The 57,671-nt window shown below is 63.4% G+C and carries 51 protein-coding genes and 1 tRNA gene (2 of these 52 cut by a window edge); 31 read left to right on the top strand and 21 right to left on the bottom strand.

The annotated features are described in order from the left end of the window. Nucleotides 1-1,136: the end of an EAL domain-containing protein gene (locus E4680_RS06110; protein ID WP_167792409.1), read on the top strand. It extends 2,311 nt beyond the left edge of the window; only the last 1,136 of its 3,447 coding nucleotides appear in the window; its start codon lies off the left edge, out of view; its stop codon occupies nt 1,134-1,136. 90 nt (nt 1,137-1,226) lie between these two features. Here the strand turns inward: E4680_RS06110 and E4680_RS06115 are convergent, their stop codons facing one another. Then, nucleotides 1,227-1,934, bottom strand: coding sequence for a glutamine amidotransferase (locus E4680_RS06115; RefSeq protein WP_135281519.1), 708 nt, complete (start codon nt 1,932-1,934; stop codon nt 1,227-1,229). A gap of 113 nt (nt 1,935-2,047) precedes the next feature. Between E4680_RS06115 and E4680_RS06120 the strand changes: the two genes are divergently transcribed. The 9 genes from E4680_RS06120 (at nt 2,048) to E4680_RS06160 (ending at nt 11,300) form a co-directional block, all read left to right on the top strand. Next, nucleotides 2,048-3,127: an agmatine deiminase family protein gene (locus E4680_RS06120; protein ID WP_135281520.1), complete on the top strand. Its 1,080-nt coding sequence runs from the start codon at nt 2,048-2,050 to the stop codon at nt 3,125-3,127. 13 nt (nt 3,128-3,140) lie between these two features. Further along, on the top strand, nt 3,141-3,911 hold the full coding sequence (locus E4680_RS06125; protein WP_205688781.1) for a LamB/YcsF family protein: 771 nt from the start codon (nt 3,141-3,143) through the stop codon (nt 3,909-3,911). 287 nt (nt 3,912-4,198) lie between these two features. Beyond that, on the top strand, nt 4,199-5,005 hold the full coding sequence (locus E4680_RS06130; protein ID WP_135281521.1) for a TOBE domain-containing protein: 807 nt from the start codon (nt 4,199-4,201) through the stop codon (nt 5,003-5,005). A 132-nt stretch (nt 5,006-5,137) separates the two neighbouring features. Further along, nucleotides 5,138-5,920: a molybdate ABC transporter substrate-binding protein gene (gene modA, locus E4680_RS06135; RefSeq protein ID WP_135281522.1), complete on the top strand. Its 783-nt coding sequence runs from the start codon at nt 5,138-5,140 to the stop codon at nt 5,918-5,920. Next, a complete protein-coding gene (gene modB / locus E4680_RS06140) occupies nt 5,917-6,591 on the top strand; it encodes a molybdate ABC transporter permease subunit (RefSeq protein WP_135281523.1) in 675 nt (224 codons plus the stop codon). Before modA ends, modB begins: the two co-directional genes overlap by 4 nt. Continuing rightward, on the top strand, nt 6,588-7,709 hold the full coding sequence (modC, locus tag E4680_RS06145; protein ID WP_135281524.1) for a molybdenum ABC transporter ATP-binding protein: 1,122 nt from the start codon (nt 6,588-6,590) through the stop codon (nt 7,707-7,709). The genes modB and modC overlap by 4 nt, the downstream gene beginning before the upstream one ends. Before the next feature lie 404 nt (nt 7,710-8,113). Continuing rightward, the gene (locus E4680_RS06150) at nt 8,114-8,704 is read left to right on the top strand and encodes a hypothetical protein (protein WP_135281525.1); all 591 of its coding nucleotides are present in this window, start codon (nt 8,114-8,116) and stop codon (nt 8,702-8,704) included. Between the two features lie 301 nt (nt 8,705-9,005). Next, entirely contained in the window at nt 9,006-9,608 is a 603-nt protein-coding gene (locus E4680_RS06155) for a transglutaminase-like domain-containing protein (protein WP_240696137.1), read from the top strand. Nucleotides 9,609-9,884: 276 nt separating this feature from the next. Further along, nucleotides 9,885-11,300, top strand: coding sequence for a Shedu immune nuclease family protein (locus E4680_RS06160; RefSeq protein WP_135281526.1), 1,416 nt, complete (start codon nt 9,885-9,887; stop codon nt 11,298-11,300). 276 nt (nt 11,301-11,576) lie between these two features. Here E4680_RS06160 and E4680_RS06165 read toward each other — a convergent pair whose 3' ends face one another. The 3 genes from E4680_RS06165 to fmdA all read right to left on the bottom strand — a co-directional run bounded on the left by E4680_RS06165 (nt 11,577) and on the right by fmdA (nt 14,953). Beyond that, nucleotides 11,577-13,172 (bottom strand): peptide chain release factor 3, encoded by a 1,596-nt coding sequence (locus E4680_RS06165; protein WP_135281527.1) that lies wholly within the window; start codon nt 13,170-13,172, stop codon nt 11,577-11,579. A gap of 204 nt (nt 13,173-13,376) precedes the next feature. Then, on the bottom strand, nt 13,377-13,679 hold the full coding sequence (locus tag E4680_RS06170; RefSeq protein WP_135281528.1) for an FmdB family zinc ribbon protein: 303 nt from the start codon (nt 13,677-13,679) through the stop codon (nt 13,377-13,379). Between the two features lie 47 nt (nt 13,680-13,726). Further along, nucleotides 13,727-14,953, bottom strand: coding sequence for a formamidase (fmdA, locus tag E4680_RS06175; protein WP_205688782.1), 1,227 nt, complete (start codon nt 14,951-14,953; stop codon nt 13,727-13,729). 358 nt (nt 14,954-15,311) lie between these two features. On the opposite strand from fmdA, the gene E4680_RS06180 reads away from it, so the two are divergent. The 6 genes from E4680_RS06180 (at nt 15,312) to urtE (ending at nt 22,079) form a co-directional block, all read left to right on the top strand. After that, entirely contained in the window at nt 15,312-16,946 is a 1,635-nt protein-coding gene (locus E4680_RS06180) for a sigma-54-dependent Fis family transcriptional regulator (RefSeq protein WP_135281529.1), read from the top strand. Between the two features lie 218 nt (nt 16,947-17,164). Continuing rightward, nucleotides 17,165-18,412 carry an urea ABC transporter substrate-binding protein gene (gene urtA, locus E4680_RS06185; RefSeq protein WP_135281530.1) on the top strand — a complete coding sequence of 416 codons (1,248 nt, stop codon included), beginning with the start codon at nt 17,165-17,167 and terminating at the stop codon, nt 18,410-18,412. A 68-nt stretch (nt 18,413-18,480) separates the two neighbouring features. Further along, the gene (gene urtB, locus E4680_RS06190; protein WP_135281531.1) at nt 18,481-19,404 is read left to right on the top strand and encodes an urea ABC transporter permease subunit UrtB; all 924 of its coding nucleotides are present in this window, start codon (nt 18,481-18,483) and stop codon (nt 19,402-19,404) included. A 27-nt stretch (nt 19,405-19,431) separates the two neighbouring features. After that, a complete protein-coding gene (gene urtC / locus E4680_RS06195; protein ID WP_135281532.1) occupies nt 19,432-20,574 on the top strand; it encodes an urea ABC transporter permease subunit UrtC in 1,143 nt (380 codons plus the stop codon). Between the two features lie 15 nt (nt 20,575-20,589). Further along, nucleotides 20,590-21,354: an urea ABC transporter ATP-binding protein UrtD gene (urtD, locus tag E4680_RS06200; RefSeq protein ID WP_135281533.1), complete on the top strand. Its 765-nt coding sequence runs from the start codon at nt 20,590-20,592 to the stop codon at nt 21,352-21,354. 35 nt (nt 21,355-21,389) lie between these two features. Then, nucleotides 21,390-22,079: an urea ABC transporter ATP-binding subunit UrtE gene (gene urtE / locus E4680_RS06205; protein WP_135281534.1), complete on the top strand. Its 690-nt coding sequence runs from the start codon at nt 21,390-21,392 to the stop codon at nt 22,077-22,079. A 5-nt stretch (nt 22,080-22,084) separates the two neighbouring features. On the opposite strand, the gene E4680_RS06210 is transcribed toward urtE, so the two are convergent. From E4680_RS06210 to sucC, 3 genes are read right to left on the bottom strand one after another with little or no spacing between them, the layout of a single operon-like run. Beyond that, entirely contained in the window at nt 22,085-23,689 is a 1,605-nt protein-coding gene (locus E4680_RS06210) for an NAD+ synthase (protein WP_135281535.1), read from the bottom strand. Between the two features lie 13 nt (nt 23,690-23,702). Then, nucleotides 23,703-24,578, bottom strand: a complete 876-nt coding sequence (gene sucD, locus E4680_RS06215) for a succinate--CoA ligase subunit alpha (protein ID WP_135281536.1) — start codon at nt 24,576-24,578, stop codon at nt 23,703-23,705. Nucleotides 24,579-24,589: 11 nt separating this feature from the next. Continuing rightward, nucleotides 24,590-25,753 (bottom strand): ADP-forming succinate--CoA ligase subunit beta, encoded by a 1,164-nt coding sequence (sucC, locus tag E4680_RS06220; protein WP_135281537.1) that lies wholly within the window; start codon nt 25,751-25,753, stop codon nt 24,590-24,592. Between the two features lie 184 nt (nt 25,754-25,937). On the opposite strand from sucC, the gene E4680_RS06225 reads away from it, so the two are divergent. Both E4680_RS06225 and E4680_RS06230 read left to right on the top strand, forming a co-directional pair. Next, nucleotides 25,938-27,566: a sensor histidine kinase gene (locus E4680_RS06225; protein ID WP_167792410.1), complete on the top strand. Its 1,629-nt coding sequence runs from the start codon at nt 25,938-25,940 to the stop codon at nt 27,564-27,566. Between the two features lie 11 nt (nt 27,567-27,577). Continuing rightward, nucleotides 27,578-28,948 (top strand): sigma-54-dependent transcriptional regulator, encoded by a 1,371-nt coding sequence (locus tag E4680_RS06230; protein WP_135281539.1) that lies wholly within the window; start codon nt 27,578-27,580, stop codon nt 28,946-28,948. 102 nt (nt 28,949-29,050) lie between these two features. On the opposite strand, the gene E4680_RS06235 is transcribed toward E4680_RS06230, so the two are convergent. From E4680_RS06235 to E4680_RS06245, 3 genes are read right to left on the bottom strand one after another with little or no spacing between them, the layout of a single operon-like run. Then, nucleotides 29,051-30,172 (bottom strand): ABC transporter permease, encoded by a 1,122-nt coding sequence (locus tag E4680_RS06235; RefSeq protein ID WP_135281540.1) that lies wholly within the window; start codon nt 30,170-30,172, stop codon nt 29,051-29,053. Nucleotides 30,173-30,175: 3 nt separating this feature from the next. Beyond that, nucleotides 30,176-32,932 (bottom strand): ribosome-associated ATPase/putative transporter RbbA, encoded by a 2,757-nt coding sequence (gene rbbA / locus E4680_RS06240; protein WP_135281541.1) that lies wholly within the window; start codon nt 32,930-32,932, stop codon nt 30,176-30,178. Continuing rightward, nucleotides 32,929-33,993, bottom strand: coding sequence for an HlyD family secretion protein (locus E4680_RS06245; protein WP_135281542.1), 1,065 nt, complete (start codon nt 33,991-33,993; stop codon nt 32,929-32,931). Before E4680_RS06245 ends, rbbA begins: the two co-directional genes overlap by 4 nt. Before the next feature lie 243 nt (nt 33,994-34,236). On the opposite strand from E4680_RS06245, the gene E4680_RS06250 reads away from it, so the two are divergent. The 5 genes from E4680_RS06250 to E4680_RS06270 all read left to right on the top strand — a co-directional run bounded on the left by E4680_RS06250 (nt 34,237) and on the right by E4680_RS06270 (nt 39,203). Further along, complete coding sequence (locus E4680_RS06250) at nt 34,237-34,800, top strand: DedA family protein (RefSeq protein WP_135281543.1); 564 nt, start codon at nt 34,237-34,239, stop codon at nt 34,798-34,800. Nucleotides 34,801-35,046: 246 nt separating this feature from the next. Beyond that, nucleotides 35,047-35,475, top strand: a complete 429-nt coding sequence (locus E4680_RS06255) for a pilin (protein WP_135281627.1) — start codon at nt 35,047-35,049, stop codon at nt 35,473-35,475. A 463-nt stretch (nt 35,476-35,938) separates the two neighbouring features. Then, nucleotides 35,939-38,059 (top strand): O-antigen ligase family protein, encoded by a 2,121-nt coding sequence (locus E4680_RS06260; protein ID WP_167792411.1) that lies wholly within the window; start codon nt 35,939-35,941, stop codon nt 38,057-38,059. 242 nt (nt 38,060-38,301) lie between these two features. After that, on the top strand, nt 38,302-38,640 hold the full coding sequence (locus E4680_RS06265) for a helix-turn-helix domain-containing protein (protein WP_135281545.1): 339 nt from the start codon (nt 38,302-38,304) through the stop codon (nt 38,638-38,640). A 77-nt stretch (nt 38,641-38,717) separates the two neighbouring features. Beyond that, nucleotides 38,718-39,203, top strand: a complete 486-nt coding sequence (locus E4680_RS06270; RefSeq protein ID WP_135281546.1) for an FKBP-type peptidyl-prolyl cis-trans isomerase — start codon at nt 38,718-38,720, stop codon at nt 39,201-39,203. A gap of 124 nt (nt 39,204-39,327) precedes the next feature. On the opposite strand, the gene E4680_RS06275 is transcribed toward E4680_RS06270, so the two are convergent. After that, nucleotides 39,328-39,804, bottom strand: a complete 477-nt coding sequence (locus E4680_RS06275) for a hypothetical protein (protein WP_135281547.1) — start codon at nt 39,802-39,804, stop codon at nt 39,328-39,330. Between the two features lie 285 nt (nt 39,805-40,089). Between E4680_RS06275 and E4680_RS06280 the strand changes: the two genes are divergently transcribed. Further along, nucleotides 40,090-40,908: a thioesterase family protein gene (locus tag E4680_RS06280; RefSeq protein WP_135281548.1), complete on the top strand. Its 819-nt coding sequence runs from the start codon at nt 40,090-40,092 to the stop codon at nt 40,906-40,908. A gap of 35 nt (nt 40,909-40,943) precedes the next feature. Here the strand turns inward: E4680_RS06280 and E4680_RS06285 are convergent, their stop codons facing one another. Next, entirely contained in the window at nt 40,944-41,864 is a 921-nt protein-coding gene (locus E4680_RS06285; RefSeq protein WP_135281549.1) for a thermonuclease family protein, read from the bottom strand. Nucleotides 41,865-42,001: 137 nt separating this feature from the next. Here E4680_RS06285 and E4680_RS06290 point away from each other — a divergent pair, with 137 nt between their 5' ends. The 5 genes from E4680_RS06290 (at nt 42,002) to E4680_RS06310 (ending at nt 48,479) form a co-directional block, all read left to right on the top strand. Next, entirely contained in the window at nt 42,002-42,658 is a 657-nt protein-coding gene (locus E4680_RS06290; protein ID WP_135281550.1) for a thiopurine S-methyltransferase, read from the top strand. Then, nucleotides 42,655-43,812 carry a GNAT family N-acetyltransferase/peptidase C39 family protein gene (locus E4680_RS06295; RefSeq protein WP_135281551.1) on the top strand — a complete coding sequence of 386 codons (1,158 nt, stop codon included), beginning with the start codon at nt 42,655-42,657 and terminating at the stop codon, nt 43,810-43,812. The genes E4680_RS06290 and E4680_RS06295 overlap by 4 nt, the downstream gene beginning before the upstream one ends. After that, nucleotides 43,809-45,293, top strand: coding sequence for a RimK family protein (locus E4680_RS06300; protein WP_135281552.1), 1,485 nt, complete (start codon nt 43,809-43,811; stop codon nt 45,291-45,293). The genes E4680_RS06295 and E4680_RS06300 overlap by 4 nt, the downstream gene beginning before the upstream one ends. A gap of 133 nt (nt 45,294-45,426) precedes the next feature. Beyond that, nucleotides 45,427-47,139, top strand: coding sequence for a class I adenylate-forming enzyme family protein (locus E4680_RS06305; RefSeq protein ID WP_205688783.1), 1,713 nt, complete (start codon nt 45,427-45,429; stop codon nt 47,137-47,139). Continuing rightward, the gene (locus tag E4680_RS06310; protein WP_135281554.1) at nt 47,136-48,479 is read left to right on the top strand and encodes a YhjD/YihY/BrkB family envelope integrity protein; all 1,344 of its coding nucleotides are present in this window, start codon (nt 47,136-47,138) and stop codon (nt 48,477-48,479) included. Before E4680_RS06305 ends, E4680_RS06310 begins: the two co-directional genes overlap by 4 nt. 43 nt (nt 48,480-48,522) lie before the next feature. Here E4680_RS06310 and E4680_RS06315 read toward each other — a convergent pair whose 3' ends face one another. From E4680_RS06315 to argC, 7 genes are all read right to left on the bottom strand, one after another. Further along, the gene (locus E4680_RS06315; RefSeq protein WP_135281555.1) at nt 48,523-49,098 is read right to left on the bottom strand and encodes a DNA-3-methyladenine glycosylase I; all 576 of its coding nucleotides are present in this window, start codon (nt 49,096-49,098) and stop codon (nt 48,523-48,525) included. 140 nt (nt 49,099-49,238) lie between these two features. Beyond that, complete coding sequence (locus E4680_RS06320) at nt 49,239-49,745, bottom strand: DUF1269 domain-containing protein (RefSeq protein WP_135281556.1); 507 nt, start codon at nt 49,743-49,745, stop codon at nt 49,239-49,241. 437 nt (nt 49,746-50,182) lie between these two features. Next, the gene (locus tag E4680_RS06325; protein ID WP_135281557.1) at nt 50,183-51,340 is read right to left on the bottom strand and encodes a thiolase family protein; all 1,158 of its coding nucleotides are present in this window, start codon (nt 51,338-51,340) and stop codon (nt 50,183-50,185) included. 3 nt (nt 51,341-51,343) lie between these two features. Then, entirely contained in the window at nt 51,344-51,766 is a 423-nt protein-coding gene (locus E4680_RS06330; protein WP_135281558.1) for a Zn-ribbon domain-containing OB-fold protein, read from the bottom strand. Between the two features lie 118 nt (nt 51,767-51,884). After that, entirely contained in the window at nt 51,885-53,171 is a 1,287-nt protein-coding gene (locus E4680_RS06335; RefSeq protein WP_135281559.1) for an acyl-CoA dehydrogenase family protein, read from the bottom strand. A gap of 43 nt (nt 53,172-53,214) precedes the next feature. Next, nucleotides 53,215-54,318, bottom strand: a complete 1,104-nt coding sequence (locus tag E4680_RS06340; RefSeq protein WP_135281560.1) for an acyl-CoA dehydrogenase family protein — start codon at nt 54,316-54,318, stop codon at nt 53,215-53,217. 276 nt (nt 54,319-54,594) lie between these two features. Next, nucleotides 54,595-55,632, bottom strand: coding sequence for an N-acetyl-gamma-glutamyl-phosphate reductase (argC, locus tag E4680_RS06345; protein WP_135281561.1), 1,038 nt, complete (start codon nt 55,630-55,632; stop codon nt 54,595-54,597). 115 nt (nt 55,633-55,747) lie between these two features. On the opposite strand from argC, the gene E4680_RS06350 reads away from it, so the two are divergent. Further along, entirely contained in the window at nt 55,748-56,170 is a 423-nt protein-coding gene (locus E4680_RS06350) for a CopD family protein (protein ID WP_135281562.1), read from the top strand. Nucleotides 56,171-56,237: 67 nt separating this feature from the next. Here E4680_RS06350 and E4680_RS06355 read toward each other — a convergent pair. Then, a tRNA-Met gene (locus tag E4680_RS06355) sits at nt 56,238-56,314 on the bottom strand. Between the two features lie 149 nt (nt 56,315-56,463). Here E4680_RS06355 and E4680_RS06360 point away from each other — a divergent pair. After that, nucleotides 56,464-57,627, top strand: a complete 1,164-nt coding sequence (locus E4680_RS06360; protein ID WP_135281563.1) for an MBL fold metallo-hydrolase — start codon at nt 56,464-56,466, stop codon at nt 57,625-57,627. Here the strand turns inward: E4680_RS06360 and E4680_RS06365 are convergent. Further along, nucleotides 57,599-57,671, bottom strand: the 3' end of a protein-coding gene (locus tag E4680_RS06365) for an SDR family NAD(P)-dependent oxidoreductase (protein WP_135281564.1). 650 nt of this gene lie beyond the right edge of the window; the window shows 73 of its 723 coding nt (coding positions 651-723); its start codon lies off the right edge, out of view; the stop codon is at nt 57,599-57,601. The two genes, E4680_RS06360 and E4680_RS06365, sit on opposite strands and share 29 nt — an antisense overlap.

Raw genomic sequence — 57,671 nt, forward strand, 5'->3', positions numbered from 1 at the left:
GAGACGAGCTCCTGAGAGCCGTCACGGAACGGCTGACCGCGCTGCTCAACCCGCCCGCTATCATCGCCCGCCCTGGCGGAGACGAATTCATCGTGGTTACGCCGGAACTGCCCGACCGCCAGACTGCGTTGATGCACGCGGAACGGATCCGTCAGGCCATGACGCAGACATTCGAACTCGGCAACTTTCGATTGAACATTTCCCTGAGTCTTGGAATCAGCCTGTTTCCCGAAGATGGCAAGGATATCGAGGAGCTATTCAAGAACGCCGACACGGCCATGTACGCCGCCAAGGCTGCAGGTCGATCCGAAATACGCAGCTTCAGCGCCCAGATGGCGCATCGTGTCAAACATCGGCTGGGACTCGAAACCCAGCTGCGACGCGCATTGGACCGTGGCGAGTTTCTCTTGCACTACCAGCCTCAGATCGACACCGACGCCGGCACCCTGACCAGCTTGGAAGCATTGCTTCGCTGGAACCCCAAAGAGGGCAAGCCATTGGGACCTGCGCAGTTCATCCCCATTGCCGAAGAATCCGGTCTGATCATCCCCATCGGCCAATGGGTGCTCGAAGAACTCTGTCGCCAGCTGATCGAATGGCAGCGGATGGGCCACAGTGTCGTACCGATCGCATTCAACCTCTCGCCGCTGCAGTTCCGGCAGGCAGACCTGCGACCGTTCATCTTTTCCACTTTGGCACGCGCCGGCATTCCAGGCTCCCAGATCGAACTTGAGCTGACCGAGGGCATGCTGCTCGACGGTACGCCGGAGACCTACCAGACCCTGTCCGCCTTCAAGGAGATGGGCACCAAGCTCGCGATCGACGATTTCGGCACGGGGTATTCGGCGCTGGGGTATCTCAAGAAATTCCCGATCGACAAACTCAAGATCGATCGGAGCTTCATCCGCGACATCACCCAGCAACCGACTGACGCGGCAATCGCTTCCACCATTATCAGCCTTGCTCACAGCCTGAACATGCGGGTCGTCGCCGAAGGTGTCGAAACCCAGGAGCAGCATTACCTGCTCTCCAATTGGGGCTGCGATGGGGTGCAAGGCCATTATTTCTCACATCCCCTGCCCGCAGAAGAAATTCAGGCACGCTACCTTCAGTCACCGCAGCATCACCGAATCTAGATCGTCGGGAAAACGCAGCGCGAACCTTTCGCTCTGGCGATGCGGACCCGATCGATCGTCAACCGCCCGGTGCGTCCGCGAATCGGGAATTCAGAATCGTGCGGTCAGCCAATCCCGCCATAGCCGGCTTGCTGCCTGCTCCAGTGCCGCCGCGCGATGCTGTGTTTCCTCGCGCAGCGCCGAAATGTCGATACCGGCCTGCGCCAACTCGCAGCTGTGACCAATGAACCAGCGCTCCAGATCTCTGCCGCGCACCTCGGGATGACACTGAAAACCCCAACCGTGGGCGCCCCAGGCGAAAACCTGATGGGCGTAGCGGGCACTGGCCGCCAAGTGAATCGCCCCTTCGGGCAGATCGAAGGTGTCGCCGTGCCAGTGCAGCACGGACACGTCGGGCGCAAACAAAGACGCCAGTTCGGGAACGGCCTGGCCGGCTGGTGTCGCGCGCAGCGTCCCCCAGCCGATTTCCTTGCCCGCGCCGCCCGGATAGACTCGCGCCCCCAATGCAGCAGCCATGAGCTGGGCGCCCAGGCAGATCCCCAGCGTCACGCCGCCGCGCTGCAGACGCTCGGCGATCAGCGCCTTCTCATCCATAAGAAACGGGTAGGCGGCCTCGTCATACACACCTATCGGACCGCCCAGCACCACCAACAGATCGCAAGCCAGCCCTTCTTCGGGTGGCACGACGTCCACACCGGCCTGAGCGGTGTGGATCGCAAATCCTGCCTCAGCCAGGGCCGGCCCCAGGGTTCCCAGATCCTCGAATGCCACATGACCAATTACCCACGCGCGCCGCATGTTTCGCCTCCCCTGCCCGACTCCGAACCCCGCACCAAGACCGGCACTTGGAGCAACCGTTCAGATTATGCTCTACTTTCGCCCCGATCGACTGTCATGCGGAACCGCCCGTCATGCCTCAAGCCACGCGTCATTTTCCCGCCGAATGGGAACCCCAGTCCGCTGTCCTGCTGACCTGGCCGCACACCGAAACCGACTGGGCACCCAACCTCGCAGCAGCCGAGCGCACCTTCGCCGCCATCGCCCGCGCCGTCTTGGTCCGGGAAGCACTGATAATCAGTGTGCACCACGCCGATCTTGTGGAATCGGTGCGCGCGCGCATTGCGCCGTTGCCCGATCAGGCAGAACGCCTGCACCTCATCGTCGTGCCGAGCAACGATTCCTGGGTCCGCGACCACGGGCCGCTCACGATCCTCGAGGACGGGCAGCCCGTGCTGCTCGATTTCACGTTCAATGCCTGGGGCGGCAAATATCCCAGTGCACTCGACGACGCCATCATTTCGCGGCTGCACGCGACGGGCATCTTCGGCAAGACCCCGCGGCGGCGAGTGGACTTCGTGCTCGAAGGCGGGGCCCTGGAGAGCGACGGCGAAGGCACGCTGCTCACCACGACCTCCTGCCTTCTGGATCCTCATCGCAATCGCACCATCACCCAAGACACCGCCGAAGCGCAGCTGCGTGACTCCCTGGGGATCAAGCGCGTACTGTGGCTTACCCAGGGGCATCTGGAAGGCGACGACACGGACGGCCATATCGACACCCTGGCGCGCTTCGCAACACCCGATACCATCGTCTATCAAAGCTGCGACGACTCCGCGGACAGCCACTTCGCGTCGCTGCAGGCCATGGCCCGGGAACTGGCGGCGCTGCGCCAAGCCGATGGCGCGCCCTACCATCTGATCCCGCTGCCCCTTCCGCGCCCGGTCTACGACGATGCCGGTCACCGGCTCCCGGCAACCTACGCCAACTTCCTCATCATCAACGGCGCGGTGTTGTTGCCGATCTACGGCGATCCGGCCGATGCGGTGGCGCAATCGCGTCTGACCGAGGCGTTCCCGAATCGAACCATCGTGCCGATCGACTGCACCGCTCTGATCCGCCAGTTCGGCAGCCTTCACTGCGTCACCATGCAGCTGCCCGCAGCGGTTCCGGTTCGCGCGCCCGAACCGGCTGCCCGACTCCCACACCCTTAGCCCGAGCGCTGCCGTGCAAACCTTCCCGCGCGGAATCGACCTCAATGCCGACATCGGCGAAGGCAGCCTCGCCGACGCTGAGCTGATCCCGTTGGTCTCGTCGGTCAACATCGCCTGCGGGGCCCATGCCGGCGACGACGCCACCATGGCCCAGGCCGTCGCCCGCGCAGCCGCGCAGGGCTGTGCCATTGGCGCCCATCCGGGTTACGCCGATCCTGAACATTTCGGCCGCCGCACCCTCGACGTGCCGGCCCCGGCCATCTACCGGCTGGTCGGCGAGCAGATCGACGCCCTGGCCCGCCATGTCGCCACGGCCGGCGCACGGCTGACCCACGTCAAACCGCACGGCGCACTCTACAATCAGGCAGCGCGAGACATCGAACGCGCGATGGCCATCGCCGAGGCCGTTCATGATACGGATCCGCATCTGGTGCTGGTGGGACTCGCCGGCAGCGCACTGATCGACGCCGGGCGCAAGGTCGCCTTGCGCACCGCCCAGGAAGCCTTTGTCGATCGGCGCTATGAAGCTGATGGAAGCCTGACCCCGCGCAGCCATCCGGATGCCGTGATCCGCCATCCCGAGGATGCTGCCCGGCAGGTCCTCACCCTCCTGCGTTCCGGCCGGCTCATTGCCCGGAACCGGAAAGCCATCGCGCTGAGCGCCGATACCCTCTGCGTCCATGGTGACAACCCTGCCGCTCTTGACCTGATCCGGCAGGTGCGCCAACACCTTGCCCTGGCCGGCATCGCCGTGCGACCGGTACCGCTGACCCCATTACCGTAACACCCCGGACGGGCCGCCCGTGGCGTCACCAGGAAGCCGCAGCGCATGGACCGGATACCGACAGCCGAGGCGGTCGTGTTGCCGACATTCGCCAGGGCGGACCGACCCATGGCATCGACACGGGCCACCACCGGGCACCATGGATCCGCTTCAAATAACGGATTCAGAACAGGATTTCCCAGACGGCGCGCCGGACTCGGCACCGCTGGCGCGTTTTCTGCAGGATCACGCACGCATCCGCATGCTTGCCGTTATGCATCGCGATGCATAACGAATCAGGAGGACGAATGATCCAGACCGCTCACTGGCAACTGAAGGGACAGGTCGGATTGACCACCGGCGATGCGGAAACCATCGACGACAAACGGATCGATCTGCTCGAACAGATCGACCGGACCGGCGCCATCGGTCAGGCGGCCAAGGCCGCCGGCATGAGCTACCGCGCTGCCTGGAACACCGTCGATACCCTGCGCAATCTGGCTGGAACGCCGCTGGTGACCACCCAAAGCGGCGGCCGTAACGGTGGCGGCACCCAACTCACACCGGCAGGCCGGCGTCTGGTCGATACCCATCGGCTGGTTCAGGAACATCAGCGCCGTTTTCTGATTCAGCTGCAAACGCGGCTGGATCATCCCGACACGCTCACGCTGATCAGGCGGCTCGCCATGAAAACCAGCGCCCGCAACCAATTCTTCGGCACCGTGACGCGCATCCAGACCGGCGCCGTGAACGCAGAGGTCGAAATCGCGCTCAACACGCACGATCATTTGGTCGCCATGATCACCATGGAAAGCCTGGCGGAGCTCAGACTGGCGCTCGGAAGCGAAGTCTGGGCACTGGTCAAGGCGCCGTCGGTGCTGATCACGGCGGATGATCCCGGGATCAAGCTTTCGGCCCGCAACCGGCTGTGTGGCACGGTGTCGCGCATCACGCTCGGCAGCGTCCATGCCGATGTGGTGATCGACCTGCCGGGCGGCGCCATCATTAGCGCCATCATCACACTCGACAGCCTGGATGGCCTCGCGCTCACCCCCGGCAGCAGGGCCTGCGCCGTATTCAAGGCTGGCAGCGTGATCCTGGGCGTCAACGCGTGACGGGTCTGTCCCCATCCAAACCATCGTCAAGGAGAATCCCAGGCGGCACTCTGCTATCGCCACGGCAATGGATCGGCGCCCGTCTGCACCTCGATTTTTGACCACGACCGCCAGCCCTGAAGGAGTTCCGTCATGCGCCAGTCCGTCCTGCGTCGCGCCGCGCTCGCCACGCTGTTGCTCCTGATCATGCCCGCCGCGCAGGCGGCCGAAGTGGTGGCAGCAGTGGCCGCGAATTTTGCCGCCGCCATGGCGCGAATCGAACCGGACTTCGAGCAGGCCAGCGGCCACCAGCTCACGGTCGTGCTCGGCTCGTCGGGCAAGTTTCTGCAGCAGATCCGGCAGGGCGCGCCATTCGATGTGCTGCTGTCGGCCGACGCCGAACGGCCCGCGCTGCTCGAGCAGTCCGGTCTCGGCGTGCCGGGCTCGCGCTTCACCTACGCCATCGGCCGCCTTGTACTGTGGAGCCCGCAGCCGGACGCCTTCACCGATGGCAAGGCCTATCTGAAAGCCGGCGCATTCCGGCATCTGGTCATCGCCAATCCGGTCGTCGCGCCCTACGGCGCCGCGGCGCAGCGCACCCTCGAACAGCTCGGTCTGTGGGCCAGCCTGCAGGACCGGATCGTCCGCGCCGAAGACATCGGCCAAGGCTACGCGATGGCTGGTAGCGGTGCGGCCGAGGCGGCGTTCGTGGCCTACTCAGCCGTGCTCGCCGGCCGCAAACCGGGTAGCCAATGGCTCGTGCCGCACCATCTCTATCCGCCTCTCGACCAAGACGCTATCCTGATCACCCGGGCCCGCGACAACCCAGCTGCCCTTGCGTTGCTCGATTACCTCAAAATGCCGGCGGCACGCGAAGTGATCGCGTCGCTGGGTTACGACCTGCCGGCGCACCGACCGGAGAAATCAGCCCCATGAGTCTCGACCTCGGCCCGGTCTGGCTCACACTGCGCCTCGCGGGCGTGACCGTCGTGCTGCTGCTCATCGTCGGCACGCCACTGGCCTGGTGGCTGGCGCACACCCGCACCCGCCTGAAACCGCTCATCGAGGCCGTCACCGCGCTGCCGCTGGTGCTGCCGCCTACCGTGCTGGGTTTTTACCTGCTGGTGCTGTTCGCGCCGGGTGGGGCGCTGGGCGCACCCTGGCTCAGGCTCACCGGCGAAACGCTCACCTTCTCCTTCAGCGGGTTGGTCTTCGCGTCCATGCTCTACTCGCTGCCCTTCGTGGTACAGCCCCTGCAGAGCGCCTTCGAGGCGGTCGGCCGCGGGCCGTTGGAGGCCGCGGCGGTGCTGGGCGCGCGGCCGCTCGATGCGTTTTTCACCGTGGCGAGCCCGCTCGCCGCGCGCGGGTATCTCACCGCCATCGTGCTCGGCTTTGCCCACACACTGGGCGAATTCGGCGTAGTGCTGATGGTGGGCGGCAACATCCCCGGCCGCACCCGGGTGATCTCGATTGCCATCTACGAGCAGGTGGAAACGCTCAACTTCGCCGCCGCCCACCTGCTGGCGGCTGGCATGCTGGTGTTCTCGTTCGCAGTGCTGGTGCTGGTGTACGCACTGAACCGCCGCTACCCGGTGCACACGGCATGAGGCTGGACATCGCACTGACCCTGCAACGCCCCGGCTTCACGCTGGAACTGGATCAGACGCTGGAGCTGACCGGTATCACTGCCGTCATGGGCGCCTCAGGCAGCGGCAAGAGCACCCTGCTGCGCGCACTGGCCGGTCTGGAGACGCCACAGCGGGCGCGCATCATGCTTGGCGCCGCGCGGCTGGCCGACAGCGCAGCCGGCATGAGTCTGCCGCCACACCGACGTGGCATCGGTTATGTGTTTCAAGACGCGCGGCTGTTCGGCCACCGCCGCGTGCTGGGTAACCTGCGCTACGCACAGGCGCGCGCCCGGCCCGCCAACGGCGGCACGCCGGCACCGGCGCTGGACGAGGTGATCGCCGCGCTGGATCTGAATCCACTGCTGGAGCGGCGCACGCAGGGCCTCTCGGGCGGCGAGCGCCAGCGCGTCGCCATTGCCCGCGCGCTGCTCGCCAACCCGCGCCTGCTGCTGCTGGACGAACCGCTGTCGGCACTGGACCTCAAGCGCAAGGCGGAACTGCTGCCCTACATCCGCGCCCTGCCGGGGCGCTTTCACATTCCGCTGATCTACGTCTCGCACGCGGTGGAGGAAGTGGCCCAGCTCGCCGATGAGGTACTCATCCTCACCAATGGGCGCGTGGTGGCCCGCGGCGAGGTACACACTGTGCTGGAGCGCCCGGAGGCCGAGGCCGTGTCCGGCCACTTCGAGGCCGGCGCCCTGCTGCACGCCCGGGTGCAGCGCCAGCTGCCCGAGTATGCGTTGACCGAACTCGATATCGCCGGCCAGCGCCTCACCCTGCCGCAGATCGACGCTCCGTCGGGCACACCGGTCCGCGTACGCGTTCGGGCGCGCGATGTGGCCATTGCACTCGCCCGCGTGGACGGCGTGAGTATCCGCAACCAGTTCCAGGCGCGTGTGCGCCACATCGACACCGATCCCGCCACTGCCTATGCGGAAGTGACGCTCAACCTCTCCGGCGCCGACCCGGCGGCCGTCCACTTGCGCGCCCGCATCACCCGCGAAGCGCTGAGCACGCTCGGCCTGAAGCCGGGCCAGCCCGTGTGGGCCCTGGTGAAAAGCGTGTCCTTCGACCGGCGGGAACTCGGAGGCCGGTAAACCGAACCGGCCGCACAGGCTGTCCCCGACTATCACCGCGGCCGGCCCCGCAGCCCGCGGCGTTGTGGCATCGCTGCGCGGGCGATGTCGCAAACGCGACACGACCCGGCCGCGCGCGGAATCACACGCGATCCGCCGCCGCCCCCTTCTCGCCCTAAAATCAATTTTTATTCAAACGCTTCTGGATAATTTCCGGCATGGATCGGTTGATCGGCATGCCGTTTGCAAAGTTGACGCACGTTATCAACCGGCAGCCACTTCCACGCGGACACATTCCCTGTTGCTCAGTTCGCAGTGGGCGGCCAGACGCCTTTCCCCAAGCGCGCCATTCAGCACAACGCAGCCCATCGACGGCGACACGGATCCTTCATTCCCCCACTCGAACCCAACCCAGGAATACCCCCATGAGCGTCTTCGCAGATTCCGCGCTGAGCAAACTTGAAGCCGAACAGCGCCTGTTCAACCCGGTGTTCAAGGGACCAACGGGCGTCGCTGGCCGGTATGGCTTTCGCGGTGAACTGGCGCTCAAATTCGCGCCCAAATTCGCCGACGAGGCGCGCCCGCCCGAGATTCTTGCCGAACAGGTGATGCTGGTCGCGGAGTCCGGCAAGCCGACCATCCCCTTTCTATGCTGCTACCTGCTCTCGTTCGAATATCTGCGGCCGCTGGTCGAGGCGCTGGGCGATGTCATCGACGAGCATGGGAAATATGTCCTGTTCTGCAACAACATCGACCTGTCCACGCGCTACACCGTGCCGTATGGCGGCGCGACGTTCTACGTCCTGCCCATTGACGAGGCCACCGCCTACAACGAATTGCTGGATTTGCTCTACATCGAACGCAATGACCTCAAGAAGCTGGACACCGGATCGCGCCTGGACCGCATCTACGAAACAGCCCGAAACTTTATCGAGACGTTTCCGGCGATTTCCTTCGAAGAAGGACTCAAGCGAATGGGCCCGGTGCGCAACCCCAACGAAAACCGGCCAGTCTGATGGACGGCGATCGAGGCGGCGCACGGCGAACAAGCGTCTGGGTGGCCTGAGCCGGCCGCATGGGACCGCTCGCGAGATAAACGTGCGGATGGGGCGTTGCCGGGGATCGAGACGGATCGGCGAGTTCGCCGCAGGCACCCGCCATTCGGGCGGTCCTGACGTGGACTAGGGCTGGACGTCGCTTCCGAGTACGCCCCAGGCGTGCGGCCGGGGATGCCAGTGTGCCGGAACAACCGGCCCCGGCCACCCGACCCCGGTGCGGCGCGCGTCCGCATTCTGCGAAATGCGGTAGGCTCGGGGAATGATGACGATTTATCTTGCCCCCACCGAGACCATCGATTTCGACGCGCCGAATGTCCGCGCCAAGGCGCGCGAGCTGGCCGCGAGCATCGCCGATGAACGAGCGCTGGTGGCGCGTTATTTCACATTCGTGCGCGATGCGATCAAACACAGTTGGGACCATCGTCTGAATCCCGTCACCTGCCGCGCATCCGACGTGCTGCGACACGGCACCGGCTACTGCTACGCCAAGAGCCATCTGCTCGCAGCCCTGCTGCGCGCCAGCGGCATTCCGGCGGGACTGTGCTACCAGCGCCTGGCCGTGGGCGATGCCGGTCCGCCCTATTGTCTGCATGGCCTGAACGCCGTCTACCTGCGCGATCTCGGCTGGTATCGCCTCGATGCCCGCGGCAACAAGCCCGGCATCGCCACCCGCTTCAGTCCACCGCACGAGGCGCTCGCCTATCCCGCAAGCGGTCCGGGCGAACAGGATTGCCCGCACATCTTCGCCGAGCCGTTGCCGGTCGTCACTGCAGCGCTCACGCAGTACGCCGATATCCATCTCATCGACGCCAATCTCCCCGATCTCGACCTGAGCGCTTTCGATGGCCCAATCAATCGATGAACACCACCGTGAACTGATGCACTACACGACCGTTAACGGGCTTGAAGGCAACGCCGAAATCGCTCTTGCGTTTGCCGCATCAACGCAATACGGCAAATATGCGCTCTCGATGCGCCCAAAACTGGATACGATATGGCACGAGGCCAACCGAGGAGCCCTATCGCCGCCATCGCCTCCGAAGCCCGGCTCTGGCAGATGGCCGATGCGCTTCGCGGCAACAAGGACCCCGCGAGTACACGAGCGTGACGCTCGGCCTCATCTTCGAGAAGCCAGCTGATGGCGCGCAGTATCGAGCCGTATGACCCAGATCACGACGGCATCCTTGAGATCGAAGAAGTCCATCCCAATTTCGTCGAGGTCTACTTCGTGCCGCCGGAGCACAGGCTGGTGGAGGCCGGGCTCGACCCGAAGAAAGCGAATAGCTACCGGACCAAGCTGCTGGATATCAACGGTCAGCACAATTTCCTGACGATCTATCCGATCAGCACATTCGGAAACCGGCCGGATTTCCTGAAGCCGAAATATGGCCGGATCGAGCGGATCACGCTCGATGACCCGAACATCATCTTTGGGTTCGACATGGCCGTACCTCCGACACCGGCGGAGGTGCGCGATGTCCTGGAGAATCTGCCCTCCACGTTCACCAAGGACTACGCCTACGGGCTTGGCCTCGCGAAACCCTACCGATTCATCATCAATGCGGTGGAAGCGCTATCGGACTGCACCGAAATAGTTATTACGGGCAAACACGCCACGGGTCCCGCCCCGGATGGCCATGGAATCTTCTACATCGCCACGCAGAACTTCGAGCAGGCGCGCCTCGAACTGAACAAGATTGATCGCCACACGGACTCTGCCCGTCGTGCCGTGAAATGGACTGCTGCCCACAACATTCTGGCGGAACGGCTCGGGGTGCCGATGCTGGACCCAAAAGCCGGTCGGCACCCCTATCGCAAGCTGTTCACCACTGTGGCAGAGGGCAAGCAGGATCTGTCCGAGGAGGATCAGAACGCTGTCATCGGCGCCCTGACCCGCCATGCCGCCGACATCGCCGATCATCAACCGGAGAAGCTGGCGAAGCTGCGCGGCGACATCGAACTAGTGACACTTGAAGCCCTGATCATCCGATACGAAAGGATGCTTGGCGAGAACCAGGTCGAAGCATGCTGGCAGGAGTTCTTCAACGAAAACCCCTTCATCCTGAACATGGCCTTCGGCTATCCCGTGATCAAGGTGCGGAACCAGGCATCGGTCGGTGGACGCAAGCTGTCAGGCGACGGAGAGAAGATCACTGATTTTCTGGTGAAGAACAGCCTGACCAACAACACGGCGATCTTCGAGATCAAGACGCCGCAGACGTCGATGCTCAACAGGACACCATTTCGCGATGGCGTTTACACGCCGGCGGCCGAGCTGTCGGGTTCGATCAATCAGGCACTCGATCAGAAGTACCAGTTTCAAAAGCAGATTGCCCAGATCAAGGACAACACTCGGCTTTACGACATCGAGTCCTACGCCGTGCATTGCTGCCTGGTGATTGGCAGGACGCCCGAGGGCGATGACCAGAAGAAGTCTTTCGAGCTGTTCCGGCGCAATTCCAAGGACGTCGAGATCGTGACCTTCGACGAGCTTCTGGAAAAACTCAAACAGCTCAGTGCCTTCCTGCGCGCGGCCGAAGAACAGACGAGCTAACCGAATAGAGGCTGCTGACCACACCGTGCAACCTTATCCCCTTGGGCACCATCAGCTAATGGTGGAAAAGCCCTCCCAGACTGATACGGCGCTCGAGGAAATTCACGCTCAGGGCAGCAACGGATCGATATCAGCAGGATCCTCCTGATCGGATCGACTGGTTGCACAACATCCAGCCGTCTAGTCACAGCGGTGTTAGACCGGCTGTTAGTTGCGCGCAAAGGGGTATCGACGCGGATTAACAGCGCCTCCATCCACAGGATGCGCGAACCGCGCTCAGAACCCGACCGGGGCGTGCTCGCGCGTGGCGTCGAAGCGTACCTTGGGCCATTTTTCCATGGCGAGCTGCAAATTGACGCGCGAGGGCGCGAGATAGACCAGCGCGCCGCCGTGGTCGATGGCGAGATTGTCCGCGGCGCGATGGCGGAAGTCCTCGAGCATGCGGGCGTCTTCGCAGATGACCCAGCGCGCCGTGGCCACCGAGACGCCGTCGAAGCGGCATTCCACGCCGTACTCGGCCTTGAGCCGGTGCGCGACTACGTCGAATTGCAGCGGGCCAACGGCGCCGAGAATGAGGTCGTTGTTGGTGAGTGGGCGGAAGAACTGCGTCGCGCCCTCTTCGCATAGCTGGGTCAGCCCCTTCTGCAATGCCTTGAGACGCAGGGGATCGCGCAGCACGGCGCGGCGGAACAGCTCGGGCGCGAAGTGCGGGATGCCGGTGAAGGTGAGGATCTCGCCTTCGGTGAAGGTATCGCCAATGGCGATGGTGCCATGGTTGTGCAGGCCCAGAATGTCGCCGGGATAGGCCTCCTCGGCCCGTTCGCGTTCGCTGGCCATGAAGGTCAGCGCATCGGCGATGCGGATATCGCGTCCGAGACGGACATGGCGCAGCTTCATGCCCTTGCTGAACCGTCCCGAGCACACGCGGAAGAAGGCGATGCGGTCGCGGTGGGCCGGGTCCATGTTGGCCTGCACCTTGAAGACAAAGCCGGTCAGCGCGGTCTCCTCAGGCTGCACACTGCGCTGCTCGGTCTCACGCGGCCGCGGCGGCGGCGCCCAGCTCACGAAATCGTCGAGCAGCTCGCGCACGCCGAAGTTGTTGACCGCGGAACCGAAGTACACCGGCGTCTGGCGCCCGGCGAGATAGGCCGCCCGGTCGAACGCGGGACTGGCGCCGCGCACCAGCTCGATTTCCTCGCGGTAGGCCGCCGCATCGGCCCCGAACCGCTCGGTGAAGGCATCGCTGTCCAGTCCCTCGATCACGTCACTCTCGTGAGCGCGGCCATCCTTCACCGGGGCGTAGAGGTAAACCCGGTCCTGCAGCAGGTGATAGATGCCGCGCAGGCCGCGCCCCATGCCGATCGGCCAGGTCACCGGCGCGCACTGGATGCCCAGCACCTTTTCCACCTCGTCCATGAGCTCCATGGGATCGCGGCCTTCGCGGTCGAGCTTGTTGATGAAGGTGAAAATGGGCGTATCGCGCAGCCGGCAGACTTCCATCAGCTTGATGGTGCGCTCTTCCACACCCTTGGCGCAGTCGATCACCATCAGCGCCGAGTCGACCGCGGTCAGCGTGCGGTAGGTGTCCTCGGAGAAATCCTCGTGCCCGGGGGTATCGAGCAGGTTGACGATGCTGTCGCGGTAGGGAAACTGCATCACCGAGCTGGTCACGGAGATACCGCGCTGCTTTTCCAGCTCCATCCAGTCGGAAGTCGCATGCCGGCCGGCCTTGCGGCCCTTGACAGCGCCCGCGAACTGAATGGCGCCGCCGAACAGCAAGAGTTTTTCGGTGAGCGTGGTCTTGCCCGCGTCGGGGTGGGAAATGATGGCAAACGTGCGCCGCCGCGCCGCCTCTTGGGCGATCTGGGACATGCTGACTCCGGTCGGTCCTGAACTGCGCACAGCCGGTGGGCCGCGCAAAGGGAGGAATTGTACCGGATGCGAGCGGCGGCCCGCAGGGGCGGAGCCGCCGGTTCCGCAGATCGACTTCAGAACAGCTGACCGGATGAATGCGCGCGGTCGAACAAGCCGAGTAACGCCGGCGCGATCGCGCAGTTCAGGCGACCAGCGGGCCCATCAGTGTCCCAACATCCACGGACGTTTACCGCGATGATCGGCATGTCCACAGCCCGGCCCGTGCGCGTGGCCGGTTGCCGGCGGCGGCACACGGCGCAGACTAAGCGGTTCATGGGCGCTGCGCTCGTTGCGAGTATGCGCCTGGTAGCTTCCAGAAGAGATCTGACGCAAGGCAGGCCGCGACAGCATGCGCGCGGATGCCGCTGCGCATTGCGGGCAGTCTATGGGGGCATTGCGTTCGCTCATGGATCGCAGTTCGGTGAACGGGCCACACGTGGCGCACTGGTATTCATACAAGGGCATACAGGCTCTCCAGAACGGATTGTCGACCGGGATGAATCGGTAATACTTCAGCCGGCCATGGCCAGATCGGCCCCGCCGCTGACCATGATCTCCGGTCCCGATGCGTTGGGCATGATGTCGAAGTCGAAAATCTCGGCTGGAATCCACAACGTGGCACAGGCATTGGGAATGTCGACGATGCCGCTGATGTGCCCCTCAACCGGAGCGGTCCCCAAGATGGCATAGGCTTGTTCACCGGTATATCCGAACTTCTTCAGATACGCGATGGCATTGAGACAAGCCTGACGATAGGCGACGTGCGCGTCGAGATAGTATTGCTCGCCCGCCTCGTCCACAGAAATTCCTTCAAATATCAGATAGTTGGAGTAACGCGGCTCAAGCGGACTGGGTTTGAAGATGGGGTTCTTGATGCCGTATTTTTCCATCCCACCCTTGATGACCTCGACATGCAGATCAATCCAGCCGGCCATTTCGATCGCGCCGCAGAAGGTGATTTCGCCATCGCCCTGGGAAAAATGGATGTCGCCCATCGACAGGCCAGCGTTTTTCACATAAACGGGAAAGTACACCTTGGCCCCGCGGGAGAGGTTCTTGATGTCGCAGTTGCCGCCGTGTTCCCGTGGCGGTACCGTGCGTGCGCCCTCCTGGGCAGCGGCCTGCGCCGCACTACCCGTGAGTCTCCCCATCACCGCCGAAGCAGGGTTGGGCGGCAGGGCAAGTTCCGGAACGCGATTCGGATCGGTCGCGATCAGCGCCTGTTCCCGCGCGTTCCACATCTTCAGCAGGTCGGCAGATGGCAGGCAACCGATCAGCCCCGGATGCATGAGGCCGGCGAAACGCACCCCCGGGATATGCCGCGACTGGGCGTAGATGCCCTCGAAGTTCCAGCAGGCTTTGCGAGCGTCCGGGTAATGATCGGTGAGAAACCCGCCGCCGTTGCTTTTGGCGAACAGGCCGGTAAAACCCCAGTCCGACTCCGCCAAGGTGCCGATGTCGAGAATGTCGACGACGAGCAGATCACCCGGTTCTGCACCTTCCACACCGATAGGGCCACTGAGGTAATGCACCTGGGTCAGATCGACGTCGCGGATGTCGTTGGCCGAGTCGCTGTCGAGAATCTGGCCGCCAGTCCAGTCGAGGCACTGCACGCGGAAGCTGGAGCCTGGCTTGACCATCTCCACCATCGGCAAATCGGGGTGCCAGCGGTTATGAATGACGCCACCCTGTTCGGCCGCCGGCTTGGACACATCGACCTCGATCAACGTCTGCAACATATCGTTTTCCCCTGCATGAAGGTCCCGGACACGCATCGCGGGCTCGCCTGGCATCCCGGAGCGGATGGCGAGCACCGACGGGAGCTCTCAGGCAAAGTCCAGGCCAATGCGATACGCCGGTATTTCTTGTTTATTTCAAGGGATTTAGATCAAGGGCCTGCCAAACGTGCCCCCCGCCTGCCGGAAATGCGGCCAGATTGTTCGACATTGTTCAAATTTGAAAATCGGGCCGCCCCAGGCTGCCTTGCGGCCCGCACCTGATCGGTGCAGTCCTCGTACATACTGGTAGCAAATTCAATGCGTTGTAAACGGCGCGCTCCTTGCTTTTTGCTATCCACATGCGCCAACGGAGATTTCGATGAGTCATCAGGCCAGCACGCTCTATCCGACGCTCTCTTCTGTGCCCGATTCAGCACTTCGCTCGAACAGCGATCTCCAGTTGATCCTGGAAATGGCCAAGTTGCAGGAGCGCCGGCTCGACCCGGATAGCATCATCGTCGCCATGTTGCGATTGCTTGCGCAGATGCGCGGTCTGAATGGCGGCCGCGTGAGCGTCCCCGATCCCAGTGGCGTGTATCTCGAAGTTCGTCACAGCTACGGCCTCGACGCGCACCATATGACCTCCGGTGGCTACACCGTTCCCCTCAATCAAGGCGTCACGGGATATGTCATGCGCACCGGCACCATTGGTCTGGTCGCCGACATTCAGAGCGAACCGATCTACTTGACACGCATCACCTCCTGGGACGAACGCTACCTCGGCCCCATCGCCTTTCTGGCGGTTCCGATTTTGGCAGAGGGTCGGCCGATCGCGGTGCTGGCTGCCCAGAAGGATGGCGCCCATCGCCACCGCTTCGACGATGATCTGATGCTGATGCGCATCGCCGCAGCGATGATCGGTCAGATCATGCGCATCGAGCGATTCGTCAGTCAGCGTACGGCTGACCTGGTCACCGAAAATCAGCAGTTGTGGCGGTCCATCCGGCAAAACGGCCTCGCTCACGGGATCATCGGCGAAAGCACGGTGTTGCTCGAAGCGCTGAAACAGGCCGGGCAAGTCGCGCGCAGCGAAGCGCCGGTGATCCTGCTCGGCGAGTCAGGCACCGGTAAGGAAAAGTTTGCGCGGCTCATTCATCAACAGAGCGATCGGCGCGAACGCCCCTTTATCTGCATCAACTGCGCCGCCATCCCCGCTGCTTTGCTGGAATCGGAACTGTTCGGTCATGAAAAAGGCAGCTTTACCGGCGCAGATGCAACCCGCAAGGGAAAAATCGAGGCGGCCGAGGGCGGAACGCTGTTCCTGGATGAAATCGGCGATATGCCGTTGGAGTTGCAAGCCAAACTCCTGCGCGTGCTACAGGATCGGCAGGTCCAGCGCGTGGGCGCGAGTCAAGTGATCCCGGTCGATTTCCGGATTCTCACTGCAACCAACGTCAATTTGCGACAGCTGGTGAACGAGCGACGCTTCCGGCTCGATCTCTACTATCGGCTGAGCGTGGTCCCCATCTATCTGCCGCCGCTGCGTGAGCGCAACGGTGACATCAAGATCCTCGCGCTGCATTTCCTCAACGAACTGAACCATCGCTACGAGCGCAATGTGACCTTGGAAAATGGGGTACTGCGGCGACTCGAATCCTTCGACTGGCCGGGCAACATCCGGCAACTCCAGAATGTCATGGAACGCGCAATCGTGATGGCCGAGGGTCTGATCGTCACGGCGACACAGATCGCGCTCATTTTGCAGGACGAATCCACCGTCCAACTGCATCAGCCGGATCAGACGTCAACGGACGTTCTGCTCTCCGCCCCGCATGGCCTTTCCGCCGATTGTGAGCCGCGACACTACCTCAAGGTTCACCACACCCAGGGCCATGCCATCGAGAAAGCCCTGCGCGATAGTGGGGGTAACCAGAGTGCAGCCGCTCGGCGTTTGGGAATGACCACCCGGCAATTGCGCTACCGGATGAGCAAGCTTGGGATCGATGCGTTATAGGCAGATTGTCGTCCGCCCGGACATTGGCCGGCAAAGCGTGACAATGTCAGTGAGCGCATCCGACCCGTGCATCGAAGTACACCGAAATCGCGCTGCGAACCTTTTAATTTCAGATGGTTGCATATTATACGGTCGTACTTCAAACAAACCATCTCCCTGGCCTGATCCTTGCTCCCGAGGGTTTGTTCGATTGTGGCCACTTGCTCAGGAGATTGCCGATGCGCCTTCACCTTGCCTCTCATCGCTTCATTTCATCCTGTCGATGTCTGGCGCTGATCATCGCGGGTGTGCTGGCTACCGGTGGCCTTGCAGGGGCCGCTGACCATCCGACCGCGAAAGTGAACACCACCAACCTCGCGGTCACGGATCAAGTCGTCAAGGTTGGCATCCTGCATTCGGTCACGGGAACCATGGCGATCAGCGAAACAGGATCGGTAGAAGCCGAGAAACTCGCCATCAAGCAGATCAACGATCTGGGTGGTGTCTTGGGTCGCAAGATCGAGATCATCCAGGAAGACGGTGCCAGCGACTGGCCAACCTTTGCCGAAAAATCTCGCAAGCTGCTGGTCCAGGATCGCGTAGCGACGGTATTCGGTTGCTGGACCTCGGCTTCGCGCAAGGCAGTGTTGCCGGTATTCGAAAAGGAAAACGGCCTGCTCTACTACCCCACGTTCTACGAAGGGCTCGAGCAGTCCAAGAATGTGATCTATACCGGCCAGGAGGCGACCCAGCAGATTCTCGCGGGCCTGGACTGGATCGCCAAGGAAAAGAATGCCAAGACCTTTTATCTGATCGGCTCGGACTACATCTGGCCGCGCACCTCGATGAAGATCGCCCGCAAGCACATCGAGAATGTCCTCAAGGGCAAGGTGGTGGCCGAAGAGTACTTTCCGCTCGGACATACCAACTTCGGCTCGGTCATCAACAAGACGAAGCTCAGGAAGCCCGATGTGATCTACAGCGCGGTGGTCGGCGGCAGCAACGTGGCCTGGTACAAGCAGCTCAAGGCGGCTGGCGTGACGGCGGAAAAGCAGACCTTGCTCACCATATCCGTGACCGAGGATGAGGTCCTGGGCATCGGCGGGGAAAACATGAAGGGCTTCTATTCCGCCATGAAGTACTTTCAGAGCCTCGACAACCCCAACAACCAAAAATTTGTCAAGGCGTTCAAGGAGATGTGGGGTTCGGACAGCGTCATCGGGGACGTGACCCAGGCGGCCTATCTCGGCCCTTGGTTGTGGAAGGCGGCCGTTGAGAAGGCCGGCAGTTTCGACATCGACAAGGTCGTGGCCGCATCACCCGGCCTCGAACTCAACACTGCCCCGGAAGGCTACGTAAAGATTCATCCGAACCACCATCTGTGGAGCAAGCTGCGGGTAGGTCAATGGGACGAGAATGGCCAGGCCAAGGTGGTCTATGAATCGGAACTGATCGAGCCGAATCCTTTCCCGGCCGGCTACCAATAAGCGAATCGAGCGCTCACCGGAGGCCGGGCCTCCGGTGACTGGATTCATCTCGTTCAGGAGCGCATCACATGGCGGGTTACACCTGGTCGGAAATCGGTTCCATCTTGGCCATGCAGGGATTCAGCGGGCTGAGCCTGTTCTGTGTCTTCCTGCTCATGGCGTTGGGGCTGGCCATCATCTTTGGGCAGATGGGCGTCATCAACATGGCGCACGGGGAGTTTCTCACCATCGGCGCGTATACCACCTACTGGCTGTCGCACTGGGCTGAGCTGCACGCACCCGCCCTGCTCGACTACATGTTCTTCACGGCGGTGATCGTCGGCTTTCTGATCGCCTTCGCCGTCGGCTATCTGGTCGAGATGGGATTGATTCGTTATCTCTACAAACGTCCCCTTGACACACTGCTGGCCACCTGGGGGCTCAGCCTGATCATGCAGCAGACATTCCGTTCCGCTTTCGGGGCACGCGAGGTCAGTCCGACACTGCCCGGATGGCTGCTGGGATCGGTGTCACTGACGGATACCATCGAAATCCCCATCAACGGCCTGGTCGTAATGGGACTCACCATCGTGACCACGGGCGCCGTGTTCCTGTTCATGTTTCGGTCACGCTGGGGCTTGCGCGTGCGGGCTACGGTCCAGAACCGCATCATGAGCGGCTGCGTCGGCATCGATACCACACGGGTTGACCGGATGACCTTCGCCATCGGCTGTGGCACCGCCGGGATCGCGGGTGCCGCCTTTACCACCATTGCCTCCACCGGTCCGACAAGCGGTTCACTCTATATCGTGGATACCTTCCTCGTCGTGGTGTTCGGTGGTGCTGCCAGCCTGCTGGGCACAATCGCCTCGGCGTTCACCATCGCCCAGGCGCAGTCAATCCTGGAATTCTTCTCCAGCGGCTCCATGGCCAAGGTGATCACCCTGATGGCCGTAGTGATCATTCTCATGCTACGCCCGGAAGGCCTGTTCAATATGCGCATTCGCCGCTAACCAGTGCCGCGAGGGAGACCGTTGCTCATGAATCAAGTAGTGAACAAGCTTTTCGGCGGTCGAGGAGGCCTCGCGGGATTTGTCCTGCTGGCAATCCTCATCCTCATCATCCTGCCCACTGTGCTGGATGGATTCCGGCTCAACCTGGTGGGCAAATACCTCACCTATGCCTTTGTGGCCGTCAGTCTGGTGCTGTGCTGGGGCTACGGCGGCATCCTGAGCCTGGGCCAAGGCATCTTTTTCGGTCTGGGTGGTTATTGCATGGCGATGTTCCTGAAACTCGAGGCGTCGAGTCCTGCCAATACCGCCATCCAGAGCACGCCGGGCATTCCCGATTTCATGGACTGGAATCAACTCACTGCCCTGCCGTGGTTCTGGAAACCGTTTTACAGCCTGCCGCTCACGCTCGTTGCCATCATCGCTCTGCCAACCCTGTTTGCCTGGCTGATCAGCTTCGCTCTCTTCAAGCGCCGGGTTGGGGGCGTCTATTTTTCCATCATCACCCAGGCCATCGCTTCCATCCTGACCATTCTGATCATTGGCCAGCAGGGCTACACCGGGGGGATCAATGGGATCACCGACCTGCGTACCCTGATGGGTTGGGACATCCGCACCGACGAGGCCAAATGGTTGCTGTACTTCGTCACCTGTGCCTTGTTGCTGGTGGTCATTCTGCTGTCACGGCTGATCCTCACCAGCAAGCTGGGGCTCCTGCTGGTGGCGCTGCGTGACCAGGAGGACCGCATGCGCTTCTCCGGCTACGATGTGGCCAACATCAAGATTTTCATCTTCTGCGTGGCAGCCGCAATTTCGGCGATCGGTGGGGCGATGTTCACCTTACAGGTCGGCTTCATGTCCCCGTCCTTCGTCGGCGTGGTGCCCTCCATCGAAATGGTGATCTACGCGGCCGTAGGCGGCCGCTACTCGCTTATTGGTGCCGTTTACGGGGCACTGCTGGTCAACGCTGCCAAGACCATGTTTTCGGAATCCTTTCCAGAGCTGTGGCTGTATCTGATGGGCGGTCTGTTCATTGCCGCTGTCCTGTTTTTCCCCCGCGGTCTGGCCGGACTCGTCGAACGCTACGGGTCCCCTGTGATGAGGTTCATCAACAAACGGCTCCCCATGCCCGCCCTGCGCCGCGATACGCCCGCCGTTCGCTCAGCAAAGTGAGGAGTGATCCAAGCCATGACGACCAGTCCAAACACCGCATCCAATACCGACTTTCTGCTGGCGATCGAAGACCTGACCGTCTCCTTCGACGGATTCAAGGCCGTCAATGAACTGAACCTCTATGTGGATCGAGAGGAGATCCGGGTCATCATTGGCCCCAACGGCGCCGGCAAGACCACGGTGCTCGATCTCATCTGCGGCAAGACTCGCGCCACCAGTGGATCGATCCGTTTCCATAATCGGGAACTGACCCGGCTCGCCGAGCACGAGATCGTCTGGGCCGGTGTCGGCCGGAAATTCCAGAATCCGACTATCTACGAGAATCTGACCGTGGCCGAGAATCTGGTCGTCTCCTATCCCAAGGGGCGCAGCGTTTTCGGTAGCCTGGGATTCCGCCAAGATATCGCCGTGCGAACTCGGGTCGAAGAAGTGGCCGAGGCAGTATTTCTGCGGGATCGCCTGGATGACATGGCCGGCATCCTGAGCCACGGGCAGAAACAATGGCTGGAGATTGGCATGCTGCTGATCCAGGAGCCCGAACTCATCATGCTGGATGAACCGGTGGCGGGCATGAGCGTCCGCGAACGCCAGCAGACCGGCGAATTGCTGGCCCGCATCTGCCAGGGACGCTCCATGCTCATCATCGAACACGACATGGATTTCGTGCGCAGTATTGCCCACAAGGTCACCGTTATGCACCAAGGCAAGATTCTAGTCGAAGGCTCGATGGACAAAGTGCACGACGATCCCCGGGTCAAGGAAGTCTATCTCGGTCATTGACCGGCGTGACAACGCCGTCCGACGAGGAATCAGCGATGTTCGAAGTGGATCGACTGTGTGTCAGCTATGGCCAAAGCCAGGTTGTCAACGAGGTCAGCTTTCAGGCGGCACCCAACGAGACGGTGGCCCTCATGGGACGCAACGGCATGGGTAAATCGACATTGTTCAAGGCACTGATGGGCGTGCTACCGGCACGCAGTGGCGCCATTCGGCTGGAAGGTGCGGAACTGGCGGGACTGCCCAGCCATCGCCGGGTACAGCACGGAATGGCCTATGTCCCCCAAGGCCGGATGATCTTCCCGGCGCTGACCGTGATGGAGAACATCCAGACGGGGCTTGAGAAAAGTGGCACGAATCGCGTACCCGATGAGCTGTTCGAGCTGTTTCCGGTCCTGTTCAAGATGCGTCACCGAAAAGGCGGCAATCTCTCGGGCGGACAGCAGCAGCAGCTGGCCATCGCCCGGGCACTGGCGACCGATCCGAGCGTGCTGCTCCTGGATGAACCAACCGAAGGAATTCAGCCCTCCATCATCAAGGAGATTGCATATGCTTTGAACGAAATTCGCAAGCTGCGCCGGATCACGCTGATCGTGTCCGAACAGGTGCTGAGCTTCGCCCTCACCGTTGCCGATCGCATTCTGGTTCTGGAGCGGGGCTGCATCATCCACGAGGATCGCCGCGAGGATGCCGATATTGCCAAGATCACCGGTTATCTCTCGGTCTGAACAGATCAATAACCCGAACAGATGGGATAGCGGCGGTCTCGGCCGAAAGCACGCTGCGTGATCTTGACGCCGGGTGGGGCCTGGCGGCGCTTGTACTCGGCGTTCTTGACCATGCGTCCGACCTGCCGCACCGTCGCCTCGTCGAACCCGCGTGCGATGATCTCCGACAGCGGAAGGTCCTGCTCCACGTACAACGCCAGTATGGCGTCGAGCACATCGTAGGCGGGCAATGAATCGCTGTCTTTCTGGTCGGGACGCAATTCGGCGGATGGCGGCCGGTCGATGACGCGCTGCGGAATCACCGGAGCCAGCAGGTTGCGATACTGACACAGCCGGTAGACCAGCGTCTTGCTGACATCCTTGAGTGGTGCAAACCCACCCACCATGTCGCCATACAGGGTGGCATAGCCCACCGCCATCTCGCTCTTGTTGCCCGTGGTCAGCACCATGCGTCCGGTCTTGTTGGAGATGGCCATGAGGAGCACGCCGCGAATGCGTGCCTGCAGATTTTCTTCGGTGACATCCTCGGGCAGATCGCGAAACACCGGTTCGAGCGTGTGTTTGAATGCCATGAACGATTCGGTGATCGGCAGCACTACCGACTGTACCCCAAGTGTCTGGGCTTGGGCTTGGGCATCGTCGATGCTCATGGCAGAGGTGTACGCGGATGGCATGAGCACCGCCATCACCCGATTGGCCCCCAAGGCATCGACGGCGAGCGCGAGCGTGAGCGCCGAATCGATCCCACCGGAAAGGCCCAGGACCACTCCACGGAACCGTTGGCGATTGACGTAGTCCTGAATGCCCTGGACCAAAGCCTTGTACACCGAGGCCTCAAGGCCAAGCGGTTCGGCCACCGGTAGCGTAACCAGCGGCTTTCCGCAATCGTCGAAATCAACAGCGTGAAGGCCCTCGGCGAACGCGGGTGCTCGGTAGACGATGCCACCTTCGGCATTGCAGACCAGCGACTCCCCGTCGAACACCAGTTCGTCCTGCCCACCGACGAGGTTGACATAGACAATGGGTAAACCGGTTTCGGTCGCCCGCTGCGCGAGTTCGAGGCTGCGTTCCACGCCCTTGTCGACGTGAAAGGGCGAAGCATTGATATTCAGGAGCACCTGGGCGCCCGCCGCCGCGGCTTGAGCAGCCGGCTCCGGACCCCAGATGTCCTCGCAGATGGTGAGGCCCAATCGGAGCCCCCCACACTCATACACGCATGGGGCATCGCCAGCCGTGAAGTAGCGCTTTTCGTCAAAGACGCTGTAATTGGGCAGACGGTGCTTACGGTAAGTCGCCACGACCTGCCCACCTTCGATGATGCAAGCTGCGTTGTACAACCCATCGACGGCGTATTCGGGATAACCGAAGACAATTGCGACCGGCAACGCCTCCCGCTTCAGCCGAACAAGCGCTTCCTGCACCCGGATCTGCAAGCCGCGCCGCCAGAGCAAATCCTCAGGCGGATAGCCCGTGAGCGCCAACTCGGGAAACACCACCAGATCAGGCGCGAAGCGTGCATGCGCGTCGCGCACCGCCTCGATCATCCGCATGGTGTTTCCCGCCACATCGCCCACCCAGAAATCGAGCTGGGCCATGACGATCCGGGCCATCCTTAAACTCCTTTCAGTTCACGCCGAGCAACTGGGCCATGCGATCGCCGAGCTGGGCCGGGGAACGCACGGTGGCGACACCCGCCGCCTCCAGCGCCGCATATTTGCCTTCGGCCGTACCCTTGCCACCGGTGATGATGGCGCCGGCATGGCCCATGCGCTTGCCGGGAGGCGCCGTGACGCCGGCGATGTAGCCGACCACGGGTTTGCTGACATGCGCCTGAATAAAGGCGGCCGCATCCTCTTCCTCACCGCCGCCGATCTCGCCGACCATGATGATGCCTTCGGTCTGCGGATCGTCCTGGAACAGACGCAGACAGTCGACGAAGTTCATGCCATGCACAGGGTCGCCGCCGATCCCGACGCAGGTGGATTGGCCCAGTCCGCGCCGGGTGGTCTGGAACACCGCCTCGTAGGTGAGTGTGCCCGAACGCGAGACGATGCCCACTTTGCCGGGCGAGTGGATCATGCCCGGCATGATGCCGATCTTGCAGGCGCCGGGGGTGATGACACCGGGACAGTTGGGGCCGATCAGCCGGGCGCTGCTGCCGCGCATGGCGGCCTTGACCTTGACCATGTCCTGCACCGGGATGTGCTCGGTGATGCACACGATGACCTGGATGCCGGCATCGAAAGCTTCCAGGATGGCATCGGCCGCATAGGGCGCGGGCACATAGATCATGCTCGCCTCGGCGCCGGTCTGCGCCACCGCATCGTACACCGTGTCGAATACCGGCAGATCCAGATGCGTCTGTCCGCCACGGCCGGGGGTCACGCCGCCCACCAGCTGCGTACCGTAAGCCAATGCCTGTTCGGAATGGAAGGTGCCCTGTTTGCCGGTAAAGCCCTGGCAGATCACACGGGTGTTCTTGTCGATCAGAATGCTCATCGATGCGCTCCTCAAGCCTTCGCTGCTGCGACGGCCTTGCGGGCCGCGTCGTCCAGATCCTCGGCCGTGATGATGGCGAGGCCACTTTCGGCCAGCATGGCCTTGCCGCGATCCACGTTGGTGCCCTCCAGGCGCACCACCACGGGCAGTTCGAGACCGACCTCCTTGACCGCGGCAATGATGCCCTCGGCGATGAGGTCGCAGCGCACGATGCCGCCGAAGATGTTGACCAGAATGGCGCGCACCTTGGGGTCCGCGGTGATCAATTTGAAGGCGGCCGTGACGCGTTCGGCGGTGGTGCCGCCACCGACGTCCAGAAAGTTGGCCGGTGTCCCACCGTAGAGCTGGATCACGTCCATGGTCGCCATCGCCAGCCCGGCGCCATTGACCATGCAACCGATCTCGCCGTCGAGGCTGACGTAGTTGAGATGATGTGAAGCCGCCTCGTGCTCACGAGCGTCTTCCTGGCTGGCGTCTTCCCAATCGGCCAGGCGCTTCTGGCGGAACAACGCGTTGTCATCGAGGTTGATCTTGCCATCAAGTGCGACGAGCCGGCCCTCGCTGGTCACGATCAGCGGATTGATTTCCATCAGGCTGGCATCACTGGCCACATAAAGTTTGTACAGACCTTCGGCAATGGCGACAAACTGGGGAACTTCATCGCCCGACAGACCCATACCGAAGGCGAGCCGGCGCGCCTGGTAGGCCGAGAAGCCCTGCGCCGGCGGGACGGTGACGGTGATGATCTTCTCGGGCGTGGTTGCGGCAACTTCCTCGATGTCCATACCGCCGGCGGCGGAGGCCATGAAGACCACGCTTTCCGTCGCCCGATCGGTGAGCAGGCTCACATACAGCTCGCGCGCAATGCTGCCGGCCTTTTCGACCAGCACGGTGTGAATCGGCAGGCCCTTGGCATCGGTCTGGTGAGTCACGATCTGGGTGCCCAGCATCCCCTGCGCGGCCGTTGCGGCCGCCTCCGGGGTTTCAACCAGCTTCACGCCGCCCGCCTTGCCCCGCCCACCGGCATGCACCTGCGCCTTGACGACCCAACGACCGCCGCCAAGTCCCTGTGCGGCAGCTTGCGCTTCTTCTGGCGTCGTGGCTGGACGACCTTCCGGAACCGGAATGCCGAATTCGGCAAACAGCTGTTTGGCCTGGTATTCATGCAGATTCATGAGGCGGGACCCTCCTTGGGGCGGTAGCGATAGCGCAAACTGGCGGCGCTGTATTGTCCTCCACTTGACACGCACAGCCAAGGCCAATGCCACGCTGCAGCGTCACGTTTCAGGCGCGTTTCTTGCTTCTTTTGGTGCGAACTACACCAGCCGTCAAACTTCCGTCCGAGAGTGGCCGCCACCCATGAGCGCCTCAGCGACCGATTCCACCCTTGCAACCGGCGCCTGGCCCCGATTGCGGCCAAATGCCCCACCCGATCGTCCGGTGCGCCGACTGCTGGTGCTGCTGAATCTGTTTCGACTGGGTTTCGCATTCCTACTGTTAGGGCTGTCGACACTCGCGGTCGATACCGGCCTGGAACGGTTGTCCGAAGCGCCGTTTCGCGTGCTGCTGCTGGGCCAAATCGCGCTCAGCAGCCTGTGGATGGTGACCCTCGCTCGGGGACGGCCCCCACTGGCGATACAAGCCTGGGCGCAGCTGGGCCTCGATCTGCCCTGGATCTGCATCCTGATCTGGGCCACCGGTGGGCTGGGCAGCGGCCTGGGGCTTGTCCTGTTGTTGTCCTGTGCCGGCGCAGGCCTTCTTCTGCCTCGGCGTCAAGCGCTGAGCTATGCGGCGCTCGCCAGTCTGCACGTGCTCGGTTTCGCCGCGATCGCTTACCTCCGCGGTGATGGCGTCATCTGGCCGCATGCAGGACTCTTGGGTGCTGCTGCCTTCGGGACGACGTGGGGCGCCAATATTCTGACGCTTCGCGCCAATGACAGTGCGCAAGTTGCCTATCGGGCTCGCCGCGAATTGATGGACCTGGCTCGCCTCAACGAGGTCATCATCGACCGTCTGCATCACGGCGTGCTGGTGGTCAGCCCGCGCGGGCGAGTGCGTCTCGCCAATGCCCAGGCCTGTGAACTGCTTGGCCCGGCACCTCGCGGCACCGAGCTGGCTGATCTGTCGCCGGAGCTGAATCGATACTGGTTGAGCTGGCGCGGACTCACCCAGATCGAGCTGCCGACCGTGCGCAATACGCATGGCGACCGAGAGTGCGCGGTCCATTTCATCCCATTGGGCGAGGAAGGCGCGATCACGCTGATCATCCTCGAGGACCTCGGTCATGCCAAGGCGCGCATGCAGGAAATGAAGCTCTCCGCCTTGGGCAGACTGACCGCCGGTATCGCACACGAAGTCCGCAATCCGCTCTCTGCCATCAGCCATGCCGGCGCGCTGCTTGCCGAATCTGCCGACCTCCCCACGCAGGATCAGGCCCTGGTGGCCATGGTGCGTCACCATGCAGCGCGCATCAACGCCATCATCACGGACATTCTACAGCTCTCGCGACAGCGGCCTTCGATCCCGGAAACCCTGCACCTGAGCGACTGGCTGACCACGTTCGTGATGCACTATCGCACCGGCCTGGACCCGCAGGAGGCGCGAATCGACCTGCACTGCGGCGCGCCGGATACCCGCGTCCGCATGGACCCCGGACACCTGTCGCAGGTGCTCACCAATCTGCTCGACAACGCACGGCATCATGGCCGTCCGGCTGACGGACCGGTGGTGATCACGATCGAATGCGAAAGATTCCCCGGCAACGGCCGAATTCATCTTCAAGTGACCGATAACGGTGGTGGGATCTCGCCCGAAGCGGCCGCGCGGCTGTTCGAGCCGTTCTTCACCACCAGCCGCAGCGGGACAGGACTTGGACTCTATCTATCCAGGGAATTGTGTGAATTCAATGGCGCGAGCCTTACCCATCTGGCCCAACCCGATCCAGGCAGCCGATTCCGGATCGCCCTGCCACTGGCCGATTGCAAATAAGGAATGACCTCATGCAGGAGCAACGCCCCGCTGTACTGCTCGTCGACGATGAACCGGACATCCTGACACTGCTCGACCTGACCCTCGAGCGGATGGGGCTGAACTGCCACAAGGCCGCCAGTCTCGCCGATGCGCGTCAACAACTGGGGCGCCATCGCTACGCCCTATGCCTCACCGACATGCGGCTTTCCGATGGCAACGGAATCGATCTGGTTCGCGAAATCGCCACCATGGGGGTGCACCTGCCCGTGGCGGTAATCACGGCCCATGGGAATGTGGAATCGGCCGTCGAAGCCCTCAAGGCCGGTGCCTATGATTTCGTCTCCAAGCCCGTCGATCTCGACATGCTGCGCCGGCTCGTCGCCGCCGCCGTCAAAGCCAGCACGACACGGCCCGAGCGGCGGACTCGTCATATCCTGCTGGGCGATTCGGAGCCCATGCGCCGGCTGCGCGGCATGATTGCCAAGGTGTCCCGCAGCCAGGCGCCCATCTACATCAGCGGCGAATCGGGGACGGGCAAGGAGCTGGTCGCGCGGCTCATCCATACTCAGAGCAATCGAAACGAGGAACCCTTTGTTCCCGTGAACTGCGGAGCCTTGCCAGCCGAGTTGATGGAAAGTGAGCTGTTCGGTCACCGGAAGGGCAGTTTCACCGGTGCCGTAAATGACCATGCCGGCATGTTCCGGACCGCGAGCGGCGGCACCCTGTTTCTGGACGAGGTCGCCGAGTTGCCCTTACCCATGCAGGTCAAGCTGCTGCGCGCGATTCAGGAACGGGCGGTCCGTCCTGTCGGGGAAAGTCGCGAGGTACCTGTCGATGTCCGCCTGCTCTCGGCCACTCATAAACCCCTGCATGACATGCTGCAGACCGGACAGTTTCGGCAGGATCTCTATTATCGCATCAACGTCATCGAGCTGCGCGTTCCGCCGCTGCGCGAGCGGCGCGAAGACCTGCCGCAACTGATCGAACACATCCTGCGCCAGATTGCCGGTGACATCCCGCCGCGTCTCGATGACAGCGCCAAGCGGGCCTTGGCTGCCTACCCCTTTCCCGGAAACGTGAGGGAACTCGAGAACATTCTCCAGCGGGCCTATACCTTGTGCGACGGTCGCGTGATCACCGCCGAGCACCTCCAGCTCACCGCCGCCATCCGCACCGATTCACCCATTGGACTCACCCCCGAGGAGACCGAACCTGACGTCATCTCGTCCGTGACCGATTCTGCATCCGCCGATCTGGATGGCGCCCTGGAAAGCATCGAGCGGGAAACCATCCTCAAGGCGCTGGAAGCACATCGCTGGAACCGTACGGCCACGGCCCGCTCCCTGGGCATCACCTTCCGCGCCCTGCGCTATCGCCTTAAGAAACTCGGCCTGGACTAAGTTCAGGGCCGGAGCAGCGCTGTGCCCGATGCGATCATCCATGGCGCCCTGAATCGCCGGGTGCCTGCGCCGCGCACGCCTGAACACCACGAGTGACAGGCGTCAGGCCATGGTCGCCAGCGCCCGGCGGAACCGCGCCAGCGCCAATGCGAACAGGATCGTGCCGATGGCAGCCAGCGCAAGGAATTGCGGCCAGACCACGCCAAAGCCGGCCCCCCGATACAAAATACCCTGAGCGAGCATGACGAAATGGGTATTGGGCGCACCCAGCATCACCAGCTGAACGATCTCCGGCATGCTTTCGCGGGGCGTACTGGCGCCGGAGAGCATCTGCAGCGGCAAAAGCACCAGCATCAGCAGCAGCCCGAACTGCGGCATGGAGCGCGCAACCGTGCCGAGAAATATCCCCATGGACGTCGTCGCAAACAGGTGCACGGCAGCGCCTGCGATGAAGAGCGGGACCGAACCGTGCAACGGCACCCCCAATCCGGCCTGGACCACGAAGAGCAGCGATGCCGTGGCTGCGCCCAGCACCACCAAGCCCATCGACCAGACCTTGCTGAACATGATCTCCAGCGGCGTGACCGGCATCACCAGCAAGTGCTCCACCGTGCCGTGTTCGCGCTCGCGGATCAGCGCCGCACCGGTGAGTACGATCGAGAGCATCGTGACTTCGTTGATGATGGACATGATGGCTGCAAACCACGACTTGTTCAGCTCGGGGTTGAATCGTGCGCGCAACGCAAGATCCACCGGAAGGTCGGGACTGTGCGGATGCCCCCGGACGAACGCCTGCACTTCGTCGTTCACGATCGTCTGGACATAGCCGCTGCCGGTAAACGCTTGACTCATGCGTGTGGCGTCCACGTTGAGCTGAATGACCGGTGACCGCCCGGCCAGCACATCACGCTGGAATTCCGGGGGGATGTCGAGCGCGAAGGTGTCGAACCCCGCATCCATGCGTGCGTCCATCTCGGCCGCATCGATGAGTCGCGGGAGCAGGAAATGCGGCGGATAGAAGGCGCTGACGATGCGCGTGGACAGCGGGGAACGGTCCTCATCGACGATCGCGATCGGCGCCTTGTTCAGGGTTTCGGGCATGGCCGTGGCCCGCGTATAGACCGAAAACGTGAAGACGTAGAGGATCAGAAACAGCATGATCGGGTCGCGCCACAAGCTGCGCAATTCCTTGATCCCCAGGTTCAGCACATGAGAGAGCCGCATGACTCAGCGCTCCTGCTGCTTCATGAGCAGGGCCGCCAGCCCCACCAGAATCGGCGCCGAGAGCAGCAGCGGCACGAAGGCCGCGGACAGGTCAGCGAATCCGAGCCCCTTGGAAAACGTGCCGCGGGAGATGGTCAGAAAGTGCGTGGTGGGATAAATCTGGCCGATCACCCGGCCCATGCCTTCGAGCGAGGAAACCGGATCGATGATGCCCGAGTATTCGGCCGCCGGGAGCAAGGTCAGGACTGCCGTGGCGAACAACGCGGCGATCTGGCTGCGCATGAACGTGGAGATCAGCAGGCCGAGCGCGGTAGCGGCCCCCACATACGCGATGGCAGCCAGGAACAGCGCTGCGAAGCTCCCGGTAAACGGCACCCGGAACAGGGTCACGGCCATGAGCGTCAACAGCAGAAAGCTGAGCATGGACAGCACGACATAGGGGGCCTGCTTGCCCAGCAGAAACTCCAGCGATGTGGTCGGTGTGACATAGAAGTTGGTGATCGACCCGAGCTCCTTCTCCCGCACGACCCCCAACGCCGCGAGCATGGCCGGTATCAGCATCAGCAGCAGCGGGATTACCGCCGGCACCATGGCCACCAGACTCTTGAGATCCGGGTTGTAGCGAAAGCGCACCTCGACACGGGCCGGCTGCCCCGGCAGGGCGCGGTAGCCCGATTGGCGGGCGCGCTGCGTCAGCCAGTGGACATGCATGCCCTGCACATAGCCCCGGATGGTTTCCGCGCGCGCCGGCATAGCCCCATCGATCCACGCCCCCACCTGTACCGGCCGACCATGCGCGATATCGCGCGCAAACCCCGGCGGCAGCTCGATCACCAGCCCCAGTTCGCCTGCCCGCATCCGCCGGTCGAGCTCGGCATCATCCCGGATCGGCGGTCGTTCATGGAAATAGCGCGATCCGGCGAGATTGAGCGCATAGTCCCGGCTCAGCGCCGTCTGGTCGCGATCCAGCACCGCAAACGTCAGGTCTTCGACGTCCATGGTGATGCCGTAGCCCATTACCAGCATCAGGATCGCATTACCCAGCAGAGCCAGCGTGAGCCGAATCGGATCGCGCATCAGCTCGAGTGCCTCGCGCCGCGCGTAGCTCGCCATGCGCCCCGGGTCGAACCAGCCGCGCAATCCGGTCAGTCCATCCGCCTCGGCAGCCGGGCGAGTCCCCACCGCTGAAATGGCATCGCCGTGCGGGTCCGTGTGGACCTCGGCGGCATCCGCGAGCTCGGCAACGAACGCGTCCTCGAGGGTCTGCACGCCCCGCTCGCGCACCAGATCAGCCGGCGCACCCACCGCCAGCACCTTTCCGGCATGCATGAGCGAGATCCGGTCGCAACGTTCGGCTTCATTCATGAAGTGCGTGGAGATGAAGATCGTCACACCGTCGCGGCGCGACAGCTCACCCAGCGTGGCCCAGAAAGCATCGCGCGCCACCGGATCCACGCCCGAGGTGGGCTCGTCGAGGATCAGCATTTCCGGCTTGTGGATCATGGCCACAGCCAGCGAGAGACGCTGGCGCACGCCGAGCGGCAGCGCCCCGGGCAGCGCGTCCTTGACCGCCTGCAAGCCGAAGCGGTCCGCCATTTCCGCGACGCGGCCGGGAATCTCGGCCTCGGGCACCTCGAACAGCCGCGCGTGAAGGATCAGGTTCTGGACCACCGACAGCTCGGCATAGAGCGAGAACGACTGCGACATATAACCCACCCGCCGACGCGTTCCCAGATCGCGCGGATCCACCAGCTTGCCAAACAGCCATGCCTGCCCTTCGCTCGGCGGGAGCAGTCCGGTCAACATCTTCATGGTGGTGGTCTTGCCACAGCCATTCGACCCGATGAACCCGAAGATCTCGCCCCGTCGAATGCGGAAACTCGCCCGATCCACCGCCGTGAAGTCGCCGAAGCGCATGGTGAGATCACGGGCCTCGATCGCGATCTCGCTATCCCGACCCTGAGGCATCGGCGCAATCCGGACCGCCCGGTGGCCATGGCGTTTTTCGGGCGGCAGGAGCGTGACGAACGCATCCTCGAGTGAATCGCAACCGGTCTGTTCGCGCAGCGATTGCGGCGAACCACTGGCGAGTACCCGGCCGGCGTCCAGCGCAACCAGATGATCGAACTGCGCCGCCTCCTCCATGTAGGCCGTGGCCACGACCACGCTCATGCCCGGCCGTTCGTTGCGGATCTGCGCAATCAACTGCCAGAACTGGCGTCTGGACAGCGGATCCACCCCCGTGGTGGGCTCATCGAGAATCAGCAGATCAGGATCATGGATCAACGCGCAGCACAGCCCGAGCTTCTGCTTCATTCCCCCCGAAAGCTTGCCTGCAGGCCGATCCACAAACGGCGACAGGCCGGTGGCTCGGGTCAGCGCCGCGATGCGCCGGTCCCGTTCGCGCCGGTCATGACCGAACAGGCGCGCAAAGAACGCGAGGTTTTCGGCGATCGACAGCGTCGGATAGAGATTGCGTCCCAGTCCTTGAGGCATATAGGCGATCCGAGGCAGCACCCGGCGTCGCGCGGCAGCATCGCCCATATCGACACCCAGCGCTTCGACGCTGCCGGTCTGGATCTTACGGGCGCCGGCGATGAGCGCGAGCAGACTCGACTTGCCCACGCCGTCCGGACCGATCAGCCCCACCATGTCGCCGGCCGGCAGATCGAGCGTGACACCGGCCAGTGCCTCTACCGGACCATAGCGCAAGGCCACATCCACCAAGCGCGCCGCGGGTGCGCCCGGCCGGCCGCTCATGGCTGCGGATTCGTGCGCAGCGCATCGGGCCAGGGTGTCGCCGGATCGAGGCGCACGTAGGCCATGCCGGGCAGACCCGTCTTGATCTGGCTCAGATGCCGCTGCAGGAGTTCGGGATCGACTTGCGCCTTGATGCGAAACATCAGTTTCGCCCGTTCCTCGGCGGTCTCCACGGTCTTGGGGGTGAACTGCGCCACATCGGCCACGAAGGAAATGCGCGCCGGGATGACCCGATCGGGCAGGGCATCGAGCACCAGACGCGCTTCCGCGCCGAGCGCCACCCGACCAGCCTGCGCGGTGGGCAGGAAGAAGGTCATGTAGACATCGGTCAGGTCGATCAGATTGAGCACCACGCCCCCCGCCGGCAAGACCTCCCCGGGCTCGGCCACGCGATACTGCACCCGCCCGGCGCGCGGCGCGCGCAGCACACTGTCGTCGAGGTCGGCGTGGATGCGCTCGAGCGTCGCTTCGGCCGCGCGCACCGACGATCGTGCCGACTCGATCTGCATCCCCGCCGTGCTCACCGCCGCATCGCTTGCCGCCGCCTGGGCCGAGGCCGCTGCCACGGCAGCGCGCGCACCGTCGAAACGGGCCACCGCATCGTCCAGGCTTTGCGCGGGCACCACGTGTGCCGCTTCCAGCTCGCGCATGCGTCCCAGCCACTGCAAGGCCGCGCGGCGTTCGGTTTCACGCTGACGCACCAGCGCCGCTGCGGCCCGCCGTTCGGCCTGGCGCTGGCGCAGCTGATCCTCGGCCGTCTTCACAGCGACGTGGGCCCGCTCGAGATTTGCCTCGGCCTCACGCGCCTGGGCGCGCAGGGCGGCCTGATCCATTTCAGCGAGCACCGCGCCGGCCTCGACGAGATCGCCCTCCCGGACCGCAATCATCCCAAGCCGTCCTGGCAGCTTGGTCGCGACATCGATCTCCACCGCCTCGATCCGGCCATTGCCACCGGCCACGCCGGCCGGCAGCCCATCGGGGCGCAGCAGCGTCCACACCAGCAGGGCAATCGCAGATGCCGCAATGACAAGGACAAGCATCCGGCTGAAGGTGCGCTTCATGGGATGAACAGACTCCGTGAACGGAAACGGAAAGGACCGGCGAGTGACATCGGGCAGACAACCGGGCTGGCGCCGACCGGCGAGCTGGCTTCGAGCCTATCAATCTTGCCCGGCAGAGGCCTGATCTGGATCAACAAATGCCCTCTCGAGCCCGAGGTTACACGTCGGAAGACAGGTACCGCGCCATCGCCGATAATGCCTCCCCGGGCCAGGTCCCGTGGTTACATGGAGTGTTCTGCAGACATGGCGTTCTCGCTGGCTGCCCTCATCGCCCGCTACGGATACATCGCGGTCGCCGTCGGCGCGGTTCTGGAAGGCGAAAGCGTGCTGCTCGCCGCCGGCGCCGCGGCGCATCATGGACTGCTGCACCTGCCCACCGTGATTGCCATCGCGGCGGTGGCCAGTACGCTCGGCGATCAAGCGTGGTTCCAGATCGGCCGGCGCTGGGGAACCCCGTTGCTGGTCCGGCTCCCGCCCCTGGCGCGCCGGGCACCTTGGTTCCAATCGCTGCTGGACCGGCATCACACCCGGTTGATTCTGACGATCCGCTTTCTCATCGGCCTGCGCATCGCCGGTCCCGTCCTGATGGGCTGGGCACGCATCGATCCGATCCGCTTCGCCGTACTCAATGCCGTGGCCGCGCTGCTCTGGGCGGTGGTGATCACCAGCATCGGTTACGGTCTGGGCAATGCCTGGACCGCACTTTCCGCCTGCCCTAATGGCCGCTGGCTCATCGGGGCCATCCTCGCAGTCCTCGGTGCGATCCTCTGGCATCACCGCCCCGGGGGCCGCAATAGCGATTGCTGACGTCCGGGCCACATCGGCCGGTACACAGACTGACAGCCTGCGTCACATCCTGACCGTAGCCGCCGGACGCCGGACCGGTGAACCGGGATCGACCGGCAAAGAAACCCAATTTTTTAATTAAAAATCAATTTATTATTTAACTGGCACGATGTCTGCTTAGGGTCAGTCACGGATCGGATGTGCACGCGACCGGCCGAACCCAAACGAGACCACCCTGTGCAAGCACAAAAAAAGGAAGACATCTCCATGAACAAGCAACAAGGTTTTACCCTCATCGAACTCATGATCGTGGTGGCCATCGTCGGCATCCTCGCCGCCATCGCCATCCCCGCCTATCAGGATTACACCATTCGCGCCCGCGTCACCGAGGGCATGAGCCTCGCCTCGGCCGCCAAGACCACCGTGGCTGAAAATGCCATGTCTGGTACTGCATTTAGTGCAGGCTGGACGGCACCCAGTGCCACGGACAATGTCACAAGCGTCGGCATCAGTTCCTCTAATGGCACGATTACGATCACATACACCGCAGCCGCTGGGAATGGCACGATGACTCTGGTGCCTACCGCTGGTTCTTCGACCGCACTCGTTGCCGGCACTGCGCCCACTGACGCCATCCAATGGGACTGCTCAGGAGGTACATTGGACGACCGTTACCGCCCCGCCAACTGCCGCTGAGCCTGAAACTCAGAACAAAGAAGACCCAACCACCCTGCCCCCCATGCCCTGGCCTGGGGGGCTTTTTTTGGCCCGCATCCGGGTGCGCATCGCGGTCGTGACAGATCCTCGCTGGATTCCTTCCGGCTGCCCATCCCAGCGGGGGGGTGTGGTAACGCGGCAATCAACCGCCGCGATCCCGCCTTGAATCCGTCGTGACGGGATCCCGGCTCCGCCCTCTCCTCCCCGCCATTGCGCAGAATCGCCTGACGAAGGACGCCGTCCCGCGCATCCGGGCTCCGACCAACCCCCGATGAATCGCCACGGCCCTTGCGCCCCTCGTGATGACGAACGAATACAGGAGCCTGAAGACACCGCGTGCCGCTTGGAGTGCACCACACGACCCAACCGGCGGCTCAAGCTCATGGCCGCCGTGACGAGAACCTTAGGGACAGGCCGCCTCGGCCCACCCGGGAACCACATCATGACCCCGACCCACCGTCCCCCGCCGCTCTGGCCGCTGGCGCTCGCATTGGCTGCGACCTTGTTTCTGGTCCGCACCGAGGCGCAGCTCATCTTGCTGGCCATCGCGCTGGCAGCCTTGTTCTATGCGGCTGCCCGGACCTTTGCCGCTGGCGACTCCCTTGCCCGGCCTGGCGAAGCGCGCCGTGATGAGGCACGTCCGGCTGGCCCGATGAACGCCCTCGACGGCGCAGGCCTTGCGCAGCCGGACGATCCGGCCGCCCGCACGATGCACCGCCCGGCGCAGCTCATCCTGTATTTTCCGGCCACGCGCAGCGCCCTGCTGGCCATCGCGACGCTGATCGTGCTGTTCGGCAACGTCGCCTTCAGCACACTGCCGTCCACCAGCCTCTGGTTCGCCTGGATTCTGGGGCTCTTTCCGCTCGCTTACCTGCTCGGCATCACGGCGCTGGCGCGCGGCGCACACCCTGCCGGACTACAGTGCGCGACTGGCGCGCTGCTCACGCTGCTCGCCGTCTGGGGCGTGATCGAATGGCTGCGCTTCGGCGGGCGCAGCAATGGGCCGTTCCTGGATCTCAACGCCTTCGGCGCGCTGTTCTACCTTGCCGTTCCCGGGGTCTTCCTGGCGCTGGCGCGCGCGCGCAACTGGCGCGCCCGGGTGGCACTGATCGCCGTGCTCGCGCTGATGCTGTGGGCGCTGTTCGCGACGGTCTCGCGCGGGGCGATCGGCGTATTGCTGCTGATGCTCCCCCCGCTGCTGATCGGCCTGCGCCGCGCTGCGATGCCCTGGCGCGCGCCGGCCGCGATCCTGCTCGTGCTGACCGGACTGGCCTGGGGCACCGTGCGTTACCTGCCGGATGCACCGGTCACCCGCGAGGTGGTCAATCTCGCCGGCGATCAATCGACCCAGGATCGGCTCGCCATGTGGCGCTCGACCCTGGCCATGTGGCGCGAACGGCCCGTCACGGGCCAGGGCCTGGGCAGTTACAAGCTGCACTACCTGCATCACCGCACACTCGCTGACCGCGGTTCCAACGGCAATCTGGCGCACAACGACTACTTGCAACTGCTGGCCGAAGCCGGGCCCCTCGCTCTGGCGATCCTGATCCTGGCCGGAGTGTGCACGCTCGTGCTCGCCGGGCGGCTGTGGCAGCGCATGGGTCCTGCGCACGACCGGCGCCGGCGCGGCGCGGCACTGACGGGCTGGGTCGCCGTACTGCCGGTGCTCGGCCTGTTCGTGCATGCGACGGTGAATTTCATCTTCTACGTGGCGCCGCTGGCGCTGCTGGCCGGCCTGCTGCTGGCGCGCGCCCGGCACGCCGCCGGGCCAGTGCCGCTGCGACCGGTGCGCCTTGCCGCCCATCCGCGCCTGGCCGGCGCGGCCTATGGCTTGGCGGCCAGCCTTGCCGTCGGCGCGATCACGCTGGACTGGCTGGCTTCCCAGGCTTTCGATGCCCAGAACCGCTGGCCGCTCTTCGCCGAACGCCGCACCGACCCGCTCGCGCGCTATCAGATGGCCACCGCCTTTGCCGCGCTGCGCCCCCATCACGTCGCGACGCAACAGGCGCTCACCACATCGGCCATCGACCTGGCGCTGACCGAACGCAACGGGCCCACGGGAGCGATCTGGGCAGGCCTTGCGGTCACGCATGCGCGCCACTGGCTCTCGGCCAGTCGCGGCAATCCTTATGTGTATGACGCGATGGGCCAGCTACTGTGGCATTTCCCCAGCCTCGCCCCGCACATGGCGCCGGACTTTCCGGAACGGCCGGATGACATCCTGGCACTGGCCGTCACGCGCCATCCGGCCAATCCGTCGCATCGCCTGAGACTGGCGCAGTTGCTCGCCGATCAGGGTGAGCCGACGCACGCACTCGAAACGCTGCTGGACGCGCTGCCCTGGTCGCGCATCAGCATGCCGCCCGAGCGCGTTGCGGCGTGGCAGCAGCTGCTGCGTGAAGCCATGACGCTCGCCGAGGCAACGGGAGATCGCCGGTGGGCAGCGGATCTGGCGCGGATGGTGCAGCGGTTTGATCCAGAGAATGCAACCGCCGAACGGCTGCTGACCCATTCGCCCGACGCCACCGCACCCGTTGCGGAAGCGTCGATGACCGCGCCTTAGTGAGACAGCCATGTTCTGTAAAGGAATTCGGCGACAGTATGCAATTACGAGTGGATTGGGTGCATCCTGACAATCGGCTCGACGTGTCTCGTGCAACGCCGAAATCCGGCGCCTTGCGCGGAATCTCAAGCCCCATGCCCGGCGTGCCGATGCACTCAGCAAGGCTCGGCCGGACATTGGTGTTTGTCGAGCTATATTTAAAGTCATAGTTGATCTGGATCAGTCCGACAGGCGGAATTCTCATGACGATCGGCCAACGTATTCAGCAAGCCCGGGAACGAACGGGCATTTCCCAAACCCGCCTGGCGCAGCTGCTGGGCGTCACCCGCAGCGCCTGCAGTCAGTGGGAGTCGGGGAGCGGAACCTCGCCGCGCCGGGACCGGCTGGAGCAAATTGCGCGTTTGCTCGCGGTCAATTACGAGTGGCTCGCAACCGGGCATGGGTCCATGCGCGGGCGCGCTGTCAAGGGGCGTCAAAACACGACGATCACCCCGGAAGAGCAGGAGCTGCTCGCGCTATTCAGCCACTTCTCCGCGACCGCCCGCCGCGCCCTGATCGATTTTTTGCGCGCGCTGAGTTAGTCTGCGCCTATCCAGCTGCTTGCCGGGCCACCCAAACGCGTGGTCTTTCCTCATCCCCCCGATTCCGGAGCATTCCCATGCAAATCGCCGACAACACCGTCGTCGTCATCGACTATACCGTGACAACGCCTGAAGGCAATCTGATCGATTCCTCCAGCCAGAGCGGTGAACCGCTGACCTATTTGCACGGCGCTGGCAATATCGTGCCCGGTCTGGAACAGGCACTCGCCGGCCGAAGCGCCGGTGATTCGTTCAACGTGTCGGTGCCTCCGGAACAGGGCTACGGCGAGCGTCACGACGAACTGATCCAGGTTGTTCACCGCGATCAGTTCGTTGGCATCGAGCGCATGGAAATCGGCATGCAGTTTCAAACCGAAGCCGAAGGTGAAGTCCACATCGTCACCGTGACCGGCCTGGAAGGCGATCAGGTCGTGGTGGATGCCAATCATCCACTCGCCGGTGAGACCCTGGTCTTCGACATCACCGTGCGTGAAGTCCGGCCGGCTACCGAGGAAGAAGTCACCCACGGCCATGTGCATGGGTCCGGCGGCCATCACCACTGATCAGGCCGGCAGGCGTGTAGCCGGATCATGGATCCCGGCCGCACGCTTCGATCCCGATGCAGGTGTCCTCGATAGGCAATGCGCCGGTGCAGTGCGTAGCTCGGAGAACCCGAGGCCTTCGTAATCAGGATGCGCCGGGCGCGGGCAATGCAGCCTGCCGTTCCTTCATCTTGCGGCGCATATCCCGTACGAACCGCCAGTTCCACAGCACCCACCACCAGTTCACCTTGAAGTCCACGTCCTGAACCTTGTACTGGCCCTTTTCGTTGACCCAGTGCGTGATCAGCCGGCCGGGTTTGAGTCTGTAGGTTGCGGTCTCTCCAGACACCGACACCGCGGCGCCCTGCAGTCCCAGAATCGACGGGTCCATGGGATCACCACCGCCCATGTAGGGCATCAGCTTCTGCACGAACGCAAAGGTGATCAGCTTCATCATCGTCATGAATTCATCCCGTGCGGGCCCTTCCATCAAGCGCTGCATGGGACTGCGCTCATCTGCTGGATCCGGCGGACCCGCCTCGAAGAGTTTCTGCATCATGCCGGACAGGCTGTCACGCAACAGCTCGGCCCGTTCCTGGGTCAGGGCGGTTTCGGTGTTCATCGCTCGACACTACTCCAACGATATCCCGTACGACACGGGTCATTCGGTACAGGTCCGGGACACGAGCCCCGGGGCGCAAACGCCGATGTTAAGCATAAGCGGCCACCCAAGGCGAGTCCGTCACGCGCATGCCCCGGCCACGCGGTCACACTTGCGCGCCATCCTCAAGCCGTTAAACTGCGCTGCTTCGCGGCGTGCCGCCGGTTCGGATCCTGCCCGAACCCGATCGGATACGCGTATTCCCTGATTCGGCGACAAGCCGCCACCACCGCCGGCCATACAACGATGATCGACGACACGACCCCTGCCCTGTTCGTCACCGACAACCAAGGGCGCTATCACCCGACCCGCTATGCGATCGGCCCGTGGGATCCACGCCTGCTGCACGGCGGTGCCACCGGCGGTCTGGTCGCGCATGCACTGGAGGCCGCCGACCCCGCTCCCGCACTGCAGTTCGCCCGGCTGAGCATCGACCTGCTGCGCCCGGTGCCATTGGCCCCGCTGACGGCCCATGTGGCCGTCGTCCGCAGCGGTACCCGCCTGTGCGTGCTCGACATCACGTTACGGCACGAGGACCGGATCGTGGTGAAGGCGCAGGCGCTGAAGCTGATGCCCAATGACGTGACGGTGCCGGATCACGCTCGACCGGAGCGTCCGCTTCCCGCCGATCCCGACACCCTGCCGGTCACCGATCTGATGGGCCGCGCACTTCCCGATGCCGACCAACGGCGTCCCAGCATGCACCACTGCATCGAAGCCAAGCGAGTCCACGGATTCGCACTGCGCGGCGAGGGTACGGCCTGGCTACGCTGCGCCGTGCCGGTGGTGCACGGGACAGAACTGTCCCCGTTCGTGCGCGTCGCCGCGCTGGCAGACTTCGGCAACGGCCTCGGCCAGCTCCATGTCGATAACCAGACCGGCTGCATCAATGCGGACATCAGCCTGCATCTGCTGCGACTGCCGGTATCCGAATGGATCTGTCTGGAAGCACGCGCCGAACTGTTCGACCATGGTCTCGGCGCGGTCCATACCGGCCTGTTCGATCCGTCCGGCTATATCGGCCGGGTCACCCAGACGCTCATCACGCGCCGCATGGGGCGGTAAGAGCACTGCCCCGCAACCCATGCATACCCGCGGCGTCAGCCCGGCGGAAGATCCCTGAGCTGGCCCGGATCGGTGAGCACGATCTGCGGCTTGCCGCCGTCCTGCGGCGGATACAGGCTTGCCTGTCCCGTGACGTAGACGTAGTTCTGCCGGCCCTCGCCGGTATAGCGCGTCGCCAACAGACGCAACAGGTCCTGCGCCGAGGCCGCCTGCCGATCGGGGATCCACAGATTGAAGGGTTGCGCGGGCGATCCGGCATAGATCAGCGCGCTATCGCCGACCCAACGGTTGATGCCGCCCTGCAGGTCGCAGAACACCGTGACCGGTTCGCCCCGCTGGGCCGCGGTGACCAGATGGGCGTGATCCAGCCGCACGGAGAGCGCGCCGGTATGCGGCCCTGCCGCGCGGTAGCCCTCGATCCAGCCGTCGCGCATCTGCCACCACGGGATCAGCCGGGTGTAGTCGCGGGTCGGACCATGGCCATTGAGATCAGGATCCCAGATACCGCTGCCGACGGACTGGGCGTGCGCTTCAGCCGCCAGGAACTCGCGATGATAGAGCCGGGAACGACCGTACTTGACGAAATAGGGGCTCCAGCCCGCCGCCACGGCGGCCAGATTGTAGTTCACCGCATCGCGCCAGATGTAGGTCAGCAACCGACCGTAATTGCCTCGATGGCGCAGCATGGCCAACGAGGGCGGATCGGCAGTGTCGAATTCCAAGGTCAGCATCACCTCCGTCGTGGGCGCGCCCTCGGCATCGGCATCGAACCATTCCTTGGCCCACGCCGACGCTTGCCGCCCGCCTTCGGTCACCGGCTTGGTGCCGCCTGGCCAGCTTTCCTCGGTATCGAGACACGTCAGCCGTAGCGACTCGCTGCGCCCATCCAGCTCGACCTTGATCGTGTCGCCATCCACCACCTTGAGCAGTCTGGCGGTCATTCGGGTCCCGGGCATGCGTTGCTCCTTGATGCCGTCCGTGTTACCTCAGGATGAACCGGGCCGATGGCAACATCATGACCACGCCGCCGACGGCACGGCCATGCGCTATGATGACGCATCAATCGACGCTCTTGTCTCGGGGATGGATGCGCATGGATCCGCAGTTCTGGCACGCGCGCTGGGCGCGCGGGGAAATTGGTTTTCACCTTGACCGTGTCCACCCCATGCTCGCCCGATACGGGGCGCCACTCGCCGGGCGACGTGTCCTCGTCCCGCTCTGTGGGAAGAGCCTCGACATGGTCTACCTAGCCGGCCTTGGCTGCACGGTGGTCGGCATCGAACTGAGCGCGGCGGCTATCGACGCGTTTTTCGCGGAGCACGGACTCGAGCCAGCCGTGAGCACGCAAGGTCCGGGCCGGATCTGGCAGGCCGGGCCCTATACCCTGCTGGAAGGCGATTATTTCGAGTTCACCGCGGCCGACCTTGGCGCACCCTGCACCGGCCTGTACGACCGCGCTGCGCTCATCGCCCTGCCTCCCGAGCGCCGCTCGGCCTACGCCGTCCACGCCGCCCATCTGCTCGCCTCCGGCGCCTGGGGCTTACTGATTACGCTGGAATACCCGCAAGAGGTCATGGCAGGCCCACCCTTTTCCGTTCCGGAGTCCGAGGTACGGACGCTCTACGGACCCTTGGCCGAGGCGCGCGTCCTCGCCGTGGAAGATGCGCTCGCCGCAGAACCGCGCTTCGCCGAGCGCGGTCTCACCCGACTCGAGCAGTGCGCCTGGGCGCTTGAATTCCCCGTGGCATGAACGAACCCGTGCCCGATCTCCCCGGAAACCCGGCCAGTACCGTTCGCACCGCCACACTGAGCGACCTGGACGCACTGCTCGAGATCGAGCAGCGTTGCTTCGTGACCGACCGGCTCAGCCGGCGCAGCTTCCGCCATCTGCTGAGCCGTGCCAAGGCGGTCACGCTGGTGCATGAAACCGGCGCGGTCGTGGACGGCTATGTCCTGGTATTGTTCCACGCCGGTACAGCGCTTGGCCGCCTGTATTCGTTTGCAGTGCTGCCCGAACGTCAGGGGATGGGTGTGGGGGCCCGCCTGCTGAGCGCCGCCGAAGCCGTCACATTGGCGCGGGGTTACGCCGCGCTCCGTCTGGAAGTTCGAGCTGACAACCAGCCGGCGCGCGCGCTCTATCATCGGGCGGGCTATCGGGAAATGCGCCTGCTACCGGGATACTACGAAGACCATGGCGACGGGCTGCGGCTGGAAAAAACCCTCGAGACCAGGCCCGAGCCATCGCTGACCCACGTCCCATTCTATGAACAAACGCTGGAGTTCACTTGCGGACCGGCGGCACTGATGATGGCCATGAAAACCTTGGATAAAACCATCGTGCTGGACCGCAAGCTCGAGCTGCGGCTGTGGCGCGAGGCGACCACCATTTTCATGACATCCGGTCATGGCGGCTGCGGTCCGTACGGGCTGGCGCTGGCAGCCCACCGGCGCGGATTCGAGGTGACCATGCGGGTCAAGGACCAGACCGCGCTGTTCGTCGACTCGGTCCGTTCGCCGGAAAAAAAGGCCGTGATTGCGCTCGTGCAGGAAGACCAGCTTGAGGAAATCCGCCAAAGCGACATCCGCCTGGAATACGGGCTGGTGTCCGTGGCCGATCTCGAACAGGAGCTGCAGACCGGCGGTGTGCCCATCGTCATGATCAGCTCCTATCGCCTTTACGGCGAGAAATTCCCGCATTGGGTCGTGGTGACCGGATTCGATGCACACTTCCTTTACATGCATGACCCCTATGTGGATTATGCGATGGGGAAAACGCCGACCGATTGCGTGAATCTTCCCATTCTGAAAGCCGAATTCACCGGCATGGCGCGCTACGGCAAGAGCGGCCAGCGCGCCGTCATCATCCTTCGCCGCCGCCCACCACGCATTGCAACCCACGCATGAGCAAACACCTGATTCTGATCGAACGTCCCGCAGACTGGCCTTCCGACCTGCCACCGCTGCCGCTGATGACGGCCAAGGATTTCATCGATGCCAACGACGAAACCGATCTGGCGGCCGACCGGCAACTCCGGGTCATCAACCTGTGCCGTGGTTATCGCTACGGCAGCATGGGCTATTACTGCTCGCTCCTGGCCGAAGCGCGGGGCCAGCGGATTCTCCCGAGTGTCGGCACGGCGCTAGATCTGTCCCGCAAGACCATCTACGAGCCGTTGACCGAAGACCTCGATGAAGACCTCCAAAAATACCTGCGCGGCCACGATGCGCGGGAGATCCGGTTGTGGATCTTCCTCGGTCGCGCATCGAATCCGGCGTTTCAGGATCTGGCCGATGATCTGTTCGAGCGCCTGCCGTGCCCGCTGTTGGCCGTCGACCTGCACCAGGACAATCGCTGGCAGATCCATCGGGTGCGCCCCATCGGATTGTCCGAACTCGATCGCGACCAGCGTCAACTGTTCGCCGAGGCGCTGCAGCATTACCTGGCGGGTGTCTGGCAGAATCCGCGGCGACGTTCACCCGGCCGCTACGACCTGGCCATCCTGCACGATCCCACCGACGCCCTGCCTCCCTCCAATCCACGCGCCCTCAAGGCGTTCATCCGTGCAGGCAAGCGCCTTGGGCTCGACGTCGAACTGATCACCCGCAAGGATTACGGCCGTCTGGCCGAATATGATGCACTGTTCATCCGCGAAACCACGGCCATCAACCATCACAGCTTTCGCTTCGCCAAGCGCGCCGAAGCCGAAGGGCTCGTGGTGATCGACGATCCCATCTCCATCCTGCGCTGCACCAACAAGGTTTATCTCGCCGAGCTACTGCGCACGCACCGCATCCGCACGCCAGCCACTCAGATCCTGCGGCGCGAACGCACGCTTGAGCTCGAACCGCCGCTGGATTATCCCGTGGTGCTCAAGATCCCCGATGGCGCCTTCTCGGTGGGCGTCACCAAGGTGCACGATGCGGCGGAGCTCAAGGACGTCGCCGAACGCATGTTTCAGAAATCCGATCTCATCCTGGCCCAGGAATACCTGTACACCGAGTATGACTGGCGCATCGGCGTGCTCAACCGCCAACCCCTCTACGCGTGCCAGTACTTCATGAGCAAGGATCACTGGCAGATCTATCAGCACAAGGCCGGTGGCGGTGTCGTGGAAGGCGCGGCGCGTACCCTGCCGCTCGAACGCGTGCCGCCTGCGGTGATCAAGACCGCCGTCAAAGCCGCGCGGCTGATCGGTACAGGCCTCTACGGCGTCGATCTCAAGCAGACCCGGCAAGGCGTCTGCGTCATCGAAATCAATGACAATCCCAACATTGATGCCGGCGTAGAGGATCAGATCCTCAAGGAGCAGCTCTACGAGGAAATCATGGCTGAATTCCTGCGCCGGCTGGATCAGCGCACCCGGCTGCGTTACCGGGGAGGATGAGGGAATCCCCTTGCCTTGATACACTCGAAGCGACCGCAATCGATTCGGCGGCAGGCCCGACCCTGTCGCATGCGCTTGGCGCGAAGCCGGTAAACTCACCACACAAAACGATCCAATGCAAAGGAGTGCATTTATGTCCCTGACCATCGAGCAGGCCAACACACAGCTCACCAGCAAGCCCGGTCTCTTCAACATCGAGGAAATCGACATCCGTGGCGTGCCGACGCGGGTCTGGAAGGCCGCCCCGCCCTCGCTGCGCACGGTGCTGGACATCAGCCGCAGCCATGGCGCCAAGGATTATCTGGTCTACGAAGACGAGCGCTGGACCTTCGCCGAGCATTACCGGGCTGTTGCAGCGCTCGCCACGCGCCTGGTCGAAGACCTGGGGATCCAGCAAGGCGACCGCGTCGCACTGGCCATGCGCAACCTGCCCGAATGGCCGATGGTGTTCTGGGCTACCGTGTCGATCGGCGCGGTGATCGTCCCGCTCAATGCCTGGTGGACCGGGGACGAACTGGAGTTTGGCTTGGCCGATTCCGGCGCCCGCGTGTTGTTCTGCGACGCCGAGCGTCTGGAACGTATCACGCCCCATCTGGACCGCCTGCCGGCGCTGGAACGAATCATCGTCGCCCGCGGCTCCGGCGCTCTGCCCGAGGGCGTACTGGACTTCCACAGTTTCCGGGGCGATCTGCCGGAAAAGGCGGTGCTGCCGAAGGCCACCATCGCACCGGATGACGACGCGACAATCTTCTATACCTCCGGCACCACGGGCAAACCCAAGGGCGCGCTCGGCACGCATCGCAATGTCTGCCAGAATCTCATCAGCGGCGCCTTCGTGCGCATGCGCGCCAGCGTCCTGCGCGGCGAGGACCCGACGGGCGGCATGCAGATGGTGGGGCCAAGCATGCTGCTCTCCGTACCGCTGTTCCACGTCACCGGCTGCCACGGCTTCCTGATCGGCATGACGCTGGCCGGCGGCAAGCTGGTGATGATGTACAAGTGGGACGCCCAGCGGGCCATCGAACTGATCGAGGCCGAAAGCATCTCCACCTTCGGCGGCGTGCCGTCCATGGTCTGGCAGGTGCTGGAACATCCCGAACTGCCCAACCACGATCTGTCGTGCGTGACCAACATCGCCTACGGCGGCGCCCCGGCCGCTCCCGAACTGCTCAAGCGCATCCGCCAGACCTTCCCCAAGGTCGATCCGGGCAACGGCTACGGCATGACCGAAACCTCGGCACTGTGCACCAGCAACTCGGCCGAGGAGTATCACCGCCGACCGGACAGTGTGGGCTGCCCGGCGCCCGTCACCGAGATCAAGATCGTCGGCGCCGACGGCAGCGAGCTGCCGCGCGGGCAGGTGGGCGAACTCTGGGTCAAGGGACCCAACGTCATCAAAGGCTACTGGAACCGACCGGAAGCCAACGCGTCGACCTTCACCAATGGCTGGCTGCATACAGGCGATCTGGCGCGCATGGACGAGGACGGCTATCTCTATATCGTCGATCGGGCCAAGGACATGCTGATCCGCGGCGGCGAGAACATCTACTGCGTCGAGGTGGAAGATGCGCTCTACAGCCATCCGGCCGTGATGGATGCGGCGGTCGTCGGCATTCCCCACCGGGTCTTGGGCGAGGAAGTCGGTGCCGTGGTTCAGATCGCACCAGGCCACTCCGTCAGCGTCGAGGAACTGCAGGCGCATGTAGGCGGCCATCTGGCCCGTTTCAAGGTGCCGGTGCGCATCGAGCTGCGCAGTGAGCCTCTGCCGCGCAACGCCAACGGCAAGATCCTCAAGAACCAGCTCAAGCAAGAACTGGGCCTGTTGCCGGAGGCCGCGCCGGCGTGACGCCTTCCTCGCCACGTCGGTGGCTGGACCGGCTCGGATCGATCGATCCGGGCCGGCTCTCCCGACCCCGACGCATTCTGCTGCTGGCGGCGCGAGCTGCGCTGGCCACCGCACGGGACCTGGGTCAGGGTCAGATTGCGCTCTGGGCGATGAGCCTGGTCTATACCACTCTGTTATCCCTGGTGCCGCTCCTCGCATTGGCCTTTTCCATCCTCAAGGCCTTTGGCGCCCACAACGTCGCCGAGCCGCTCATCGCTCAACTGCTGGCGCCCCTGGGTCCGCAAAGCGCGGAGCTGACCGAACGCATCATTGGCTTTGTGGAAAACATGAAGGTCGGGGTACTGGGTTCGGTGGGTCTGGGATTCCTGCTCTACACCGTGGTCTCCCTGATTCAGAAGATCGAACGCGCATTCAACCAGATCTGGCGGGTGAGCGAAGCGCGCTCACTGGCCCGGAGCTTCAACGACTACCTGGTCGTGGTGTTGCTGGCGCCGGTTCTCTATCTGGTCGCTACCGGGGTCTTCGCCTCCGTGATGGGCGCCGAAGTGGTGCGGGGTCTCAGCGACTGGCAGCCGCTGGGCATGGCCCTTTCGCTCATTACCCGTGTTGCACCGCTGGTCGTCTTCACCGCCATCTTCAGCTTTATCTATATTTATCTGCCCAATACCCACGTCCGCTGGCATGCGGCGCTCTGTGGTGCCTTGTTCGCCGCGCTGGCCTGGTTAGTTGGCGGACAGGCCTTTGCGTTTTTTGTCGCGGGCAGCACCAACTATGACGCCATCTATTCCGGTTTCGCCATTCTCATTCTGCTGTTGATCTGGCTGAATGTGGTCTGGACCATTCTGCTCGTCGGCGCCCAGATTGCCTTCTATGTGCAGTATCCGGCTGCTACCCTCCCCGGGGCCGGCGAACTGGACGAATCCGACGCGGAATATCATGCGCTGGCGCTCCTGCATGCCGTGGCACGCCGTCATCACGACGGCCTGGCACCGGCGGGCCTGGAAACGCTGGCCAGCACCATCGGCATTCCGGTGGCCTCCCTGAGAAACGCGGTCCGCTGGCTCATCGCACAGGACCTGCTGGTACGCTCCACCGATGACCCCCCTCGCCTGGTTCTCGCCCGAGCACCGGAACAGATCACGCTCGAAACCATTCTCACGCCAACGGTCACACCCGCATCCAGCCGCACCCCACCGGCCATACGGTCGCTGATCCGACAGCTGGGTGAGGCGCGCCATGCGGTGCTGGGCAAACAGACTCTTGCGGATCTCTTGCGCCATGAGGCATCGCTGGGCGATCCGGATCACGCCAGCCCGCAGGATCCGCACGCCGTCGGGTAACCTGGAGATACCCCGGGCGCCTGTTCCAAGGGTCCTGCACTGACTAGCTCAGCGCGGCACAGATGCGGTGCCGGGGGCACGCCGTCAGGTGGTCGTTGACCATACCGGTAGCCTGCATGTGGGCATAGACAATAGTCGGGCCGACGAAGCGAAAGCCCCGGCGCTTGAGATCCCGGCTGATGGTTTCGGCCAGCGGCGTGACGGCGGGAACCTCGGCCATGGACGTGAAATGGTTAACGATTGATCGTCCGTCCACGAAATCCCAGATATAGCGGTCAAAGCTACCGAAGTCGGCCTGAACATCCAGAAAGGCACGTGCATTGCTCACGGCCGATTCGATTTTGAGCCGGTTGCGGATAAGGCCCGGATCCTGCAGCAAGGTCTCGATGCGCGCCGCATCGAATGCCGCCACCTGTTCGGCATCAAACCCGGCGAACGCCTGCCGGTAGTGCTCGCGCTTGCGCAGCACGGTGAGCCAGCTCAGACCCGCTTGTGCGCCCTCCAGCACCAGGAACTCGAACAGGACCGCATCGTCATGCACCGGCACGCCCCACTCGGTGTCGTGATAGCGGCGATAAAGCGGATCCTGGCCGCACCAGGGACAGGCGTCGAGGTGCATTGTTGAGTCACCCGTAGTTAACCAAAGCAGGCATCATGCGCCACACACGATGCCGCTTCAATCCGGGCGCGAGGTATTTCTCCATCGCCTGAATGCACCGGTCCGCAACTCCCGACCGGCAAACAGGGAGCGCACCCTCCTCACGGGACGATCGGCGCGGGCGGTTCGAAGCCGATCACCTCGATTTCGGGGCCGAGCGCCTGTACTGCGGCCGTGCAGTGCGCGACGTCGGCATCTTCGACATCGGCCAGAATGATAAGCGAACCAGCTTCGATGGCGGCCTTGAATTGCTCAAGCCGGGTACTCGAAAATCCGGTGCCCACCAGGCCGGTGGCCAGTCCTCCCAGACTGGCCCCGGCCAAGGTTGCCAGAGTGAGCGCCCCACCACCCACCACGAGGCCCGCCGGCGGAAAGGTCATCACGACAAGGCCTGCCAATAGCCCACCGGCGCCACCCAACGCCAGACCGCGCTTGTAGGCCGGGATGAAATCGTCGTCCTCCGGCCCAGCGTCCGGGAGCCCTTCGGTTTGCACGCCCTCGCCCGCGACCACATAGAGGTGGCGATCGGGAACGCCTTGCTCGCGCAGCGCCTGAATCGCGGCATGGGCATGGACTTCATCGGGGGACAGAAAACAGATGCGCTTCATGGTTACCCTCCCGCAAGGCCGTGCGCCATCACGACCAGGATGACGAGGCACACGACCAGGGTCGCAGCGAGGATCAGTGCATTGCGCAAAGCGGCTTGCTCTTTTCGCATGGCGTGTCTCCTGAGATGGCTCAAGAAAGACGCGGACCTGCGCCGCAGTTGCACGGCACCTGGGAGAAGCCGGCAGACTGCCGGCCATCGGGAGACCCGAATGAATCCATTCGATGACGACAGCTCGGCGACGCTGTCCGCATGACGTGCTTGGTTAGAGCGGGACGGGAGCGGTTTGTTCAGTGTGTCCGGCCGCGTCGGGGCGAACCGACCCGATTCGGATGAGATGAGGTGTCATGCGGAGGAGCGATTGAGGTGAAACAAAGCCCCCGGTCAGACCGGGGGCACTCCATGAACCCAAAACCGGCGCGAACGCCAGAAGACGGTTCAGGCGTTTTCGCGATGCAGCATGTGCATGACGCAGACCGAACCCGCGCCCATCATGTGCACCAGCGCGGTGTGCGCATCGTTTACCTGGCGCTGGCCGGCTTCACCGCGCAGTTGCAGGGTGGCATCCCACACCTGGGCCAGGCCCGTAGGACCGCCCGGATGACCGCGGGCAATGAGGCCGCCGTCGGTCGAGAACGGAATGCGCCCGCCGATTTCGGTGGCGCCTTCCAGCACCAGCTTGTCGCCTTCGCCGTCACCGCAAAAGCCCATCAGCTCGTAGTACATGAGCTCTTCGATCGGAAACGCATCATGCACGTGCACCAGGCTGACGTCGTTGGGACCCAGGCCGGCTTCCTCATAGGTCGCCTGCGAGGTGGTGCGGGTCAGCTCGCTGGGGCCGACCACGGCGCCCATGAAGATGTGCCCGTCGACGTACTGTTCGGATTGCAGCTGCGAGGCCAGCACACGCACCAACGGCCGGCCATTGGCCAGCTTCTTCGCCCATTTCTTGTTGGTGACGATGGCGCAGGCCGCCCCGCCGCCAGTGGCACAGGCCATCATGGTGGTATGCGGATGGGCCACCGGCTTGGAGGCCAGCACTTCCTCGAGCGTCACCTCATGATCGGACTGGCGCTGGGCCATGGGGTTGTGACGGGCATGGTTCCAGTTCTTGGCGGCGATGCGGGCATAGATGTCCGGGGAAGTGCCGTACTCGTGGGTGCGACGCACCGCCCACAAGGCGAAGAATGCCGCCGGCAGCACCATGCTCTCGATGCGCGGCCCTTGGGCGGCAAACATCTGCATCATCATCTGGCCCATGCGCACGATGTCGTCGAAACCGAGCGCCATGGCGATATCGGCCTGGCCCGACGCCACGCGCAGGCAAGCTTCGCGAAACGCGGTGGAACCGGTGGCCGAAGCGTTCTCCACATGCACCACAGGCACGCCGGTCAGGCCCAAATCCTTGGCGATGGCCACGCCTTCGGTCATATCGCCCATGATGTAGCCGTTGTACAGCGCGCCGACGTCACGAAACTTGATGCCCGCATCCTTCAGCGCCGCCTTGCCGGCGACATAGGCCATTTCCTTGTTGCTCTTGCCGTGTTTGCCAAAGGGATGCATCCCTACGCCGGCCACATAGACGTCTTCCAACATCCCTCATTCTCCCTTGCGAATCGGCTCGAAGCCGAAGGTGCACAATTCGGTATCGCCCTTTTTCTTCACCGGCAGCGCGACCAGCCCCATGGGCATGCCGATTTCCCAGTCGCCCATCTGGCCGCTGATCACGGCCTGGATGCGCACGCCTTCGGGCAGGTCGATCTGGCCCACGCCATGGGCCTTGCCATCGCCCATCTTGGCGGCGCCCATGAAGGGCATCAGCACCCAGGTCCAGGAATACAGAACGCCCTCGGAGGACAATTCCACATCCTCAACGGGGGTTTCAGTAATGGGACACTGCATGCGGCGCGGAAAGAAGTATTTCTTCGCCTCGGGGCTGTAGGACCCAAGCAGGCGCGGACGTTCGCCCTCGCCTTCGGGAATGACGAGATAGCCCTCTTCAAGAGGCACTTGCTTGGCCATGGCCAAATCTCCTTGATGAATGAAAATCAAAATGCCCGCCCCAAGACCAGGGCGGGCTGAATCGGGCAAGGCCCGGCATCCTTAGGCGATGCCGGGACTGTGTGTCACGCGCGCGTTTTCATCCCTTCTTGCTGGGACCGGTTGGTACCTCGTTGAAGGGCACGTTCTTGTCCAGACGGATGTCGGTCGGCAAGCCGAGGATCCGCTCGCCAATGATGTTGCGCTGGACTTCATCGGTGCCGCCCGCGATGCGGATCGCCGGGATGCCGAGGTATGCCTGCTGCCACATGGCGTCCATCAACGTTTCCTGCTTGTCGGTCAGCACTCCCGCAGCCGCCTGCAGTTCCATGATGAATGCCGCCATTTCCTGCACCAGCAGGCCCATCGCAAGCTTCATGATCGAGCTTTCCGAGCCCGGCATGGCGCCCTGCGACAGGGCCGACAGGGTTCGGTAACCGGTCAGTTCCAGCCCTTTAAAGCGGGCCGCGAACTCGGCCATCTTCTGGCGCACGGCGTCGTGCTCGAGCGCTGGCCGTCCGTCGACCGTGAGGTCGCGCAACAGCGCGATGATGCTGCCGAGGCCATTGTCACCGCCGAACAGTCCGCCACCGCCGCCGATACTCATGCGCTCGTTCATGAGGGTGGTGATAGACACCGCCCAGCCCTGGCCCACCGCGCCGAGGCGGTTGCTGTCGGGGATGCGCACGTCGTTGAAAAACACTTCGTTGAAGTTGGCCCCGCCTGTAATCTGGCGAATGGGCCGCACCTCGATGCCCGGCGATTCCATGTCGACGATGAAATAGGTCAGGCCCTTGTGCTTGGGCAGCGTGGGATCGTGGCGGGTGACCAGGATGCCCCATTTGGAATAGTGGGCACCTGACGTCCATACTTTCTGGCCGTTGATGACCCAGTCGTCACCATCTTTGACGGCCCGGGTACGCAGACCGGCGAGGTCGGAACCAGCGCCGGGTTCGCTGAACAGCTGACACCAGACCTCTTCACCGCGCAGCATGGGTTCGAGATAGCGGTCCTTCTGCTCGTTGGTGCCGTGGGTCATGATCGTCGGACCTGCCATGCCGATGCCGATCATAAAGATATTGGCCGGAGTCTCGAACTTCGACTCCTCCTGCCCCCAGATCACGCTCTGCATGATATTGCCGCTACGACCGCCGAACTTCTTCGGCCAGGTGATCACACCCCAACCGGCGTCGGCCTTCTTGCGCTGCCATGCCTGAGCATCGCGGACCATTTTCCATTCCGCCTCACCGCGCAGATCGCCGCCCTCAGCTTCGGCGAACATGCTCATCATATTGCCCGATTCGCTACGGGGCTTGGCGTTCTGGGATAGCCAGCGGTTGGCTTCGGCTCGGAATTCCGCTTCCTGCGGCGTATCGTTGAAATCCATGTTCCTTTCCTCCTGAAGATTCCCAATCCTAAATCCCGCCCGATCAGGCGGCTGCTTCCATGCTGCGCATCAGTCGCTCACGCCAGACGATGCTGCCGCCGAGCAGGCTCTCCAAGTGCTTGGCACGCTTCATGTGAAGGTGGGGATTGGCTTCCCAGGTGAATCCGATGCCACCGTGGATCTGGACGTTTTCCTGGGCGGCGAAACCGTAGGCGTCGATGCCCATCACGCGGGCAGCGCTGGCTGCCTGCTGCAGCTTCTCTGGCGCGCTTTCCAGCGCCCAAGCCGCATAATAGGCGCTGGAGCGGGCCATCTCGACCTTCACGAACATATCGGCGATGCGGTGCTTGATCGCTTGGAACGAGCCAATCGGCCGCCCGAAAGCATAACGTTCTTTAGCGTACTGGGTCGCCATTTCGAGCGCGTTCTGCGCACCGCCCACCTGTTCGAAAGCCAGCAGAGCTGCAGCCTTGTAGAACACCTCCTCGAGCAGGGCTCCGCCCTGGCCGGCCTGTCCCAGCAGTTCTGCCTGGGCGCCGTTGAAAGTCAGCCGTGCCTGCTTGCGGGTGCGGTCCATGGTCGCGACCGACTCCCGGCTCACACCGCCAGCGGTCAGATCGACCAGATACAGGGAAACGCCCTGGTCGTCCCGCGCCGACACGATGGCCAGATCCGCGCACAGACCGTCGGCCACCGGCGTCTTGGTGCCGGTCAGATTGCCGCCCTGGGCCTTGACCTGCACCCCGCCGGCATCGATTCGGCCTTTCTCGGCATAGGCCACGGTCGCGATGGACTCGCCCATGGCCAGCTTGGGCAGATGGTTGGCTTTCTGAGATTCCGAACCGGCCGCCTTGATCAGCTCGGCCGCGAAATAGATGGAGGACGCAAAGGGCGTGCAGGCCAGCGACTTGCCCATTTCCTCGGCCAGCACGGCCAGCTCGAGATAACCCATGCCGGCACCACCGTACTCCTCGGGAATGGCCGTACTCAGCCAGCCGGCGTCGGCCATCTGCTTCCATAGGTTGGCGTCGTGGGTTGCATCCGAATCGAGAATCTTGTGCACGGCCGTAAAGGTTGACAGATCGGCCAACAAGCGCTTGGCCGAATCACGCATCATTTCCTGATCTTGGGAAAATTTGAAATTCATCGCTTGAACTCCTTCTCAAGCTTTGCGGGGCGATCATACTGGATCGATTGGTGCCTGCACGATTAGTGAATCGTGCCCGTCTCGAAGCCCGGCCGCTGGAATGGTCTGCAAAGCCTCGCCAGGTCGATGCAGTGGAACGCCGGGATAGCAGTCCAGACGACTTTGAACAACGCCAACTGATACCACAAACCAAGCGTTCAACACCAGCACCAGCGGTGCCGGCTGCCCCATGGGATGCAGCCTCGGCCCAGGGGGGTCGCAATGCGCGATCGCGCCTCAGGGCGTGACTGGCAAGGCCTCCAGACCCATCGTCTCGGGCAGATCAAACATCAGATTCATGTTCTGAATGGCTTGCCCGGCTGCACCCTTGACCAGATTATCGATCACCGCAAGAACCACCACGGTATCGCCTTCCTGGGGCCGAAAAATCGCCAGTTGACACGTATTGGCCGCCCGCACACTGGCGGTCGCCGGATGCTGGCCGAGCGGCAGAACCTGGACAAACGGCTCGTCGACGTAGCGCGCAGCGTACAGGGCGTTCAACTCCGCCTCCGAGATTCCCTCGCGCAGGAAGCCGAACAAGGTCGCGTGAATCCCCCGGTTCATGGGTGCCAGATGGGGCACGAACGTCAGGCCCACCCGTTGCCGGCTGACGCGCTCCAGATGGATTTGGATTTCAGGCAGGTGACGATGTCCGGTGGCTCCATAGGCGTGGAAATTTTCGGCCACCTCGCAATGCAAAGTCTCGATCTTGGCGCCCCGGCCGGCCCCGCTCGCCCCACTGGCCGCGCTCGCAATCAGTCGTGCGGGATCGATGAGACCCTGCTCCAGGAGCGGCAGGAATCCAAGCTGGATGGCCGTTGGATAACAGCCGGGATTCGCAACCAGGCGTGCGCAACGTAGCGCTTTCCGGTTGACTTCGGGAAGCCCGTAAACCGCCTGCTTGAAAACCGCTTCATCCGGCGGGGTCAGACCGTACCAGCGCGCCAGCAGCGCGGTATCCGGCAGGCGGAAATCCGCTGATAGATCAATCACGCGGGTGTCGGCTGCCAGCAATGCACCGGCCATCTCCAACGCCACACCATGGGGCGTTGCGAAGAATACGACATCACAGCGCGACAGATGATCGACATCCATTCCACTGAAGATCAGATCGATGCGCTCCCGCAAGCTGGGAAAGAGATCCGCCACGGCCGTCCCCTCCGCGCCGCGAGAGGTCATGCAATCCACGCGAACCTCAGGATGACTGGCCAACAGGCGCAACAATTCCACGCCCGTATAGCCCGTTCCGCCCACAATGCCTGCTGAAATCACTCGTCTTCCCCCCAGTCGGTTCGGGTTGCGCACCCGCTTGCGACACCACGTCAGGCTTGCCATGATCGCCGACGGGCACCTATCCAAAGAACAGCCCCAGAAAGGAGCTTCGCGCATGCTTACCGTCAAGGCCTTCCATGTGATTTTCATGGTGACCTGGTTCGCCGGCCTATTTTACCTTCCCCGGCTGTTCGTCTATCACTGCGAGACGGGCCATGCCGCGGAACGCGCGCGATTCGAGATCATGGAGCGCCGGCTGTTCGTGATGATGACCATTGGCGCCACAGGCACGGCGCTGCTCGGGATCTGGCTGCTGATCGGCTATGCCTGGCAGGCTTACGCCAGCAGCGGCTGGCTGCATTTGAAACTGACGCTGGTGGCCTTGCTGGCAGGCTATCACCTCTACCTGTGGCGTCTGATGCGCCAGATCGCCGAACACCCAGGACGTCGCGGGGCACGGTTCTATCGCTGGATCAATGAAGTCCCTTCGGCTTTCCTGGTCGTCATCGTCCTGCTGGCCGTCACCAAACCCTTCTGATTTCTACAGAAAGAACACCGCCGCAAAAAAAAGCGGCGCCGTTGCCGGTGCCGCCTTTCGTCGAATGTGGTAGCTAGGGGCGGGCTCGAACCGCCGACCTCATCATTATGAGTGATGCGCTCTAACCGGCTGAGCTACCTAGCCACAATCCGGAACCATGCGCCTTGCGCAGAGGCGGAATTTTGTCGTTTCACCCCCCCGCTGTCAAGCCAGTCGGCCCGCCGCGCGCTGGCGGTGCATGACGGCGATACTGCTAGACTGATGGCTTTCGTTACCTCCACTCGAGATGCAAGATGGTTCGCGGCCTGCTTCTGGCACTGTTGGTTGCCCTGCTTTACGCCGGATGGGCGCTGGATGGCAGCGGGTATCGAGGGCCGGTGAGCGACCATTTCGACGGGCGCCACTTCCACATGGTCATCGAACGGGAGCGCCACTTATCCGACTACGTGCAATGGCTGCTGCAACGCGAGCCAGGGCGTTGGGCACCGATGTCGGATCGGGCGCCCGGCCCACCGCCCCCTCGGCGCATCACCGGCGCCACGCTACAGGTCACCCCGATCAATCACGCCACGGTACTGATCCAGACCGCCGGCGTGAATGTCCTCACTGATCCCATCTGGTCACATCGAGCCAGTCCGGTTTCCTTCGCAGGCCCGGACCGGCACGTTCCGGTCGGCATCCGCTTCGAAGACCTCCCCTCGATCGATGCGGTGATCATCAGCCACAATCACTACGATCACATGGACCTCCCGACCCTGAAGCGGCTCTGGTTGCGTGATCGGCCCCGGATCTTCGTCGGTCTGGGCAATCGGGGCACCCTGGAAGCGGCGGGTATCGGTGGCGTAGTGGAAACCGACTGGTGGCAGGCGCATGCGCTGACTCCCAGCGTCCAAATCCATGGGGTCCCGGCGCAGCACTGGACCTCGCGCGGGCTGTTCGATCGCAACCGGACACTCTGGTTAGGCTATGTGATCGATACACCCGCCGGGGCGATCTATTTCGCCGGCGATACTGGATTCGGTCCGCATTTCAAGCAGGTCGCGGAGCGCTTTCCCGAACTTCGGCTCGCCGTGCTGCCCATCGGCGCGTATCTTCCGCGCTGGTTCATGAAGCCGGTCCACATGAATCCGGCCGAAGCCGTCGCCGCGTGGCGGATCCTCGGCGCGCAGCACGCGCTTGGCATCCACTACGGAACCTTCCGCCTGGCCGAGGATGGCCAGCAGCAACCGTTGATCGATCTGGCCAAGGCGCTGGCCGTACGACCTGCTCGGCCCGTTGTGGCCGCTTGGCTGCGTGCGCCCGAATCCGATCCCATTGCGACCGCCGCTCACCCAGCCTGCTTTCGGACGCCGCCATTCGGTCAGTCCTGGCAGGTTCCCGGCCACTGCATCGCCATGATGGCCGCATCCGCCGGTGGGCCGAAAACGGCTACCAGGGTTGGCGCTGCCGCTCCCTGAAAAAGCCACCGGACGGCCCATCGTCGGGTAGCATCGCGAGCCAG

Source organism: Candidatus Macondimonas diazotrophica, assembly GCF_004684205.1.
GTDB lineage: Bacteria > Pseudomonadota > Gammaproteobacteria > UBA5335 > UBA5335 > Macondimonas > Macondimonas diazotrophica.

What these genes read in the sequence shown, in the direction of transcription:
- E4680_RS06115 (WP_135281519.1), bottom strand. Translation starts at nt 1,934, where the DNA reads ATGCGGCGCGCGTGGGTAATTGGTCATGTGGCATTCGAGGATCTGGGA.
- E4680_RS06120 (WP_135281520.1), top strand. Translation starts at nt 2,048, where the DNA reads ATGCCTCAAGCCACGCGTCATTTTCCCGCCGAATGGGAACCCCAGTCC.
- E4680_RS06130 (WP_135281521.1), top strand. Translation starts at nt 4,199, where the DNA reads ATGATCCAGACCGCTCACTGGCAACTGAAGGGACAGGTCGGATTGACC.
- modA (WP_135281522.1), top strand. Translation starts at nt 5,138, where the DNA reads ATGCGCCAGTCCGTCCTGCGTCGCGCCGCGCTCGCCACGCTGTTGCTC.
- modB (WP_135281523.1), top strand. Translation starts at nt 5,917, where the DNA reads ATGAGTCTCGACCTCGGCCCGGTCTGGCTCACACTGCGCCTCGCGGGC.
- modC (WP_135281524.1), top strand. Translation starts at nt 6,588, where the DNA reads ATGAGGCTGGACATCGCACTGACCCTGCAACGCCCCGGCTTCACGCTG.
- E4680_RS06150 (WP_135281525.1), top strand. Translation starts at nt 8,114, where the DNA reads ATGAGCGTCTTCGCAGATTCCGCGCTGAGCAAACTTGAAGCCGAACAG.
- E4680_RS06155 (WP_240696137.1), top strand. Translation starts at nt 9,006, where the DNA reads ATGATGACGATTTATCTTGCCCCCACCGAGACCATCGATTTCGACGCG.
- E4680_RS06160 (WP_135281526.1), top strand. Translation starts at nt 9,885, where the DNA reads ATGGCGCGCAGTATCGAGCCGTATGACCCAGATCACGACGGCATCCTT.
- E4680_RS06165 (WP_135281527.1), bottom strand. Translation starts at nt 13,172, where the DNA reads ATGTCCCAGATCGCCCAAGAGGCGGCGCGGCGGCGCACGTTTGCCATC.
- E4680_RS06170 (WP_135281528.1), bottom strand. Translation starts at nt 13,679, where the DNA reads ATGCCCTTGTATGAATACCAGTGCGCCACGTGTGGCCCGTTCACCGAA.
- fmdA (WP_205688782.1), bottom strand. Translation starts at nt 14,953, where the DNA reads ATGTTGCAGACGTTGATCGAGGTCGATGTGTCCAAGCCGGCGGCCGAA.
- E4680_RS06180 (WP_135281529.1), top strand. Translation starts at nt 15,312, where the DNA reads ATGAGTCATCAGGCCAGCACGCTCTATCCGACGCTCTCTTCTGTGCCC.
- urtA (WP_135281530.1), top strand. Translation starts at nt 17,165, where the DNA reads ATGCGCCTTCACCTTGCCTCTCATCGCTTCATTTCATCCTGTCGATGT.
- urtB (WP_135281531.1), top strand. Translation starts at nt 18,481, where the DNA reads ATGGCGGGTTACACCTGGTCGGAAATCGGTTCCATCTTGGCCATGCAG.
- urtC (WP_135281532.1), top strand. Translation starts at nt 19,432, where the DNA reads ATGAATCAAGTAGTGAACAAGCTTTTCGGCGGTCGAGGAGGCCTCGCG.
- urtD (WP_135281533.1), top strand. Translation starts at nt 20,590, where the DNA reads ATGACGACCAGTCCAAACACCGCATCCAATACCGACTTTCTGCTGGCG.
- urtE (WP_135281534.1), top strand. Translation starts at nt 21,390, where the DNA reads ATGTTCGAAGTGGATCGACTGTGTGTCAGCTATGGCCAAAGCCAGGTT.
- E4680_RS06210 (WP_135281535.1), bottom strand. Translation starts at nt 23,689, where the DNA reads ATGGCCCGGATCGTCATGGCCCAGCTCGATTTCTGGGTGGGCGATGTG.
- sucD (WP_135281536.1), bottom strand. Translation starts at nt 24,578, where the DNA reads ATGAGCATTCTGATCGACAAGAACACCCGTGTGATCTGCCAGGGCTTT.
- sucC (WP_135281537.1), bottom strand. Translation starts at nt 25,753, where the DNA reads ATGAATCTGCATGAATACCAGGCCAAACAGCTGTTTGCCGAATTCGGC.
- E4680_RS06225 (WP_167792410.1), top strand. Translation starts at nt 25,938, where the DNA reads ATGAGCGCCTCAGCGACCGATTCCACCCTTGCAACCGGCGCCTGGCCC.
- E4680_RS06230 (WP_135281539.1), top strand. Translation starts at nt 27,578, where the DNA reads ATGCAGGAGCAACGCCCCGCTGTACTGCTCGTCGACGATGAACCGGAC.
- E4680_RS06235 (WP_135281540.1), bottom strand. Translation starts at nt 30,172, where the DNA reads ATGCGGCTCTCTCATGTGCTGAACCTGGGGATCAAGGAATTGCGCAGC.
- rbbA (WP_135281541.1), bottom strand. Translation starts at nt 32,932, where the DNA reads ATGAGCGGCCGGCCGGGCGCACCCGCGGCGCGCTTGGTGGATGTGGCC.
- E4680_RS06245 (WP_135281542.1), bottom strand. Translation starts at nt 33,993, where the DNA reads ATGAAGCGCACCTTCAGCCGGATGCTTGTCCTTGTCATTGCGGCATCT.
- E4680_RS06250 (WP_135281543.1), top strand. Translation starts at nt 34,237, where the DNA reads ATGGCGTTCTCGCTGGCTGCCCTCATCGCCCGCTACGGATACATCGCG.
- E4680_RS06255 (WP_135281627.1), top strand. Translation starts at nt 35,047, where the DNA reads ATGAACAAGCAACAAGGTTTTACCCTCATCGAACTCATGATCGTGGTG.
- E4680_RS06260 (WP_167792411.1), top strand. Translation starts at nt 35,939, where the DNA reads ATGACCCCGACCCACCGTCCCCCGCCGCTCTGGCCGCTGGCGCTCGCA.
- E4680_RS06265 (WP_135281545.1), top strand. Translation starts at nt 38,302, where the DNA reads ATGACGATCGGCCAACGTATTCAGCAAGCCCGGGAACGAACGGGCATT.
- E4680_RS06270 (WP_135281546.1), top strand. Translation starts at nt 38,718, where the DNA reads ATGCAAATCGCCGACAACACCGTCGTCGTCATCGACTATACCGTGACA.
- E4680_RS06275 (WP_135281547.1), bottom strand. Translation starts at nt 39,804, where the DNA reads ATGAACACCGAAACCGCCCTGACCCAGGAACGGGCCGAGCTGTTGCGT.
- E4680_RS06280 (WP_135281548.1), top strand. Translation starts at nt 40,090, where the DNA reads ATGATCGACGACACGACCCCTGCCCTGTTCGTCACCGACAACCAAGGG.
- E4680_RS06285 (WP_135281549.1), bottom strand. Translation starts at nt 41,864, where the DNA reads ATGCCCGGGACCCGAATGACCGCCAGACTGCTCAAGGTGGTGGATGGC.
- E4680_RS06290 (WP_135281550.1), top strand. Translation starts at nt 42,002, where the DNA reads ATGGATCCGCAGTTCTGGCACGCGCGCTGGGCGCGCGGGGAAATTGGT.
- E4680_RS06295 (WP_135281551.1), top strand. Translation starts at nt 42,655, where the DNA reads ATGAACGAACCCGTGCCCGATCTCCCCGGAAACCCGGCCAGTACCGTT.
- E4680_RS06300 (WP_135281552.1), top strand. Translation starts at nt 43,809, where the DNA reads ATGAGCAAACACCTGATTCTGATCGAACGTCCCGCAGACTGGCCTTCC.
- E4680_RS06305 (WP_205688783.1), top strand. Translation starts at nt 45,427, where the DNA reads ATGTCCCTGACCATCGAGCAGGCCAACACACAGCTCACCAGCAAGCCC.
- E4680_RS06315 (WP_135281555.1), bottom strand. Translation starts at nt 49,098, where the DNA reads ATGCACCTCGACGCCTGTCCCTGGTGCGGCCAGGATCCGCTTTATCGC.
- E4680_RS06320 (WP_135281556.1), bottom strand. Translation starts at nt 49,745, where the DNA reads ATGAAGCGCATCTGTTTTCTGTCCCCCGATGAAGTCCATGCCCATGCC.
- E4680_RS06325 (WP_135281557.1), bottom strand. Translation starts at nt 51,340, where the DNA reads ATGTTGGAAGACGTCTATGTGGCCGGCGTAGGGATGCATCCCTTTGGC.
- E4680_RS06330 (WP_135281558.1), bottom strand. Translation starts at nt 51,766, where the DNA reads ATGGCCAAGCAAGTGCCTCTTGAAGAGGGCTATCTCGTCATTCCCGAA.
- E4680_RS06335 (WP_135281559.1), bottom strand. Translation starts at nt 53,171, where the DNA reads ATGGATTTCAACGATACGCCGCAGGAAGCGGAATTCCGAGCCGAAGCC.
- E4680_RS06340 (WP_135281560.1), bottom strand. Translation starts at nt 54,318, where the DNA reads ATGAATTTCAAATTTTCCCAAGATCAGGAAATGATGCGTGATTCGGCC.
- E4680_RS06350 (WP_135281562.1), top strand. Translation starts at nt 55,748, where the DNA reads ATGCTTACCGTCAAGGCCTTCCATGTGATTTTCATGGTGACCTGGTTC.
- E4680_RS06360 (WP_135281563.1), top strand. Translation starts at nt 56,464, where the DNA reads ATGGTTCGCGGCCTGCTTCTGGCACTGTTGGTTGCCCTGCTTTACGCC.